This is a genomic window from Extensimonas perlucida (genome assembly GCF_007655255.1).
GTDB classification, from domain to species: Bacteria; Pseudomonadota; Gammaproteobacteria; order Burkholderiales; family Burkholderiaceae_C; genus Extensimonas; species Extensimonas perlucida.
In genome coordinates, this window is record NZ_VMYE01000002.1 from 226,645 (window position 1) to 284,315 (window position 57,671).

46 protein-coding genes and 1 tRNA gene (2 of these 47 only partly in view) are annotated in these 57,671 nt (G+C 67.1%); 29 read left to right on the forward strand and 18 right to left on the reverse strand.

Going from position 1 to position 57,671, the window contains the following annotated elements; genetic code table 11:
- Both FK527_RS03605 and FK527_RS03610 read left to right on the forward strand, forming a co-directional pair.
- Positions 1-810, forward strand: the 3' portion of a protein-coding gene (locus tag FK527_RS03605) for an aminotransferase class V-fold PLP-dependent enzyme (protein WP_144729780.1). The gene continues 327 nt to the left of window position 1, outside the view; the window shows 810 of its 1,137 coding nt (coding positions 328-1,137); its start codon lies off the left edge, out of view; it ends in the stop codon at positions 808-810.
- A 72-nt stretch (positions 811-882) separates the two neighbouring features.
- Positions 883-2,178 carry a DUF445 domain-containing protein gene (locus tag FK527_RS03610; protein WP_246072652.1) on the forward strand — a complete coding sequence of 432 codons (1,296 nt, stop codon included), beginning with the start codon at positions 883-885 and terminating at the stop codon, positions 2,176-2,178.
- A 411-nt stretch (positions 2,179-2,589) separates the two neighbouring features.
- Here FK527_RS03610 and mazF read toward each other — a convergent pair whose 3' ends face one another.
- Entirely contained in the window at positions 2,590-2,925 is a 336-nt protein-coding gene (gene mazF, locus FK527_RS03615; RefSeq protein ID WP_144729782.1) for an endoribonuclease MazF, read from the reverse strand.
- Between the two features lie 50 nt (positions 2,926-2,975).
- Entirely contained in the window at positions 2,976-3,212 is a 237-nt protein-coding gene (locus FK527_RS03620; protein WP_144729785.1) for an AbrB/MazE/SpoVT family DNA-binding domain-containing protein, read from the reverse strand.
- Between the two features lie 555 nt (positions 3,213-3,767).
- Between FK527_RS03620 and FK527_RS03625 the strand changes: the two genes are divergently transcribed.
- Together FK527_RS03625 and FK527_RS03630 are read left to right on the forward strand one after the other, a co-directional pair.
- Complete coding sequence (locus tag FK527_RS03625) at positions 3,768-4,124, forward strand: PIN domain-containing protein (RefSeq protein WP_144729788.1); 357 nt, start codon at positions 3,768-3,770, stop codon at positions 4,122-4,124.
- Positions 4,121-4,363 (forward strand): toxin-antitoxin system HicB family antitoxin, encoded by a 243-nt coding sequence (locus FK527_RS03630; RefSeq protein ID WP_144729791.1) that lies wholly within the window; start codon positions 4,121-4,123, stop codon positions 4,361-4,363. The genes FK527_RS03625 and FK527_RS03630 overlap by 4 nt, the downstream gene beginning before the upstream one ends.
- 68 nt (positions 4,364-4,431) lie before the next feature.
- Here FK527_RS03630 and FK527_RS03635 read toward each other — a convergent pair whose 3' ends face one another.
- From FK527_RS03635 to FK527_RS03645, 3 genes are all read right to left on the reverse strand, one after another.
- Complete coding sequence (locus FK527_RS03635) at positions 4,432-5,937, reverse strand: FAD-linked oxidase C-terminal domain-containing protein (RefSeq protein ID WP_144729794.1); 1,506 nt, start codon at positions 5,935-5,937, stop codon at positions 4,432-4,434.
- Positions 5,938-5,970: 33 nt separating this feature from the next.
- Positions 5,971-6,555: a TMEM165/GDT1 family protein gene (locus FK527_RS03640; RefSeq protein ID WP_144729797.1), complete on the reverse strand. Its 585-nt coding sequence runs from the start codon at positions 6,553-6,555 to the stop codon at positions 5,971-5,973.
- 71 nt (positions 6,556-6,626) lie between these two features.
- The gene (locus FK527_RS03645) at positions 6,627-8,153 is read right to left on the reverse strand and encodes an acyl-CoA carboxylase subunit beta (RefSeq protein ID WP_425460401.1); all 1,527 of its coding nucleotides are present in this window, start codon (positions 8,151-8,153) and stop codon (positions 6,627-6,629) included.
- Positions 8,154-8,334: 181 nt separating this feature from the next.
- Between FK527_RS03645 and FK527_RS03650 the strand changes: the two genes are divergently transcribed.
- Together FK527_RS03650 and FK527_RS03655 are read left to right on the forward strand one after the other, a co-directional pair.
- Complete coding sequence (locus FK527_RS03650; protein WP_144729803.1) at positions 8,335-9,909, forward strand: carboxyl transferase domain-containing protein; 1,575 nt, start codon at positions 8,335-8,337, stop codon at positions 9,907-9,909.
- An 11-nt stretch (positions 9,910-9,920) separates the two neighbouring features.
- Positions 9,921-11,918 carry an acetyl/propionyl/methylcrotonyl-CoA carboxylase subunit alpha gene (locus FK527_RS03655; RefSeq protein ID WP_144729806.1) on the forward strand — a complete coding sequence of 666 codons (1,998 nt, stop codon included), beginning with the start codon at positions 9,921-9,923 and terminating at the stop codon, positions 11,916-11,918.
- 195 nt (positions 11,919-12,113) lie between these two features.
- On the opposite strand, the gene purU is transcribed toward FK527_RS03655, so the two are convergent.
- Positions 12,114-12,974 (reverse strand): formyltetrahydrofolate deformylase, encoded by an 861-nt coding sequence (gene purU, locus FK527_RS03660; RefSeq protein ID WP_144729809.1) that lies wholly within the window; start codon positions 12,972-12,974, stop codon positions 12,114-12,116.
- Between the two features lie 47 nt (positions 12,975-13,021).
- On the opposite strand from purU, the gene FK527_RS03665 reads away from it, so the two are divergent.
- Both FK527_RS03665 and FK527_RS03670 read left to right on the forward strand, forming a co-directional pair.
- Entirely contained in the window at positions 13,022-14,977 is a 1,956-nt protein-coding gene (locus FK527_RS03665) for a putative bifunctional diguanylate cyclase/phosphodiesterase (RefSeq protein WP_144729812.1), read from the forward strand.
- Positions 14,978-15,064: 87 nt separating this feature from the next.
- Positions 15,065-16,984, forward strand: coding sequence for a bifunctional metallophosphatase/5'-nucleotidase (locus tag FK527_RS03670; protein WP_144729815.1), 1,920 nt, complete (start codon positions 15,065-15,067; stop codon positions 16,982-16,984).
- 85 nt (positions 16,985-17,069) lie between these two features.
- Here the strand turns inward: FK527_RS03670 and FK527_RS03675 are convergent, their stop codons facing one another.
- The 8 genes from FK527_RS03675 to FK527_RS03710 all read right to left on the reverse strand — a co-directional run bounded on the left by FK527_RS03675 (position 17,070) and on the right by FK527_RS03710 (position 27,360).
- Positions 17,070-19,304: a gamma-glutamyltransferase family protein gene (locus FK527_RS03675; RefSeq protein ID WP_425460400.1), complete on the reverse strand. Its 2,235-nt coding sequence runs from the start codon at positions 19,302-19,304 to the stop codon at positions 17,070-17,072.
- 42 nt (positions 19,305-19,346) lie between these two features.
- On the reverse strand, positions 19,347-20,252 hold the full coding sequence (locus tag FK527_RS03680; RefSeq protein WP_186298377.1) for an aspartyl/asparaginyl beta-hydroxylase domain-containing protein: 906 nt from the start codon (positions 20,250-20,252) through the stop codon (positions 19,347-19,349).
- Positions 20,253-20,396: 144 nt separating this feature from the next.
- A complete protein-coding gene (locus FK527_RS03685) occupies positions 20,397-21,257 on the reverse strand; it encodes a BUD32 family EKC/KEOPS complex subunit (RefSeq protein WP_144729821.1) in 861 nt (286 codons plus the stop codon).
- Between the two features lie 79 nt (positions 21,258-21,336).
- Positions 21,337-23,028: an FMN-binding glutamate synthase family protein gene (locus FK527_RS03690; protein ID WP_144729824.1), complete on the reverse strand. Its 1,692-nt coding sequence runs from the start codon at positions 23,026-23,028 to the stop codon at positions 21,337-21,339.
- A gap of 218 nt (positions 23,029-23,246) precedes the next feature.
- Complete coding sequence (locus tag FK527_RS03695) at positions 23,247-25,535, reverse strand: TonB-dependent receptor (protein WP_144729827.1); 2,289 nt, start codon at positions 25,533-25,535, stop codon at positions 23,247-23,249.
- 102 nt (positions 25,536-25,637) lie between these two features.
- Positions 25,638-26,075: a DUF2946 domain-containing protein gene (locus FK527_RS03700; RefSeq protein ID WP_144729831.1), complete on the reverse strand. Its 438-nt coding sequence runs from the start codon at positions 26,073-26,075 to the stop codon at positions 25,638-25,640.
- Positions 26,072-26,545: a CinA family protein gene (locus FK527_RS03705; protein WP_246072663.1), complete on the reverse strand. Its 474-nt coding sequence runs from the start codon at positions 26,543-26,545 to the stop codon at positions 26,072-26,074. The genes FK527_RS03700 and FK527_RS03705 overlap by 4 nt, the downstream gene beginning before the upstream one ends.
- A 266-nt stretch (positions 26,546-26,811) precedes the next feature.
- Positions 26,812-27,360 (reverse strand): phosphatidylglycerophosphatase A family protein, encoded by a 549-nt coding sequence (locus FK527_RS03710; RefSeq protein WP_144729834.1) that lies wholly within the window; start codon positions 27,358-27,360, stop codon positions 26,812-26,814.
- 235 nt (positions 27,361-27,595) lie between these two features.
- Here FK527_RS03710 and FK527_RS03715 point away from each other — a divergent pair, with 235 nt between their 5' ends.
- A complete protein-coding gene (locus FK527_RS03715; protein ID WP_144729837.1) occupies positions 27,596-29,377 on the forward strand; it encodes a bifunctional aminoglycoside phosphotransferase/ATP-binding protein in 1,782 nt (593 codons plus the stop codon).
- Here the strand turns inward: FK527_RS03715 and FK527_RS03720 are convergent.
- Entirely contained in the window at positions 29,328-29,810 is a 483-nt protein-coding gene (locus FK527_RS03720; RefSeq protein WP_144729840.1) for a YqaA family protein, read from the reverse strand. The two genes, FK527_RS03715 and FK527_RS03720, sit on opposite strands and share 50 nt — an antisense overlap.
- Before the next feature lie 221 nt (positions 29,811-30,031).
- Between FK527_RS03720 and dusB the strand changes: the two genes are divergently transcribed.
- From dusB to purH, 3 genes are all read left to right on the forward strand, one after another.
- Complete coding sequence (gene dusB / locus FK527_RS03725; protein WP_144729842.1) at positions 30,032-31,087, forward strand: tRNA dihydrouridine synthase DusB; 1,056 nt, start codon at positions 30,032-30,034, stop codon at positions 31,085-31,087.
- Complete coding sequence (locus FK527_RS03730) at positions 31,084-31,320, forward strand: Fis family transcriptional regulator (RefSeq protein ID WP_144729845.1); 237 nt, start codon at positions 31,084-31,086, stop codon at positions 31,318-31,320. Before dusB ends, FK527_RS03730 begins: the two co-directional genes overlap by 4 nt.
- A 76-nt stretch (positions 31,321-31,396) precedes the next feature.
- Positions 31,397-32,983: a bifunctional phosphoribosylaminoimidazolecarboxamide formyltransferase/IMP cyclohydrolase gene (purH, locus tag FK527_RS03735; protein ID WP_144729848.1), complete on the forward strand. Its 1,587-nt coding sequence runs from the start codon at positions 31,397-31,399 to the stop codon at positions 32,981-32,983.
- Positions 32,984-33,077: 94 nt separating this feature from the next.
- Here the strand turns inward: purH and FK527_RS03740 are convergent, their stop codons facing one another.
- From FK527_RS03740 to thiD, 3 genes are all read right to left on the reverse strand, one after another.
- On the reverse strand, positions 33,078-34,079 hold the full coding sequence (locus FK527_RS03740; protein ID WP_144729851.1) for a c-type cytochrome: 1,002 nt from the start codon (positions 34,077-34,079) through the stop codon (positions 33,078-33,080).
- A gap of 175 nt (positions 34,080-34,254) precedes the next feature.
- Positions 34,255-35,598, reverse strand: a complete 1,344-nt coding sequence (gene hemL, locus FK527_RS03745; RefSeq protein WP_144729854.1) for a glutamate-1-semialdehyde 2,1-aminomutase — start codon at positions 35,596-35,598, stop codon at positions 34,255-34,257.
- Positions 35,582-36,502 carry a bifunctional hydroxymethylpyrimidine kinase/phosphomethylpyrimidine kinase gene (gene thiD / locus FK527_RS03750; protein WP_246072653.1) on the reverse strand — a complete coding sequence of 307 codons (921 nt, stop codon included), beginning with the start codon at positions 36,500-36,502 and terminating at the stop codon, positions 35,582-35,584. The genes hemL and thiD overlap by 17 nt, the downstream gene beginning before the upstream one ends.
- A gap of 312 nt (positions 36,503-36,814) precedes the next feature.
- On the opposite strand from thiD, the gene FK527_RS03755 reads away from it, so the two are divergent.
- The 17 genes from FK527_RS03755 to flhF all read left to right on the forward strand — a co-directional run.
- Positions 36,815-36,988, forward strand: coding sequence for a rubredoxin (locus tag FK527_RS03755; RefSeq protein ID WP_144729860.1), 174 nt, complete (start codon positions 36,815-36,817; stop codon positions 36,986-36,988).
- A 27-nt stretch (positions 36,989-37,015) separates the two neighbouring features.
- Entirely contained in the window at positions 37,016-37,447 is a 432-nt protein-coding gene (locus FK527_RS03760; protein WP_144729863.1) for a response regulator, read from the forward strand.
- Entirely contained in the window at positions 37,447-37,812 is a 366-nt protein-coding gene (locus FK527_RS03765; protein ID WP_144729866.1) for a response regulator, read from the forward strand. The genes FK527_RS03760 and FK527_RS03765 overlap by 1 nt, the downstream gene beginning before the upstream one ends.
- A gap of 5 nt (positions 37,813-37,817) precedes the next feature.
- Positions 37,818-38,345: a chemotaxis protein CheW gene (locus FK527_RS03770; RefSeq protein WP_144729869.1), complete on the forward strand. Its 528-nt coding sequence runs from the start codon at positions 37,818-37,820 to the stop codon at positions 38,343-38,345.
- Positions 38,346-38,450: 105 nt separating this feature from the next.
- Positions 38,451-40,721, forward strand: coding sequence for a methyl-accepting chemotaxis protein (locus FK527_RS03775; RefSeq protein ID WP_144729872.1), 2,271 nt, complete (start codon positions 38,451-38,453; stop codon positions 40,719-40,721).
- 62 nt (positions 40,722-40,783) lie between these two features.
- A complete protein-coding gene (locus tag FK527_RS03780; protein ID WP_144729875.1) occupies positions 40,784-46,981 on the forward strand; it encodes a hybrid sensor histidine kinase/response regulator in 6,198 nt (2,065 codons plus the stop codon).
- 36 nt (positions 46,982-47,017) lie between these two features.
- Entirely contained in the window at positions 47,018-48,184 is a 1,167-nt protein-coding gene (locus FK527_RS03785) for a PilT/PilU family type 4a pilus ATPase (RefSeq protein WP_144729878.1), read from the forward strand.
- Between the two features lie 106 nt (positions 48,185-48,290).
- Positions 48,291-48,911, forward strand: a complete 621-nt coding sequence (locus FK527_RS03790; RefSeq protein WP_144729881.1) for a YqgE/AlgH family protein — start codon at positions 48,291-48,293, stop codon at positions 48,909-48,911.
- Entirely contained in the window at positions 48,911-49,342 is a 432-nt protein-coding gene (gene ruvX, locus FK527_RS03795) for a Holliday junction resolvase RuvX (protein ID WP_144729883.1), read from the forward strand. Before FK527_RS03790 ends, ruvX begins: the two co-directional genes overlap by 1 nt.
- On the forward strand, positions 49,339-49,860 hold the full coding sequence (pyrR, locus tag FK527_RS03800) for a bifunctional pyr operon transcriptional regulator/uracil phosphoribosyltransferase PyrR (RefSeq protein WP_144729886.1): 522 nt from the start codon (positions 49,339-49,341) through the stop codon (positions 49,858-49,860). The genes ruvX and pyrR overlap by 4 nt, the downstream gene beginning before the upstream one ends.
- A 2-nt stretch (positions 49,861-49,862) precedes the next feature.
- The gene (locus FK527_RS03805) at positions 49,863-50,825 is read left to right on the forward strand and encodes an aspartate carbamoyltransferase catalytic subunit (RefSeq protein ID WP_144729889.1); all 963 of its coding nucleotides are present in this window, start codon (positions 49,863-49,865) and stop codon (positions 50,823-50,825) included.
- Positions 50,826-50,902: 77 nt separating this feature from the next.
- Positions 50,903-52,207, forward strand: a complete 1,305-nt coding sequence (locus tag FK527_RS03810) for a dihydroorotase (RefSeq protein WP_144729892.1) — start codon at positions 50,903-50,905, stop codon at positions 52,205-52,207.
- 42 nt (positions 52,208-52,249) lie between these two features.
- Positions 52,250-52,987 carry a lysophospholipid acyltransferase family protein gene (locus FK527_RS03815; protein ID WP_144729895.1) on the forward strand — a complete coding sequence of 246 codons (738 nt, stop codon included), beginning with the start codon at positions 52,250-52,252 and terminating at the stop codon, positions 52,985-52,987.
- 76 nt (positions 52,988-53,063) lie between these two features.
- Positions 53,064-53,140, forward strand: a tRNA-Met gene (locus FK527_RS03820).
- 192 nt (positions 53,141-53,332) lie between these two features.
- Positions 53,333-54,487, forward strand: coding sequence for an EscU/YscU/HrcU family type III secretion system export apparatus switch protein (locus FK527_RS03825; protein WP_144729898.1), 1,155 nt, complete (start codon positions 53,333-53,335; stop codon positions 54,485-54,487).
- Positions 54,484-56,580 (forward strand): flagellar biosynthesis protein FlhA, encoded by a 2,097-nt coding sequence (gene flhA / locus FK527_RS03830; RefSeq protein ID WP_144729901.1) that lies wholly within the window; start codon positions 54,484-54,486, stop codon positions 56,578-56,580. The genes FK527_RS03825 and flhA overlap by 4 nt, the downstream gene beginning before the upstream one ends.
- Positions 56,577-57,671, forward strand: partial view of a flagellar biosynthesis GTPase FlhF gene (gene flhF / locus FK527_RS03835; RefSeq protein WP_144729904.1) — the 5' portion only. Its footprint extends 417 nt past the window's final position; 1,095 of the gene's 1,512 nt are visible here — the first part of the coding sequence; the start codon lies at positions 56,577-56,579; the stop codon falls past the right edge of the window. Before flhA ends, flhF begins: the two co-directional genes overlap by 4 nt.

Genomic DNA, 57,671 nt, shown 5'->3' on the forward strand with positions numbered 1-57,671 from the left:
GGTGCGGGCGCGCAGGCACCCTGGGCGCCGTGCCCGGCCGCCGAAGTGGCCGCGCGCATCCGCGCCGAGCGGCCTGCCGTGGTGTTTGCCCCGCATGTCGAAACCGCGAGCGGCATCGTGCTGCCCGACGACTACCTGCGCACCGTGGCCGAGGCCGCGCACGACGTGGGCGCGCTGTTCGTGCTCGACTGCGTGGCCTCGGGCGCGCTGTGGGTGGACATGCAGGCGCTGGGCGTCGACGTGCTGATCTCGGCGCCGCAAAAAGGCTGGAGCGGCCCGCCCTGCTGCGCCCTGGTGATGCTGGGCGCACGTGCGCGCGCCGCCATCGAGGGCACGACGAGCAACAGCTTTGCCTGCGACCTCAAAAAATGGCTGCAGATCGCCGAGGGCTACGAAAAGGGCCAGCACGCCTACCACGCGACCATGCCCACGGATGCGCTCGTGCGCCTGCGCGACGTGATGCGCGAGGCGCGCGCGCATGGCTTCGACCAACTGCGCGCCGAGCAAATCGAGCTGGGCGCCAAGGTGCGCGCGCTGCTCGAATCGCGCGGCTTTGCGAGCGTCGCCGCCGAGGGCTACAAGGCGCCCGGCGTGGTCGTGAGCTACACCACCGACCCGGGCATCCAAAGCGGCAAAAAGTTCGCCGAAGTCGGTCTGCAGACGGCCGCGGGCGTACCGCTGCAGTGCGGCGAGGGGCCGGACTTCATGACGTTTCGCATGGGCCTGTTCGGGCTCGACAAGTGGCAGCACGTCGAGCGCACCGTGGGCCACCTGGCGGCGGCGCTGGATCGCATCGCGGCGCAGGCGTAATGGGGCGTTGCGCGCCGATATTTGTGCGCTGGGTGATATGGTTTTAGTAGCAATCGTTGCGGACTTTGCGACGTGACAGACCAGGCCCGCGCACTGCAAAAAGCCAAGCGGCAGGCGGGCGCCTTGCTCGTGCTGATGGCGGCGCTGTTCGCTGCGAGCTACGCGCTGCCGCGTGGCCTGGGCGCGGACTGCCTGCGCGCCATGGCCGAGGCTGCGATCGTCGGCGGCCTGGCCGACTGGTTCGCCGTCTCGGCGCTGTTCAGACGCATCCCGCTGCCGCTGCTGCAGCGCCACACCGACATCGTGGTGCGCAACAAGGAGCGCATAGGCGGCAACCTCGCGCGCTTCGTGCGCGACAAATTCCTCGACCCGCCTTCGCTCGTGGCGCTGATCCGCCGCAACCCGCCCACGGCGCTGCTCGCGCAGTGGCTCAACACGCCGGCGAATGCCGAGCTGCTCGGGCGCCAACTCGCGCGGCTCGCACTCGCGGCGCTCGAGATGGTGGAAGATGCGCAGGTGCAGCGCCTGCTGCGGGCCGCGGCGCGCACGCTGATCGGCCAGCTCGACCTCACGCGCTCCATGGCTGCGGTGCTGCAGGCGCTCACGCACGAGGGCCGGCACCAGGCGGTGCTCGATGATCTGCTTGAACGCCTCGCGCAGCTGTTGCGCGCCGAAGACACGCGCGCCTTCATCGCCGCGACCATCGTGCAATGGCTCAAGCGCGAACATCCGCTCAAGGAAAAGGTGCTGCCCAGCGAATGGCTCAGCGACAAGGGCGCGAATGCGATCGCACACGCCGTGGAAAGCCTGCTCGCCGAAATCGCGCGCAACCCCGAACACCAGCTGCGCGACGCGCTCGATGATGCGCTGCAGCGCCTGATAGTGCGGCTGCAAAGCGACCCGGCCTGGGAGCGCAAGGGCGAAGAAATCCGCCGCTATCTGCAGACCGACCCCACGGTGGGCGCGTATGCCGAGTCGCTGTGGGGCGGGCTGCGCCAACGCCTGCAGCGCGATCTGGCTGACGAGCATTCGGCGCTCGTGCGCCGCATCGCCGGCATGGGCCAGTGGCTCGGGCGCGCGCTCGCGGGCGACGCACTGCTGCGCGAGCGCCTAGACGCCCAGCTCGAGCTCTGGGCCGTGCAATGGGCGCCCGAGGTGTCGCAGTTCTTCGCCCAGCACATCGAGGGCACGGTGCAGCGCTGGGACGCGCGCGAGATGGCGCAGCTGCTGGAGCTGCACCTCGGGCCCGATTTGCAGCACATCCGCATCAACGGCACGCTGGTGGGCGGGCTGATCGGCTTGCTGCTGTTCGCCCTGTCGCACGCGGGGGCGCTGTACGCGGCGATGCGGGATGTGCTGGGAAGGTGAGCGAGCGGTTGCTTGGCTGGCGGATGGTGCGGATGGGGGAGAAATTGGAATCCGCCCCAAATTTCCGCGCGGCAAAGGCCGAGCGTAGCGAAGGCCCGTGTGGTATCCCCGCCCTTCTGTATGCGCCGAGGAGCGCAGCGCCCGGCGGGAAAAGGGCGCGCGATGTTTGAGCGCAGCGAGTTTCGCGCGACCCCGCCGGGTGCGAGCACCGCAGCTTGCCCTGACCGCCGCGAGGCGGGCAGGGACGCAGACAGCAGGGTCGCCTTCTTTTGCCTACTTTTCTTGGCGAGACAAGAAAAGTAGGTGCGCCGCCGGGCGCAATTCCCGGCACCCGCCCATCGCGCAATAACCCCCGCAAATAATTGGAATCTGACCCCAATTTTCTGACCCCAATTTTCTGCAATTTTCTACTCAAGGCTTTCCGATCAGCGCAATGGCTTTGCGGCGCACCTGCGACAGTTCGGCCGCAGTCACCTTGCCTTTGCGCGTTGCTTTGCGCGCCTTCCAGTCCACACTCTTCACCTGATCGGACAGCACGGCGCTGGGCTTGTTACCGGCGATCACGACCTCGAACGGATAGCCCTTGATCTGCGTGGTCATCGGGCAGCACAGCATAAGTCCGGCGCGCGCGTTGTAGCTCGCCGGGCTCAGCACGAGCGCCGGCCTATGCCCGGCTTGTTCGTGCCCTGCCTGAGGGTCGAAAAGCAGCCAAACGATGTCGCCAGCATCCGGCACATACGGCCCCATGCCTCATGCCCCCTCGATCGGGGGTGCGATCTCGTGCGCCGCCTTCTGCATCAGAAAGCCTCTTTGCCGACCGCCGGGCCGAAGCCGACCTCGCCATGCAGGTTATCGGGCGTGATGCCCGCAATGAGCGCTTCTAGCTCGTCCTCGCGCACCGGCTCGATGATGATGCGCCCGCCTTCCTCGCGCACGTCCACGGGCTGATCGACACGCAGCCGAGTTGCCGCCATGACGGCGGCCGGGATGCGTACCGAAGCGCTATTGCCCCATTTTTTCACGAGAACTCTCACGATGAGCCTTGATGTATCAACAAATGTAGATACTATACTGGCGGGCGTAGGGCGTGGCAACGGTCGTTGGGGAAAAAATTGCAATCTGACCCCAATTTCCTACGACCCCAATTTCCGCGCGGAAAAGGCCGAGCGTAGCGAAGGCCCGTGTGGTATCCCCGCCCTTCTGTATGCGCCGAGGAGCGCAGCGCCCGGCGGATAAAGGGCGCGCGATTGTTTGAGCGCAGCGAGTTTCGCGCGACCCCGCCGGGTGCGAGCACCGCAGCTTGCCCTGGGCGCCGTTCAGGCGCACAGGGACGCAGACAGTAGGGTCGCCTTCTTTTGCCTACTTTTCTTGGCGAGACAAGAAAAGTAGGTGCGCCGCCGGGCGCATCTCCCGGCACCCACCCATCGCGCAATAACCCCCGCAAATAATTGGAATCTGACCCCAATTTCTGTTTTGCCTACTTTTCTTGGCGAGACAAGAAAAGTAGGTGCGCCGCCGGGCGCATCTCCCGGCACCCACCCATCGCGCAATAACCCCCGCAAATAATTGGAATCTGACCCCAATTTCTGCTGCAAGCCATAGCCACTGCGAAGATCGAGATCGCGGCATCCACAGCTCTTTGGCTGGAGTATGAATCCGTGCTCAAGCGGGATGAGATTCGTGCTCTGCACGGCTTCAGCGCTGCAGAGATTGACACCATGCTTTCTGCGCTGGCCGTTTGGGTGCATCCGGTGATGCTGCACTACGTCTGGCGGCCCCAATTGCGCGATCCGGGCGATGAGATGGTGCTTGAGGCGGCCGTGAATGGGCAAGTCCAGGCCATTGTGACGCACAACACACGTGACTTTGTACGGGTTGCCCCAAGTTTTGGTTTGCAGGTAATGACCCCTGCCGAACTGCTTTTGATGATGGAGGTGCAGCGATGAGCACTTTTGCATTGCGTCTGCCTGAGTCTCTTTATGCGCATGCCAAGTTATTGGCCGAGCGAGATCAGGCTTCTTTGAATCAATTCATTACTGTGGCTGTTGCCGAGAAGGTGTCTGCCTTGCAGACGGCCGAATTTTTTGCACAGCGCGCCGGGAATGCCCAAAAAGACGATCTGGCCAAGCTTTTGTTGCAAGTAAAAGGCCGCAAACCGCTGCAGGGTGATGAATTGCCGAACTGAGTGCGGTATGGCATGACGGAAAATTGGGGACGGTTTTCAATTCCTCCCCCGGCACGCCGCACCCCGCCTCAAAACCGCTCCAGCTGCGGGTGCGCGAGTTGCCCGCCGCGCACCAGCATCTTGCCGTACTCGGCGCAGCGGTGCAGCGTGGGGATGACTTTGCCGGGGTTGAGCAGCCCGGCGGGGTCGAAGGCGGCCTTGAGGGCGACCATCTGCGCGTTTTCCTCGGCGGAAAACTGCACGCACATGGAGTTGAGCTTTTCCACGCCCACGCCGTGCTCGCCCGTCACGGTGCCGCCCATGGCGACGCTGGTTTCGAGGATGTCGGCGCCGAAGCGCTCGCAGCGGTGCAGCTGGTCGGGGTCGTTGGCGTCGAACAGGATCAGCGGGTGCAGGTTGCCGTCGCCCGCGTGGAACACGTTCACGCAGCGCAGCTGGTACTTGCGCTCCATCGCGGCGATGGCCTGCAGCATGTCAGCGAGGCGCTTGCGCGGGATGGTCGAGTCCATGCACATGTAGTCGGGGCTGATGCGGCCGCTCGCGGGGAAGGCGTTTTTGCGTCCGCTCCAAAAGCGCAGGCGCTCTTCCTCGGACTGACTTACTGCGATTTTGGTAGCGCCTGCGGCAAGCAGCACCTGCGTCATGCGCTCGATTTCCTCTTGCACTTCGGCGGGCGTGCCGTCGCTTTCGCACAGCAGGATGGCGGCGGCGTCAAGGTCGTAGCCCGCGTGCACGAAGTCTTCGACCGCGGCGGTCATGGGCTTGTCCATCATCTCCAGCCCGGCCGGGATGATGCCGGCGGCGATCACTTCGGCCACGGCCTCGCCGGCTTTGCGCACGTCGTCGAAGCTCGCCATGATGCAGCGCGCAAGCTGCGGTTTGGGGATCAGGCGCACCGTGACTTCGGTGGTCACGGCCAGCATGCCTTCGCTGCCCATCACCGCAGCGAGCAGGTCGTAGCCGGGCGCATCGAGCGCCTCGCTGCCGAATTCGACGGGTTCGCCCTCGACGGTGAAGCCGCGCACGCGCAGCACGTTGTGCACCGTAAGGCCGTATTTGAGGCAGTGCACGCCGCCCGAGTTCTCGGCCACGTTGCCGCCTATGGTGCAGGCGATCTGGCTGCTCGGGTCGGGCGCGTAATACAGGCCGTGGGGCGCGGCGGCTTCGCTGATGGCGAGGTTGCGCACGCCGCACTGCACGCGTGCGGTGCGTGCAAGCGGGTCGAGCTGCAGGATGCGGTTGAAGCGCGCGAGCGAGAGCGTCACGCCCATGGCGTGCGGCAGCGCCCCGCCCGAGAGCCCCGTGCCCGCACCGCGCGCGACCACGGGCACCTGCAGCGCGTGGCAGGTTTGCAGCACGGCCTGCACCTGCGCCTCGGTTTCAGGCAGGCACACGGCCAGCGGGCGCTGGCGATAGGCCGTGAGGCCGTCGCACTCGTAGGGCGTGGTGTCTTCGCTGTGCCACAGCAGCATGTGCGCGGGCAGCACGCGCTGCAGGGCGTGCACGATTTCGGCCTGGCGCTGCTGGCGGGCGGCGGACGGGGCGGCGGCGGGCGGAGTGGAGGGGGTGTGCATGGCGTGGCTCGGCAGATCTGTCAGAACAGGTTCTCAGAAGCCGATTTTCGCCCCGGCGCCGAGCAAGGTGGCCACGCCCAGCGCGGCAAAGACGGCGGCGGCGAGCGCGCGCACGAGCTTCATCGGGATTTTGGCCGCGAGCTTGTCGCCCACGAACACGGCGGGCACGTCGGCGATCAGCATTCCGAGCGTGGTGCCGGCCACGACCAGCAGCGGCGTGCCGTAGTGCGCCGCCATGGCCACGGTGGCGATCTGCGTTTTATCCCCCATTTCGGCCAGGAAGAAGGTGAGCAGCGTGGCGCCGAACACGCCCAGGCGCTGGGCCACGTGGGCGCCGTCTTCTGCCATCTCGTCGGGGATCAGCGTCCACACGGCCATGCCGACGAAAGACAGCCCCAGCACCCAGCGCAATACTTCAGGGCGCACGTGGGCGGTGATCCACGCACCGAGCGCACCCGCCAGGCCATGGTTGGCGATGGTGGCCAGCAGGATGCCAAGGATGATGGGGGCCGGTTTTTTGAACCGGGCTGCCAGCAGGAAGGCGAGCAGCTGCGTCTTGTCGCCGATTTCGGCGAGCGCGACGACGCCGGTCGAGACCAGGACGGACTCGAGGAGCATGGGTGGAACCTTTGACGATCTTTGCGCGAAAGGCGCGGATCGTAAAGGTTTTGTGCGCTGCGCTCAGCCGCTCACATGCGAAACACCGCGTACTGCGTCTCTTTGGCCGGGGTGCGCCCGGCCATGGCGAGCAGCTCGGCGAGCACGGGGCGCGTCTGCACGGGGTCTATGACCATGTCGCACCAGAGCTGGCGCGCCCAGTCCATGGCGCCGGCAGACTCGGCCGCGCCGCTGGCCGCGCCCGTGGGCGCGCCTATGGTGGCGCGTAGTGCGGCGCGTGCGTTGGGCCACATCAGCAGCGCGTTGGGCTTGAGCGCGCGCCCGCACAGCGCGTAGTAGGCCGCGCCGTAAGCGTGGCCGGTGATCAGCGTGAACTTGGGCACGTCGGCATTGGCCACGGCGTTCATGAGCTTGGCGCCGTGCTTGCCCACGCCCTGGCGCTCGGACTCCTCGCCCGACAAAAAGCCCGGCGAATCGGCAAGGAACAGCAGCGGGATGTCGCGCTGGCCGCACAGCTCGATGAAGTGCGCCCCCTTGGCGCCGGCCTGCGCCGTGAGCGCGCCGTTGCCCGCGAGCACGCCGACTTCAATGCCCTCGAAGTGCGCAAAGCCCGTGACCAGCGTCTCGCCGTGCAGCTGCTTGAACTCCTGAAAGCGGCTGCCATCGACGAGGCGCGCGATGACTTCGTGCGCGGTGTAAGGGTCATCGGCGTGCGTGCGCGCCAGGCCGTAGAGCTCGGCCGGGTCGTAGCGCGGCGGCTCTGCTTGGGCGCGCGTCCAGCGCAGGCGCGGCGGCTCGCCCAGGTGCGCGACGATGTGGCGCGTGATCTCGAGCGCGTGCCGGTCGTCGTCGGCGATGTGGTCGGTCACGCCGGAGAGGCGGCTGTGCATCTCGGCGCCGCCCAGGGGTTCTATGCCTATGACCTCGCCAGTCGCGGCGAACACCAGCTGCGGGCTGCCGAGGAACATCGCGCCCTGCTTGCGGATGATCACCACCTCGTCACACAGCGCGGGGATGTAGGCGCCGCCCGCGGTCGAGGGGCCGTGCACGATGGCGATCTGCGCAATGCCCTCGGACGACATCTTGACCTGGTTGTACATGATGGAGCCGGCATGGCCCTCGTCGGGAAAGATGTTGGCCAGATCGGGCAGAAAGCCGCCGCCGGACTGCACCATGGTGATGCAGGGCAGGCGGTGCTGCCACGCGAACAGCTGCGCGCGCGTGTGCTTTTTCGTGGTCATGCCGAACATGGTGCCGCCCTTCACGGTGGCGTCGTTGATGATCAGCATGCACGCGCGCCCGCAGACCCAGCCCACGCCGGTGATGATGGTCGCGCCCGGTGGCACGCCCTCGTACATGTCGGCGCCCGCGAGCTGGGCGAGCTCGATGAACGGCGTGCCGGGGTCGGTCAGCGCGGTGATGCGCTCGCGCGGCAGCATCTGCCCGCGCTCCTGGTGCAGCTTGCGCGCCTTGGCGCTGCCGCCCTGCAGGGCCTCGGCACTGCGCTCCTGGAGCTGCGCCAGGTAGCGCTGGTAGGCCGCGCACCGTTGCTGGAAGGCCGGATCGTCGGTGGCGACCTGGGACGCGATCGTGGGCAGTGCGGTCAAAGTCATGGCTTGGGCTTGGTGAACTAACAAATGTTTGTTATCTTACATACCTTCGGATGTTTTTTGCAACGCAGTTTTTTCCCCTTCGCCCTTCAGCCATGAACCACCACCGCAGCGCCCCCCACTTCGCGCCCATTGCCGCCGGCGCCCCCCGGCCCGAGAGGAGTTTGTCATGAGCGTCATGAAGTCCTCGCTCTCGACCGGCACGCCGGAATTTCAGGCCAACCAGGCCGCTTACGCGGCGCGCATCGCCGACCTGCATGCACGTCGCGCTGCCGCGCTGGCCGCAGGCCCGCTGCCCGCGCAGGAAAAGCTGCGCCAAGCCAAGCAGCTGCTGGCGCGCGAGCGCGTCGCGGCATTGCTCGATGCGGGCTCGCCTTTTCTGGAGCTGTGCCAGCTCGGCGGCGAAGGGCTGTATCCGGGGCAGGCGCCCGGTGCGGCCATCGTCACGGGCGTGGGCGTGGTTGCGGGGCGGCCGTGCATGGTGATTGCCAACGATGCGAGTGTCGATGGCGGCAGCTACAACGCCATCACCTGCAAAAAGCACGTGCGCGCGCTGCGCTTTGCCTGGCAACACCGTCTGCCCTGCATCACGCTCGCGCAGCCCGCGCCGCCTGCCGAAAAGGATGAACCCGGCGTGTTCCCAGACGACGGGCAGTTCGGCTCCATTTACTACTACCAGCTGCGCATGTCGCGCGAGGGCGTGCCGCAGATCGCGAGCGTGCACGGCCCGGCGGCCGACATCCTGGCGTTTGCACCCGCGCTGTGCGACCAGGTGGTGATGGTGCGCAAGCAAGGCGCGCTGGCCTTCGGCCCCGAGCCCGCACTCGCTGCCGGCGACGCCGAGCGCCAGACCACGCTCAGCGGCACCGCGGACAACCTGGCCGAAAACGACAGCCACGCCATGGCCATGCTGCGCGACATCGTCGCCAACCTCGGCGACCTGCCGCGCCAGCGCCGCGACGTGGCCCCGCCGCGCGCGCCACTGCACGACCCGCGCGAGATCCACGGCATCATCAGCGCCGACCCGCGCATCCCCACCGACAACCGCGAGATCGTGCTGCGCCTGATCGACGGCAGCGAGCTGCACGAGTTCAAGCCCGGTTACGGCGACACGCTGATCACCGGCTTTGCGCGCATCATGGGCTTCGAGATCGGCATCCTGTGCAACAACGGCGTGCTGTTTTCCGAAAGCGCGATGAAGGCCACGCAGTTCATCGAACTGTGCTGCCAGCGCGGCATTCCGCTGCTGTTCATGGCCGACATCAACGGCTTCATGGTCGGGCGCGAGGCCGAGGAGGCCGGCATCGCCAAGCACGGCGCAAAGATGATCACCGCCATGACCAGCGCCAACGTGCCCAAATACACGCTGATCATCGGCGGCTCCTACGGCGCGGGCTACCTGGCGATGTGCGGGCGCCCGTTCAAGCCCAATGCGATGATCATGTGGCCCAACGGCCGCGCCGCCATCATGGGCCCCGAGCAGGCCGCGACCACGCTCGCCATGGTCAAGGACGACCAGCACAAGCGCGACGGCACGAGCTGGACCGACGAAGAGCGCGAGGCCTACAAGGCCCCCGTGCGCAAGACCTTCGAGGACTTTGCCAACGCCTACAACTTCGCGCGCCACACCTGGTGCGACATGGTCATAGACCCCGTGGAGACGCGCACCGTGATGGGCATGCTGCTCGATCTGGCCGGCTGCGTGCCCGAAGTTCCCACGCGCTACGGCGTCTATCGCATGTGAGGGCCGTTTTCATGTTCAAGAAAATACTGATAGCCAACCGTGGCGAAATCGCCTGCCGCATCGCGCGCACCTGCCGGCGCCTGGGCGTGGAAGTGGCGGGCGTGCACTCGGTGGCCGACCGCGACGCGCTGCATGTCAAGGAAATCGGCGAGTCGATCGAAATCGGCGGCGCTCCGGCGTCCGAGAGCTACCTGCGCATCGACGCCGTGATCGCCGCGGCCAAGGCCACGGGCGCGCAGGCCATCCATCCCGGTTTCGGCTTTCTGGCCGAAAACGCCGCGTTTGCGCGCGCCGTCGAGGCCGCGGGCCTGGTCTTCATCGGCCCCACGGGCGAGGTCATCGACCGCCTGGGCGACAAGGCCGCAGCCAAGCAAGAGGCGCAGGCCGCGGGCGTGCCCACGGTGCCAGGCAGCCTCACGCCCAGCGAAGACCGCGCCGAAATCGCCGCGCTGGTGCGCCAGACCGGCCTGCCCGTGATGCTCAAGGCCGCGGCCGGCGGTGGTGGCAAGGGCATGCGCGCGATCGCACAGCTCGCGGGCCTGGAGGACGAAATCGACGCCGCCATGCGCGAAGCCAAGAGCTCGTTCGGCAGCGCCGGCCTGATCGTTGAAAAACTCGTCGAGCGCGGCCGCCACATCGAGGTGCAGATCGTGGGCGACGGCAAGGGCCATGTGATCCACCTGTTCGAGCGCGAATGCACGCTGCAGCGCCGCCACCAGAAGCTCATCGAAGAAGCGCCCGCGGCCCAGCTCGACCCCGAGCTGCGCGCACGCATGACGGCCGACGCCGTGCGCCTGGGCCAGCGCCTGAAGTACCGCGGCGTGGGCACGGTGGAGTTCATCGTCGGCGGCGAGGACTACTACTTCCTCGAAGTCAACCCACGCCTGCAGGTCGAGCACCCTGTGACTGAGGAGGTCACGGGCCTGGACATCGTCGAGCTCATGTTGCGCATCGCCGCGGGCGAGGGCCTGCCGCTGCACCAGGAGGACGTGCACTTGCGCGGCCACGCGGTCGAGGCGCGCATCTGCGCCGAAGACCCGGCGGCGGGCTTTCTGCCCTCCACGGGGCGGCTCGTGCAGGTGCGCTTCCCGCGTGAGGGCGTGCGCGTGGAAACCGGCATCGAGGCGGGGATGGAGGTCACGCCCTACTACGACCCCATGCTCGCCAAGCTCATCACGCACGCCGAAACGCGCGACGCCGCGCTCGACCGCCTGCGCCAGGCGCTCGACGACACGGCCATCTTCGGCGTCACGACGAACTGCGACTTCCTCAAGCGCCTGATCGACCTGCCCGAGACGCGCAGCGCGCGCTTTCACACGCGCCTGATCGACGAGCAGATCGCCAGCTGGGACTTGCGCGCCGCACAGCAGACGCGCCAGACACTCGCGCTCGCGGCCTATTACTGGCTCTACGCGCAGCGCCGCAATGCAGCGCGGCCACTGTGGCAAGGCTGGGGCCACAGCGGCTGGAGCCTGGGCACGGGCGACGAGAGCCTCAGCGCCGCACCCAGCCTGCACATGGCCTACACGGGCGGTAGCGTGGCGATCCGCTTCGCGCCGTTGCAGACCGACGGCAGCATGTGCATAGGCGTGGGCGACGACTGCCTGCGCGTGGCGCTGCAGCCCGTGGGCGCGGACGAGTTTTTGGCCATCATTGAAGCGCGGCGCGAGCGCGTGCGCCTGCACCAGGACGGCGACACGCTGTACCTGCACGACCGCCAGGGCGTACACGCGTTCCAGGCCGTGCCTTACCTGTCGTACATCAGCGCGGCGGCGCAGGCCAGCGGCGAGCTCAAGGCGCCGATGATGGGCTTGATCCTCAAGGTGAACGCCGCCGTGGGCGAGCATGTCGAAAAAGGCGCCGTGGTGGCGCTGCTCGAATCCATGAAGATGGAAATGCGCATCTGCGCCGAATGCGCAGGCACCGTGACCGCGATCCACTGCCAGGCTGGGCAAACGGTGGAGCGCAACGCCATCGTCGCGGTGATAGAGCCGGACGAGGAGGCTTGAGGCGGCTCTCCCAAGCAGGCAGGCCGGTGGGAGCGGGCGTCCCATCCGGCTTGTATGGCAGCCCGCACACGCTGCATGGGTATATCAAAAAAGTGAGCTGCTTACGCTGTATTCATAAGCGTAAAACGGCATTTTGACCCTGAATCATGGCGCAATCTGCGGGCGTCAGGACGGGTGAAATGTGCAGCGCGAGGCTCAGCGAAACACCACCGTCTTGTGCCCGTTGAGCAGCACGCGGTGTTCGCTGTGCCACTTCACGGCGCGCGCGAGCACCAGGCTTTCGGTGTCGCGCCCGCGCGCGGCGAGGTCTTCCACCGTGTCGGTGTGGTCGGCGCGTGCCACATCCTGCTCGATGATCGGGCCCTCGTCGAGCACGGCCGTGACGTAGTGAGCCGTCGCGCCGATCAGCTTGACGCCGCGCTCGTGCGCCTGGTGGTAGGGGCGCGCGCCCTTGAAGCTCGGCAAAAAGCTGTGGTGGATGTTGATCGCACGGCCTTCGAGCCGGGTGCACATGGCGTCGGAGAGCACTTGCATGTAGCGCGCGAGCACCACGAGCTCGGCGCCTTCGGACTCGATGATCTCGAGCTGGCGCGCCTCGGCCTGTGCTTTGGTGGCCGCCGTCACGGGAATGTGGTGAAAGGGCACGTCGTAGCTCGCGGCAAGCTGGTAAAAGTCGCGGTGGTTGCTGATGATGGCGCGGATGTCCAGGCGCAGCAGCCCGCTTTTGTGGCGAAACAGCAGGTCGTTGAGGCAATGGCCCTCGCGGCTGACCATGAGCACGGTCTTCATGGGTTCGGCCGCGGCGTGCAGGCCCCAGCGCATCTGGTGGGGCTGGGCGAATGCGGCCCAGTCGGCACGCAGTTGCGCAGGCTCCTGCGCGTCGCAGGCGAACTGCACGCGCATGAAAAACAATCCCGTGGCGTGGTCGTTGAACTGCGCGGCTTCCTCGATGTTGCCGCCGTGCTCGAGCAAAAACCCCGAGACGGCATGCACCAAGCCCCTGCGGTCGGGGCACGAGAGGGTGAGAATATAGGTTTGGTTCGCGGAAGGGGTCATAAGCGCACGATTGTCGCAGCCCCGCGAGCGCGAGCCGGATTGCAGGAATGCCCACATCGCAAAACGCCAAAGCAAGCACCGAAGAGGCCCCGCCTCGCCCGGCGCGCCCGCTCGCGCCCTGGCAAGGGGCGTTGCTGTACCTCGTCTTCGGCGTGGTCTGGATCTATGTGGGCGACGCTCTGCTCGAGCGTTGGGCCGGCGACACTGCCGAGCTCACGCGCTGGCAGACCGTCAAGGGCTGGCTGTACGTGCTGCTCACGGCGCTGCTGGCCGGTGTGCTGCTGTGGCGCGCGCAAAAGGCGCGGGCCGAAAGCGCGAGCAGCGCGGAGCGCCAGCGACTGGCGCACACCGCGGTAGAGCACACCGCCGAAGGCGTCGTCGTGACCGATGCGCAAAGCCGCATCCTCTCGGTCAATACGGCGTTCACGCGCCTCATGGGCTATACCGAGCAGGAGGTGCTGGGCCAGACGCCGCGCCTGTTTAAGTCGGGGCGGCACGATCAGGCGTTCTACCAGGCGATGTGGGCGCAAATACTGAGCACGGGCCACTGGCAGGGCGAGATCTGGAACCGGCGCAAAAACGGCGAGATCTTCCCCGAGCACATGTCGCTGAGCGCGGTGCGCAACGCCGCGGGCGAAATCACACACTACGTGTGCGTGTTCAGCGACATCTCTACCGAAAAAGCGCAACACGAGCGCATGGAATTCCTTGCGAACCACGACCCGCTCACGGGTCTGGCGAACCGCCTGTGGTTCGTGCAGCAGCTCGAGGCCGCCATGCAGCAGGCGCGTCCCAGCGGCGAGCGCCTGGCCGTGCTGCAGCTCAACCTCGACCGTTTCAAGGACGTGAACGACAGCTACGGCCACACCGTGGGCGACCAGGTGTTGCGCCACATCGCGCAGCAACTGCAGTCGGTGCTGCGCGCGGGCGACCTGCTGGGGCGCATGGCGGGGGATGAGTTCGCGCTGGTGGCGCGCCATCTGCGCCACCCCGACGAAGCCGCCACGGTGGCGCGCCAGCTCATCGCGGCCGTGGCCGTGCCCTGGCGCTCGCCCGAGGGCTTCGAGGTCGAGGCCGGCGCAAGCGTGGGCATCTGCCTGTTCCCCGAGCATGCGGGCACAGCCAAGGCACTGCTGCAGGGGGCGCACGCCGCCGTCTATGGCGCCAAGGCGCAGGGGCGCGGTGCATGGTGTTTTTACGCCGAGGAGATGACGCAGGCTGCGCGCGAACGCCTCGCGCTCGAGTCGCGCCTGCGCCAGGCGCTGCAGCAGGGGCAGCTCGTGCTGCACTACCAGCCGCAGATCGACATCGCCACGGGCCGTATCGTGGGGGCGGAGGCGCTGGTGCGCTGGCTCGACCCCGACGAGGGCCTGGTTTCGCCCGCGCGCTTCATTCCCGTGGCCGAAGTTTCGGGCCTGATCGTGCCGCTGGGCGCCTGGGTGCTGGCCGAGGCTTGCCGGCAAGGGCAGGCGTGGCGCGCTGCGGGCCTGCCGGAGCTCACGCTCGCGGTGAACGTCTCGCCGCGCCAGCTGCGCCACAGCGACCTGCCCGCGGCGGTGGCGCAGGCGCTGGCGCAAAGCGGCTTTGCCGCAGAACGGCTGGAGCTCGAGATCACCGAGAGCGCGCTCGCCGAAAACCACGAACACGCGCTGCGCATCCTGCACCAGCTGCGCGCGCTCGGCGTGCAACTGGCGATCGACGACTTCGGCACTGGCTACTCGTCGCTCGTGCAGCTCAAGCGCTACCCGATCCAGGTGCTCAAGATCGACCAGGGCTTTGTGCGCGACATTCCGCGCAACGAGGACGACATGGCCATCAGCAACGCCATCATTGCGATGGGCCACAGCATGGGCCTGCGCGTGCTCGCCGAGGGCGTGGAAACCGCGGCGCAGCTCGAATTCCTGCGCGCGCACGGCTGCGACAGCTACCAGGGCTATCTTCGCAGCCGCCCCGTGCCCGCGGCCGAGTTCGAGGCTCTGCTGCGTGCCGATGCAGGGCGCTGAAAAGCCCGCCCGCAACATTTGCTTTCACGCCGCCGTCATCGTGGCGCGCAAGGATTGGGGGCATCACCAACCCAAGCTTTGCGCGCCATGACTGAAAACCTGTCCATTCCCGTGTCGTCCCCGTTTCGTTCCCGTGCCCCGCGCGTGCTGGCGCTCGTGCTGCTGTGCGGCGCCGCCTTCGGCCTGAGCGCCTGTGGCGGTGATGACGACAGCCCCAGCTACAAGCCGCTGTCGCTCAACATCGCGCACATCAACGACCACCATTCGCAGCTCGATCCGTTTGCCGCCACGCAGCTGCAGCTCGACGGCGTGGCCACGCAGGTCGATCTCGGCGGTTTTGCGCGCCAGGCGGCGTTCTTCAAGTCGCTCGCAGGCACGCCCAACCTGCTCAAGCTGCACGCGGGCGACGCGCTCACGGGCACGCTCTACTACACCTTCTTCAAGGGCCAGGCCGACGCGCAGCTCATGAACAGCATCTGCTTCGACGCCTTCATCCCCGGCAACCACGAGTTCGACGACGGCGACGCCGAGCTCAAGCAATTCCTCGACTATCTGTGGGACCCGGCCAACCGCCCCGCCGGCAGCAGCTGCAAGACGCCCGCGCTGTCGGCCAACATCGTGCCGCAGGCGGGCACTGCGCTTGCGCCCAGCGGCGCTGCGCCCTACCTGCAGCCCTACCTCATCCGCAACATCGACGGCGTGGACGTGGGCATCATCGGCCTGACCACCAAGGACAAGACGACGAACTCCTCGCGCCCGCTGCCCACCACACAGTTCCTCGACGAAGCCACTGCCGCGCAGCAGACCATAGACACGCTGCGCAACAAGGGCGTGCGCCACATCGTGCTGATGACGCACCTGGGCTACGACAACGACAAGGCGCTCGCGGCCAAGCTCAGCGACGTGGACGTGATCATCGGCGGCGACTCGCACACGCTGCTGGGCGACTTCCAGGCGCTGGGCTTGAATAGCGCCGGCGCCTACCCCACGGTGGCCAAGAACAAGTCGGGCGAGACCGTGTGCATAGGCCAGGCCTGGGAATACGCCAAGGCGAGCGGGCTCATGCGCGTGGAATTCAACGCGCAAGGCAGCGTGGACAAGTGCAGCGGGCAGGCCTCGCTGCTGATTGGCGACAGCTTCAAGCGCCAGGACGGCACAGGAGCCTGGCAGCCGCTGGCCGACGCCGAGCGCCAGGCGCTGATGGCCAAGCTCGCAGCCAACCCGGCCGTGAAGGTGCTCAGCCCCGACGCCCAGGCTGCGCAGACGCTCGCGGCTTACACCAGCCAGGTCAGCGCCGAAAAGGCCAAGTCCATAGGCAGCGCCAGCGAGGCCCTGTGCCTGGTGCGCGTGCCCGGCGAAGCGACCAACCGCAGCGCCGGCGTGGCCGGCTGCGAAAGCGCCAACACGCTTGCGCGCGGCAGCGACGCTGCGCAGGCGGTGGCCGAAGCCTTCCTGAATGCGAGCAAGCGCGCCAATTTCGCCCTGCAGAACGCGGGCGGCGTGCGCATCGCCATCCCCGCCGGGCCGCTGAGCATGAATACCGCCTTCACGCTGCTGCCCTTTACCAACGTGCTCGTGGAGCTCGACGTGAGCGGCGCCGAGGTGGTCGCCGCGCTCGAAGACGGTGTGGCGAATCACCTCGACAACAAGCAGTCCGACGGCTCGCACCCCTACGCTGCGGGCCTGCGCTGGGACCTGGACATGAGCCAGCCCAAGGGCCAGCGCATTGCGAACTTGCAGGTGCGCGACAAGACCACGGGCGCCTGGGCGGCGATAGACCCGGCCAAGACCTATGTGCTCGTGACCAACGATTACGTCGCCTCGGGCAAGGACGGCTATACCGCGCTGGGCAAGGTTTACGCTGCGGGCCGCTACGTCAACACCTACCTGCTCTACACGCAGAGCTTCGTCGATTACGTGCTTGCCAAAGGCACACTGAGCCGCCCGCAGCGCGGCGACTATGCGCACCAGAAGGTGGTCACCAAGGCCGGGGTGACGCTGCCTTGATGTGTTGGGTCGGGTGCGCAGGAAGTCTGGCGCCGCGTGCACCGGCCTTTTTCGCGTGCCGGCTTTTTCAGCCTTTGCGGTGCTGTCAGCGGGCCGAAAAACCATCCCCCAGCGCCGCTCCCTCACGCCGCGGGTCGGCGCTGCCTTCGAGCACGGGGCGGCCACGCCAGCGCGTGCGCATGATGGTTGCGATGCCGCTGCTTTGCGCGCCGAGGCTGACCTGGTGCCCGCGCGCGCGCAGGCCGCGCACGAGCGCGTCGTTATCGCCTGCCAGGCCGCCTGGTGGAGCCGCGGTGTTGACGTTCGGGTGCTCGCCGCCGACATAGGTCACAGGGCTGTTCGCGGCGCCAAAGTCGATCATGGCCGTGGCCTGCTGCGCAGACAGGCCCCAGTCGAGCGCGCCCACCAGCGTCTTGGTCACATACTGAATGATGGCCGCGCCGCCGGGCGAGCCCGTGGCGAGCACGAAGCCGCCCCTAGCAGCCTGTCGGACTTTGGGCGTCGAAAGCGAGAATGCGCCCCGGCGAGACCAGTTTTTGCCGGATTCGCCGCCCCATAGCGGGACTATGGGGCAAGAAGCCGGTAAAAAATGGGCCGCTGCGGCGCATTCGCAGCCGACGATTCCAAAGTCCGACAGGCTGCTAGAGCCGTCCGGCTTTTTGCGGAACACCAGCGTGGGCGCCATGGAGCTGCGCGGGCGCTTGCCGCCCTGCACGCGGTTCGCGATCGGGCCGTGCGCGTCGCGCGGCAGCACGGAAAAGTCGGTGAGCTCGTTGTTCAGCAAAAAACCGTGCGTCATGCGAAACGAGCCCATGCTGCTTTCGATGCTGCTCGTCATGCTGACCACGTTGCCGCGCGCATCGACCACGGTGATCTGCGTCGTGCCTTGGCCTTCAGCGCTGCTCAAGCCCATTTTTTGCACCTGCGCAAACTCGCCGGGCTGCGCCGTGCCCATGCTGCGGTCGGCGGCGATCAGGCTGGCGCGCTCGCGCAGATAGTTTTTATCGAGCAGCGCCGCGGCCGAGCCGCCGGGCAGTGGCACGAAGTCGGGGTCGGCGATGTAGCGGTTGCGGTCGGCGTAGGCCAGGCGCTCGGCCTCGGTGATCCAGTGCACGGCTTGTGCCTGCGGGTGGCCGCCGAGGGCGTCGAGCCCGGTCGGCGGCAGACTTGGCAGGTCGAAGTTTTCCAGTATGCCCAGCGTCGCCGCCACGGTGATGCCGCCCGAAGAGGGTGCGCCCATGCCGCAGACCCAATAGGTGCGGTAGCCGGTGCACACGGGCGCACGGCGCAGCGCGCGGTAGTTGGCCAAGTCATCGACGCTGGTCAGGCCCGGCGTGATCGGCACGGCCGGCTGGCCGCCGCGCGTGAGGCGGATTTTTTGCACGATGCTCGCCGCGATGGGGCCGCGGTAGAAAGCATCCACACCATCTTGGGCGAGCGTCTGCAGCGTGGCTGCGTAGGCGGGGTTGCGCAGCAGGCTGCCGCGCGGTTTGGGGCTGCCGTCGGGCTGCAGGAAGTACGCTGCCGCCTCGGGGTCGGTGCGCAGCAGCGCTTGTGCACCGGCAATGGCGTCGGCCAGGCGCCCGCCGATGGCAAAGCCGTGCGCGGCAAGGTGGATCGCCGGCTGCAGCAACTGCGGCCAGGGCAGGCGTCCGTGGTCGCGGTAGGCGAGCTCCAGCATGCGCAGCACGCCGGGCGTGCCCACCGAGCGCCCGCTCTGGCGCAGCGCGTTGAACGCTGCCGGAGCCTCGGGCGCGCCGCGCACGGGTGCGGGCGGCGCCGGGTCGCCCTCGCTCACGGTGCGCAGATAGTCCTCGGTGGCCGCGGCGGGCGCGGTTTCGCGTCCGTCGTAGGACGTGACAGTGTTGCGCCGCGCGTCGTAGTGCAGCAAAAAAGCCCCGCCGCCCAGGCCCGAGGACTGCGGCTCCACCAAGCCCAGCACCATTTGCGCAGCCACCGCCGCATCGACGGCCGAGCCGCCGCGCTGCAAAACCGCGCAGCCGGCCTGCGCCGCCAGCGGATGCGCCGCCACGACCATGAAGCGGCGCGCGCGCACGAGCGGCTTGGCGCGGTAGCCCGAGGCCGGCTCGGGCACGCCGGGCGCCACGGCGGCTTGGGAGCCGGCTGGAGTGCCTGGTTGGGCGTGGCGCTGATTTGCGTGTGCGCTGGCAGCATCTTCGCTGGTGCTGACGGCGCTGCACGGCGCGGGTGCGCTCGACGGCCGCGCGGGATCGCGCGCCTGCGCCGTGCCCGTCGCAAGGCATGCCAAGGCGAGCCAGAAGGCAAACTGGTGCAGCAGGCGCGGCGTGGTGGCGGACATGGATGGAGGAGACGTGCGATGCGCAATGTGCGGCGTGCACAGTCAGAGGTAGATGATGAAGGCCACCAGAGCGACGATCAGCCCGTATTTGATGAGGTAATACAGCGGCTTGCTGAAGTTCTTGAGCCGGCGCCGGTATTGCCCCGCGTACCAGAAGATGCGGAAGATCTTGTTGATGACGCCGGTTTTGTCGCCGGTGTCGTTGGGCGAGGCCGCGGCGCTGAGCAGCGTGCGGCCCAGCCAGCGGTTCACGGCCTGGGCCCAGCGGTATTTCATGGGGCGCTCGAGGTCGCAAAACAGGATCAGGCGGTTGCGCTCGGTGCCGTTGATGGCCCAGTGCAAAAAGGTTTCATCGAACACGAAGCCCTCGCCGTCGTGCCAGGCGTGGCGCTCGCCGTTGACCTCGATGAAGCAGCGATCGTCGTTGGGCGTGGCCAGGCCCAGGTGGTAGCGCAGCGAGCCGCCGAACGGGTCGCGGTGGATGTTGAGCTTGCCGCCTGGCGGCAGCTCGGCAAACATCGCGGCCTTGACGCCGGGGATGTCGCGCAGCAGCGCCACGGTTTTGGGGCACAGGGCCGAGGCCGAGGGCGGGCTGACCTCGTACCACTTGAGGTAAAAGCGCTTCCAGCCGTTTTTGAAAAACGAGTTGAAGCCCGCGTCGTCGTTCTTGTCGGTGCCGCGGATGCGCCCCTGCTCGCGCAGCGCGAGCGCCTCGTCGCGGATCATCTCCCAATGGTCGGCGATGGTCTGCAGGCCCGGGAATTGGCTCGTGGGCAGGTAGGCACTGCGCGTGGGCACGGCCGAAAAGGCGTAGAGAAAGACGTTGATCGGCGCGACGAACGAGGAGTGGTCGAACAGCTGGCGCATGAACGGCAGCCGCGTGCGCCCGCGAAAATGCACGTACAGCACGCAGGCCAGAAAAAACCCCACGATGGCCCATTTGACGATGCTTGCCCCATTCAGGTCCATATTTCACTCCGTATCCCGTGCATGCCTTGCGACGGCGGGTTCTCGCGCCGCAAACGCGCATTGTGCCGGCAAGCGCATGCCCCATGCCCGCACGCAGGCAAGGCGTTTGATCTTGGGCAAGCCTCAGCCACCCGCGTGGGCGCTTTTGGGAGCGCCGTAAGTCAGCAAGTCGTAGGCCGCGCGCACGCGCTGCAGGTCGCGCCCCAGGCTGCGGCTTTGGGGCAAGAGGCGCAGCCAGTGCAGGCGCGGCAGGTCGGTTGCCAGCGCGGCCTGCATCGCGGGGCTGCTGTGCGCGAGCCAGTCTGCCCACAGCGCATGGCCGGCGGCGAGGGTGCCGCTTTCGGTCAGATAAATGGCGCAGGAGTGCGCATAGAGCAGCGCGTCGCGCGCCTGGCACAGCGGCAGCGGCAGCACGGCGCTCGGGTCCTCCTCGAAGTCCACGAAGCCCACCACGCCGTCGCTGCAGCGCACCATGTTGCGTGCAAAGGCCTGGCTCAGGCAGGCGCCTGCAGCGTGCACCTGTGCGAGCGCCTGCAGGCCCTGCTGCCAGATCGTGAGGATGGTCTGCGCGTCGCCGCGCGCGGCGTCCATTTCGTCGATCAGCGTGCCGCGCGTGGCGAGGTTTTGCATCAGAAAGCCCTCGGGCTGCGCGGCCAGCACCTGCGGCACGCGCAGGCCCAGCGCGTGCAGCGCGCGCAGGCGGCGCACTTCGGTGGCAATGGCCTCTTGGCCACCCAGGTTCGGCACGGGCTGCAGCGCCGCAAGGCGCAGCGTGCGTGCAGCCAGGCCGAGCACGCGGTAGCGCCAGATGCTGTGCGGGGTGCCGGCTTTTTTCAGCCACACGCGTTCGCCGTCGATCTCATACGGTACGACGTTGCCCTGCTGGCGCGGCAGCTGCGCGCGCAAAAAGGCTGCGTAGGTCTCGGGTGGGTGGGCGGGATTAGCAAAAACCGTAGCGGCAGTGGCAGGAGACAAGGGCGTCATGCGGCAAAAAGCATGCAAAAGCTAAAGTGCCAAGCGTAGCGCATGCGCTCGTTCGCGCGACGCGGCGGTGACCGAAAAGCTAACGCTGCGGCGCCGGCTGAAAGCTGTGCGCGTCGGCCATGGGCCAATACAGGCGGTACAGGTTGGGCAGCGCGTCGAGCATACCGGGCGCGGTGTCGAGCAAAGCGCCGGGCTGCAGCGGCGTGAGCAGGCGCGCGAGCGGGCGCACTTCGGTGGCGCTGATGCGGCGCACGATGTGCTCGGTGGTGATTTCGCTCGGGTGCGACAGGCCCGCGGCCTGCAGCAGCTCCTTGAAGGCGTGCAGCGTGCTGCGGTGCAGCTGCGCCACGCGCTGGGCTTTGTCGGGCACGACCAGCGCGCGCTGGCGCCGTGCGTCCTGCGTGGCCACGCCCGTGGGGCAGCGGCCGGTGTGGCAGCTTTGCGCCTGCACGCAGCCCAGCGCCATCATGAAGCCGCGTGCGGCATTGCACCAGTCGGCGCCCAGCGCCAGCATGCGCGCCAGGTCGAAGGCCGACACCACCTTGCCCGCGCAGCCTATGCGCACACGATCGCGCAGGTTCAGGCCCACGAGGGTGTGGTGCACCAATTGCAAGCCCTCTTGCAGCGGCGCGCCTACGTGGTCGCTGAACTCGACCGGCGCCGCGCCCGTGCCGCCCTCGGCGCCATCGACGGTGATGAAGTCGGGCGTGATGCCGGTCTCGCGCATGGCCTTGGCGATGGCGAACCACTCCCACGGGTGGCCTATGCACAGTTTGAAGCCCGTGGGCTTGCCGCCCGAGAGCATGCGCAGCCGCGCGACGAACTGCAGCAGTTCGATGGGCGTGGCAAACGCGCTGTGGCTGGGCGGCGAGATGCAGTCTTGCCACGCGGGCACGCCGCGCGCCTCGGCGATTTCGGGCGTGACCTTGGGGCCCAGCAGCATGCCGCCCTGGCCGGGTTTGGCGCCCTGGCTGAGCTTGATCTCGATCATCTTGACCTGCGGCGCGCTTGCCTGCTCGGCAAAGCGATCGGGGTTGAAGCTGCCGTCGGCGTTGCGGCAGCCGAAGTAGCCCGAGGCGATCTCCCACACCAGGTCGCCGCCGTGCACGCGGTGGTAGCGCGAGATCGAGCCCTCGCCCGTGTCGTGCGCAAAGCCGCCGATCTTCGCGCCCTGGTTGAGCGCAAGAATCGCGTTGGCCGAGAGCGCGCCAAAGCTCATCGCCGAGATGTTGAACACGCTCATCGCATACGGCTGCGTGCAGGGGCTCACCGAGGGCGAGGGCTGCTGCGGCGTGCCGCCGACCCAGACGCGAAAGTCGTGCGAAGCGATGCGCGTGGGCGCGAGCGAGTGGTTGATCCATTCGTAGCCGCTCTCGCTCACGTCGAGCAGGGTGCCGAACGGGCGGTTGTCGGGCTCACCCTTGGCGCGCTGATAGACCAGCGAGCGCTGCGCGCGCGAAAACGGCTCGGCCTCACGGTCACCCTCGATGAAATACTGGCGGATTTCGGGGCGGATGGTTTCGAGCAGATAGCGCAGGTGCCCGATCACGGGGTAGTTGCGCAAAATGGCGTGGTGCGGCTGGATCAGGTCATAGAGGCCCAGCAGCACCAGCAGCGCACACAGCGCGAGCGCTGCGCCCGTGGGCCAGCCCAGCGCAAGCCCGCCCTGCACGCGCTGCACGGCCACCACGCCCGCCCACAGCAGGGCGAGTACGCACAGCAGCAGTGCGGTGTAGCGGATCGGGAATAGCGTGGGCAGGGGTTTTTGCATGGGGCTGGCAGAAAGAGTGGTGGGCTCTTGGCCATCATAAAAGCCCCTGAGGTCCGATGCTCCCGCCAGCGTAGATGCCCTTGGATACCGTGCAGTGAAAGACCGTGGATGCTTCCATAAAGATAGCTTCTCATGCTTTTTTACTGCGGGTTTTGGACCGATTCGATCAAAAAAGGCCGCACGCGGCGGCCTTGCGAGGTGACGGCGCTGCCCGCGCGTCAGAAGTCCACGGTCAGGCCCGCGTAGATCGAGCGCCCCATGCCGGGCACGCCGGTGCCCCAGAGTGTGGTGCCGGCTTTTTCCTTGTTCATCGACATGGTCGTGCCCTGGCCCAGGTAGGCACCGCCGAGCGGCTGGTAGTAGAGCTTGTCGAACAGGTTTTCGACGCCGAAGTCCACGCGCACGTTTTTCCAGCGGTAGCTCGAGCGCAGGTTGAAAAGCGCGTAGCCGGGCGTTTGCAGCTCGTTGCGCACGTCCGAAACCTGCGACTTGCGCTTGACCATTTGCAGCTCGAGCCCGTTGCTCCAGCGCTCGTACTGGTGCGTGAGCGCCAGCTTGGCGTTGAGCGGCATGATGTTGTAGAGATGGTCGTCCGTGTCGCGGTTCTTGCCGTTGGTGTAGTTGAGCAAGCCAAGCAGCCCGAAGCGCCCGAAGTCGGTCTTGGCCAGCGGCATCTTGCCCGAAAGATCCAGCCCATACAGGCGCGCGCTCTGGTTGGCGTAGCGCAGGACGACGAACTGGTTGCGCAGGGGCATCGTCGCGGGGGCGTTGCCCATGGCGCTCCACTGCACCGCGTCGATGAAGTTGTTCACACGCGAGTAGTAGGGCGTGGCCTTGAACTCCCACTCGCGGTCGGCGGCGTGCAGGTCGAACGTGGCCGAGAAGGTGTGCGCCATCTCGTGCTGCAGGTTGGGGTTGCCGAAGTAGCCGTTGCCGTCGCCCACAAAGTTATTCATCCCTGCGGCCATGCCCATGCTGGACCAGGAATAGCGTTCGTAGAGGTTGGGCGAGCGCGTCTTGAAGGCGTAGCCGAATTCCACGCTGCGCGTGGTGTCGGGCGTATAGCGTGCGATGGCCGCGAGGTTCCAGTTGTCGTCGCTGCGGCTGCGGTCGCTCGCGTTGAAGGCCGCAGTGTTGTACATCATGTTGTAGCCTTGCACCGACCCGGCATCGGTCTTGACGCGCTCGTAGCGTGCGCCGACCAGGCCCATCCACTGCGCGTCGATCTGGCGCTCCCATTCGCCAAACAGGCCGATGCGGTCGCGCTTGCCGTCGTTGATGTTCCAGAAGGTGTTGGGCCACATGCCGCCGCCCGATGGGGGCCACCAGTCGTCGAGGCGGTAGTTTTGCAGCTCGCCACCCACGCGCAGCAGGTCGCGCGGGCCCAAGTCTATGCTGGCCTTGATCGAGGCGCCGGTGTTTTTGCTCTGCGTGTACATGGGCATGCCCGCCGCGCAGGCCGAGCCAATGGGGGAACACGGGTTGCCGTTGGCTGCCGTGGGCCCGCCCGAGGCCGTGCCGTACCAGTAGCGCTTGTCGTCGCCGAAGTCCATGAAGTGATCGACCTTCTCGTGGTAGGCGCGCGCCTCGAGCGCGCCCCAGTCGAACTGCCCCAAGTAGCGCAGGTTGATGCGGTGCTGGGTGTTGTCGAGCATGTCCATGCGCTGGTTCGGGTACAGCTGGTAGGGCATGTCTTGAAAGCCGAGCTTGGCCTCGACGAGCTGGCCGCTGCCGCGCCAGGCCACGCCGAGCTCGTGGTTGCGCGTCTCGTAGGCCGTGGAGCCGACCTCGTCGCGCGCCAGCGTGTGGCCGGGGCGGCCCGTGGCGTCGTAGTTCTTGAAGTCGCCGCCAGCCTTGTAGTTGTCGGACTGCGCGATCGAGCCCGCGTAGGTGATGTTGAAGGTCTCGGTCGCATAAGTGGCGCGCAGGTTGGCGCCCGCGGCGTCGCCGTTGCTGCGGTAGTGCGTGCCGACCTGGCCCGTGGTCAGGTTGGCCGTGCCGGGCGCGGCGAACACCGGCGGCAGCGGCTCGACCACGATGGCGCCGCCGATCGCGTCGCCGCCCACGCTCACGGGCGCGATGCCGGCATAGACCTGCACGCTGCCCACGTTGCTCGGGTCTATGTACGACAGCGGCGGGTTCATGTGGTTGGGGCAGGCGGCCATCAAGTCCATGCCTTCGAGCTTGATGCGCAGCCGGTCGTCGGCCAGGCCGTGGATCACGGGCAGGCTGGAGACGCCGCCCGCGCCGTACAGGCTCACGCCCGGCATGTCGCGCAGCAGGCTCGCGGTGTCGCTCGTCGCGGCGCGCAGCGCGGGCAGGTCTTGGGGCTCGGCGGGCGTGGCAACGGTGCTGGTCGCCTTGGGTGCCGTCACGGTGACTTGCGGCAGGCGCGGTGTGGTGTTTTCTGGCGCGTCTTGCGCCTCCTGCGCGGCGACGGCCTGGCAGACCGCAGCGGCGATGAGGCCGAGCGCGAGGCGCTCGGCTTGGGGGGAACGGGTTTTCATCGAAATCTCCTGAATATGAAGGTTTTTTTGCGGCGCGCTGGCGGCGCAGGCACGCAAACGGGCAGGGCCATGCGCGCGGCGCATGCCTGCAATGGCTTGGGTTCAGGAGAAAACGGGGGGTGCGCGTGTGCGGTGTGCGCGCAGCGGCTCGTGCGTGCGCGGCGCTTGCGTGGCGGCGCCCTGCGGCGCAGCCTGGGCTTGTGCGGCGCTGAAACTGACTTGTGCGGTTGCGGGCGGCGGCGCGGGCGTGTGGCCGTGCAGCACGCACAGCGGGCAGTGCGGCAGCGACAGCAGCGCATCGGGCGTTTGCGGTGCCGCCGGGTCGGGCGCGCTGGCATGCACGGCGCCCATGGCGCTGCACACCTGCTCGTCCCAGGGCAGCGCATCGGCCGCGGCCCAGGATTGCGCCCAGGCCGAGAGCAGCGGCGTGCCCAGGCTCCACAGCAGCGCGCACAAGGCGAACCACGCGCCGAAGCGCTTGAGCCGCGTGTTGCGCAATGCCGTCATGGTGGGGTTGCCGATCTGGGGGTGGGTTTTCAAGCGCTGGCCGCGAGCCGCTCGGCCAGCCGCGTCAGCGCGTGCTGCACCGTGGCGGCGCGTATTTGCGCGCGCGTCGTCAAGCCGTCCTCGGCAAAGTGCCGTACCTCGCTGTGCAGCAGCGGCGCATGATCGGGCGCGCAATCTGGCTGGGTGGCCGGCAGACACCAGCCGAACCACACCGTGCCCACGGGTTTGTCGACGCTGCCGCCGCTCGGGCCCGCGACGCCGGTGACGGCGAGGCTCAGCTGCGCGTGTGCATGCGCGAGCGCGCCGCTGGCCATCGCACGCACCACGGGCTCGCTCACGGCGCCGTGGCGCGCGATCAGCGCCGCGTCCACGCCCAGCAGCTCGGTCTTGGCCGCGTTCGAGTAGCTCACGAAGCCGCGCTCGAACCATTGGCTCGAACCCGCAAGCTCGGTGCAGGCCGCGGCGATCAGCCCGCCCGTGCAGCTCTCGGCCGTGGCAAGCATCCAGCCGCGCCGCAGCAGCTGCGCAGAAATAAGGGTCAAAACAGGCTCTAGGAGCCTGTCGGACTTTGGAATCGTCGGCTGCGAATGCGCCGCAGCGGCCCATTTTTTACCGTCTTCTTGCCCCATAGCACCACTATGGGGCGGCGAATCCGGCAAAAACTGGCCTCGCTGGGGCGCATTCTCGCTTTCGACGCCCAAAGCCCGACAGGCTCCTAGCGCAGGTATATCAAGCGCTTGCAGCTCTTGTTTTAGGAGTCCCTGCGCGCTCATGCAAAAAACCTCCAGAGCGCGATCACGAACAGCGTGCAAAACGCCGCCACGAAGTCGTCCCACAAAATGCCGAAGCCGCCGCGCCAGCCCAGCCCCTTGCACACGCGGTCGGCCCAGCCCACGGGGCCGGGCTTGGCGGCGTCAAAAAAGCGAAACAGCACGAAGGCCCAGAACTGCCCCCAGCCGCCCATGGGGCTGGCCAGCCACAGCACGAGCCAGAAGGCCACGATTTCGTCCCAGACCACGGCGGGCGGGTCGGCCACGCCCAGGTGCCGCGCCGTCAGCGTGCAGGCCCACCAGCCAAGCACGGCGCCCGCGGCGATCAGCAAACCGATCTGCAGAGGGCTCAGCCACTGCTGCAGCACGAGGTAGCTGAGCCAGGCCCAGAGCGTGCCCACCGTGCCCGGCGCAATGCGGCTCAGCCCCGCGCCTGCGCCGAGCGCGAGGAAATGCGCCGGATGCAGCAGCAAAAAGCCCACGCCGGGCCGCAGCGGACGGCGCGGGGGCGGGGTGCTCGAAGGCTTGCTCACAGAAAGGGTTGGCATGTCGCCACGCTGGGCTGGTTCGTCTGTTTTGGGGTTCGGGCGGCGGGCAGGTCCATGAAAAGTGGATGGCGCCGAACCCAAAGGGTTGCAAATTCTAACGAGCCTGCTTGGGCGCGGTTGCGGTGCGGGTCGCCACGGGCAGGGCAGACGCTTCATGCCCATGCCCGTGCGCGGGCAGCGGACGCAGCGCCATCCCATGCAAAAATCCGCCGACCTCCGTGCCTGAGACCATGCCATGCCCAGCGATCTCCCCGATGCCTTTGGGCAAGCCCAGACCTTGCTCGAGCGCCTGCAGCGCCAGCCGCAGGCCTTTGGCCATGCAGCGCCCAGTGTGGAGCGGCTGCAGACGCATATCTCGTGGCTGCTGCTCGTGGGCGAGCATGTTTACAAGTTCAAAAAGCCGCTGAAGCTCGAATTCCTCGACTTCAGCACGGCGGCGCTGCGGCGCGCGGCCTGCGAGGAGGAGCTGCGCATCAACCGGCGCACGGCGCCGCAGCTGTACCTCGACGTGGTGGCGGTGGTCGAGGACGATGCCATATCCCAAGCGCAAGAGTCGGGCAGCTTGCGCGTGCTGCCCGCGGCCGAGGCCGACGCCCGCGGCCTGCAGGCGTTGGCACATGCCGTGCACATGCGGCGTTTTGCGCAGCACGATCTGCTCGCGACGATGCTCGCACAAGGGCGCCTGCTGCCCGCGCACATCGACGCGCTGGCGCGGCACGTGGCGCAATTCCACGCTGCGGCGGCGGTGGCCGCGCCGGATGCGGGCTGGGGCAGCGCGGCTGCGGTGCGCGCGCCAGTCATCGAGTGCGTGCAGGCCGTGCAAAGCGTGGCTGCGGCAGCGCTGCCCGCGCTCGCGCCCATGGTGCAGGCGCTCGCACAGTGGTGCGCGGCGCAGGGCGAGGCGCTTGCGCCGGTGTTCGCGGCGCGCCTGCAGCAAGGCTGGGTGCGTGAATGCCACGGCGACCTGCATCTGGGCAACCTGGTGCTGCTGGCGGGCGCGCCGGTGCTGTTCGACGCGATCGAGTTCAACCCCGCGCTGCGCTGGATCGACGTGATGGCGGACGTGGCCTTTCTGGTCATGGACTTGCACGTGCACGGCCGTGCCGACCTGGGCTGGCGCTTTCTCAACGCCTGGCTCGAGCGCACGGGCGACTACGCGGGGCTGGCGCTGCTGCGCTACTACAGCGTCTATCGCGCCTTGGTGCGCGCGCGCGTTGCGGGGGTGCGGCTCGCGCAGCTGCACGCCGAGGCGGGTACATGTGCGGGCGAGGTGCAGGCCCAGGCACAGGCCCAGGCGCAGGCCCAAGCACAGGCCCAAGCAAGGGCCGAAATACAGGCCGAAGCACAGGAAGCGGCAGGCGAAGTGCAGCGCTACGTGCAGCTTGCAGCCTCTTTGAGCGCGCCGGGGCCCCGTTGGCTCGGCCTCGCGCATGGCTTTTCCGGGGCCGGCAAGACCACGCAGTCGCAGGCCTTGGTCGCGCGTGGCGTGGTGCGCGTGCGCGCCGATGTGGAGCGCAAGCGCCTGTTCGGCCTTGCGCCCGAGGCCTCGAGCGCGACCGTGCCCGGCGGCATTTACACGCCCGAGGCCACCGAACGCACCTATGCGCGCCTGGCCGAGCTCGCGCGCGCGGTGCTGCAGGCGGGCTACCCCGTGCTCGTCGATGCCACGCTGCAGGACGGCGCCCAGCGCGCGCGTTTCATCGCGCTCGCGGCAGAGTTGCGCGTGCCTTGGCGCATCCTGTCCTTCGAGGCGCCGCCCGAGGTGCTGCGTGCGCGCATCACCCAGCGCGAGCAGGCGGGCGGCGATGCGTCCGAAGCCACGCTTGCGGTGCTGGAGCGGCAGCTGGCCAAGGCGCAGCCGCTGTCGGCGCACGAAGAGGCGCACACGCTGCATCTGGACACGACGCAGCCCATCGATTGGGATGCCGTGCTGGCGCAGCTCTTGCCGGTGGCCGGGCCGGGCGCTGCTACCAATGAAACGGCTGCGGCAGCAGGTACAGCAGCACCGCGGTCATGACCAGGTAGCGCAGCAGCTTGCCTACGGCCATGTACGCCACGCAGGGCCAGAACGGCAGCCGCAGCCAGCCGGCCACGGCGCACAGCGGGTCGCCGACGATGGGCAGCCAGCTCAGCAGGCAGGCGCGCGGGCCAAAGCGCCGCAGCCAGGCCAGCGCGCGCAGCTCGGGCGCACTGCCGCGCACCTTGTCCACCGCCTTGTGCGTGCCCAGGCCCAGCCACCAGTTCAAGGCGCCGCCCAGCGTGTTGCCCACCGTCGCGACGAGGATGGTGGGCCAGAACAGCGCGGGATTGAGCTTGATGAGCCCGAACACCGCAGGCTCCGAGCCCATGGGCAGCAAGGTCGCCGATACGAACGAGACGAGGAAAACCGTGCCCAGGCCGTATTGCGGCAGCGCGAGCAGTTCGAGCAGGTGTTGCAGCCAGGCTTGCATGGTGGCGCGAGTGTAGGGTAGGCGTGTATCCGGGAAAACGCGCATGGCGCAGCGGCTCGATCAGGCACGCCAGGCGTTCCAAAATGCCTAAAATTTGAGCGGCCAGGAGCCTTTCGGACTTTGGGCGGCGCAGCTGCAGCCGACGGGTACAAAGTCCGAAAGGCTCCTACAATCGCGCCTCTTTTTTTGCTGCGTCACTGCGACTGCCATTGCGCGCTGCCATGCATATCGGCCCCTACCGCCTTCCCAACCGTCTGTTCGTCGCCCCCATGGCGGGGGTGACGGACAGGCCATTTCGCCAGCTGTGCCGCCACTTCGGCGCGGGCTACGCGGTCAGCGAGATGGTGACTTCGCGCCGCGACCTGTGGGACAGCCTCAAGACCTCGCGCCGCGCCGACCACAGGGGCGAGCCGGGGCCGATCGCGGTGCAGATCGCGGGCACCGACGCGGCCATGATGGCCGACGCGGCGCGCTACAACATCGAGCGCGGCGCGCAGATCATCGACATCAACATGGGCTGTCCGGCCAAGAAGGTGTGCAACAAATGGGCCGGCAGCGCGCTCATGCGCGACGAGCCGCTCGCGCTCGCGATCATCGAAGCCGTGGTGGCCGCTTGCGCGCCGCAGGGCGTGCCGGTGACGCTCAAGATGCGCACCGGCTGGTCGGCTGCGCAGCGCAACGCCGTGGCACTCGCGCGGGCGGCCGAAAGCGCCGGCGTGCAGATGCTCACCGTGCATGGCCGCACGCGCGAGCAGGGCTACAGCGGCGCAGCCGAGTACGACACCATCGCCGCGGTAAAGGCGGCGGTGCGCATCCCCGTGGTGGCCAATGGCGACATCGACTCGCCCGCCAAAGCGCGCGCCGTGCTCGCCCAGACGGGCGCCGACGCGCTCATGATAGGCCGCGCGGCGCAGGGCCGACCCTGGATATTCCGCGAGATCGACCACTACCTGAGCACGGGCGAATACCTTGCGCCGCCGCTCGTGGCCGAGCTGCGCACCTTGCTGCTCGCGCACCTGCAAGACCACTACCAGCTCTACGGCGAGCACACCGGCGTGCGCAGCGCACGCAAGCACCTCGTCTGGTACACGCGCACCCTGCCCGGCGGCGCGGCCTTGCGCCAGGTCATCCACAGTGCGCAGGAAAGCGCCACGCAGTGGCGGGCCGTGGCAGACTATCTGGATGCGCTGGCCGCGCGCATGGACCGGCTGCCTGCGCCTGGCGATGCCTGCCCAAACCATACCAACATATCTACGACAGAGGGACTGGCGGCATGAACAAACCATCGATTGCCGATTGCGTGCGCGAAAACCTGCAAAGCTACTTGCGCGACCTGGACGGCGAGACGCCGCACGGCATGTACGACATGCTAATGCGCGTGGTCGAGAAACCGCTGCTCGAAGTGGTCATGGAGCACACCGGCCACAACCAGTCGCGCGCCGCCGAGTGGCTGGGGCTCAACCGCAACACGCTGCGCAAAAAACTCATGGAGCATCAGTTGCTTCGATGACTATCCTAATGATAGCTGCTTGCGCTTGCTACGCCTGCGATAAATGCCAATTTCAATCAAAAAACCGCACCTGCCCATGAACGCCCTGATCTCCGTTTCCGACAAAACCGGCATCGTCGAATTCGCCCGCGCGCTGCACGCGCTGGGCGTGCGCCTGCTGTCCACCGGCGGCACCGCCAAGCTGCTCGCCGAGCACGGCCTGCCCGTGACCGAGGTGGCCGAAGTCACGCAATTCCCGGAAATGCTCGACGGCCGCGTCAAGACCCTGCACCCCAAGGTGCACGGCGGCCTGCTCGCGCGCCGCGAGGTTCCTGAGCACATGGCGGCGCTGAAGGCCCACGGCATCGACACCATCGACCTGCTGGTCGTCAACCTCTACCCGTTCGAGGCCACCGTGGCCAAGGCCGGCTGCACGCTGGCCGACGCGATCGAGAACATCGACATCGGCGGCCCGGCCATGGTGCGCAGCGCGGCCAAGAACTGGGCTGACGTGGGCGTGGTGACCGACGCCAGCCAGTACGAGGCCGTGATCGCCGAGCTCAAGGCCCACGGCAAGCTGTCCCACAAGCTGCGCTTCGCCCTGTCGGTGGCGGCATTCAACCGCATCAGCCAGTACGACGGTGCCATCAGCAACTACCTGTCTTCGGTGAGCTTCGAGGAAGAGAAGCTGAGCGAGAGCTATGTGCCCGAGCTCGCCGCCTTCCCCGGCCAGTCCAACCAGCAGTACGTGAAGGTGCAGGACCTGCGCTACGGCGAGAACAGCCACCAGCAGGCGGCCTGGTACCGCGACCTGCAGCCCGCCGCGGGCTCGCTGGCTACCGGCATCCAGCTGCAGGGCAAGGAGCTGTCCTACAACAACATCGCCGACGCCGATGCGGCCTGGGAATGCGTCAAGAGCTTCGAGGCGCCGGCCTGCGTGATCGTCAAGCATGCCAACCCCTGCGGCGTGGCCGTCGGCAAGGATGCGCTGGAGTCCTACAGCAAGGCCTTCCAGACCGACCCGACCTCGGCCTTCGGCGGCATCATCGCCTTCAACCGCCCGGTGGACGGCGCCGCCGCCCAGGCGGTGAGCAAGCAGTTCGTCGAGGTCCTGATGGCGCCCGACTTCACCGCCGAGGCCCTGGAAGTGTTCAAGTCCAAGGTCAACGTGCGCCTGATGAAGATCGCGCTGCCCGAGAACTACGGCGCCGTGCGCAACGCGCTGGAGACCAAGCGCGTCGGCTCCGGCCTGCTGCTGCAGACCGCCGACAACCACGAGTTGCAACTGGCCGACCTGAAGGTCGTGACCGTCAAGCAGCCCACCCCCGAGGAGCTGAACGACCTGCTGTTCGCCTGGAAGGTGGCCAAGTACGTCAAGAGCAATGCCATCGTGTTCTGCAAGAACGGCATGACCATGGGCGTGGGCGCCGGCCAGATGAGCCGTCTGGATTCGGCCCGCATCGCCTCCATCAAGGCCGCGGCGGCCAACCTGACGCTGCAGAACACCGTGGTCGCCAGCGACGCCTTCTTCCCGTTCCGCGACGGCCTGGACGTGGTCGTCGATGCCGGCGCCACCTGCGTGGCCCAGCCGGGCGGCTCCATGCGCGACCAGGAGGTGATCGACGCCGCCAACGAGCGCGGCGTGGCGATGGTCTTCACTGGCGTGCGCCACTTCCGCCACTGAGCGGCGGCCCCGACTGCACCCAACAAAAAAGCGGCCTCGGCCGCTTTTTTGTTGTCTGCCAGGCCCTGGACGGGCCGGGGGGCGGGTCGTCGCCTTACTTGGCGGAGGTCTTCATCAGGCTGGACTTCAGCTCCTTCATCTTCTCCTGCAGCGGCGGATAGGGGCCGAAGCGGTGCTGGTCGGCCGAGGCGCCGTCCACATAGGGCGGGAAGGCGGCATCGACCGGCTTGTTCCAGCGGGCGGGGAAGTCGCGCTCCAGATGGGCCTTGGGCGGACGCGGGTGGCTGAGCACGAAGGCGGCCACGTCGTAGGCTTCGTCGTCGCTCAGCTGCGGACGGTCGTGGGTGCTGCCCAGCGGCATGTTGGCCTTGATGAAGGCCGAGGCGGTCAGCAGGCGGTTCATGCCCGCGCCATAGTTGAACGAATCCTTGCCCCACAGCGGCGGGAAGGTGTAGCCGCTGGCGCTGCCGACCGGGCCCGCGCGTACGCCGGCCCCCTCGGCGCCGTGGCAGACGGCGCATTTCTCCTGGTAGATCTTGCCGCCGGCGACCGTGTCGGCACGCCGGTTCGGGGCCTTGAACGGGGGCAGGCCCTGGCCCTCGACCTTGGCGCCGACCGGGATGTCCTTGGACAGGAAATGCATGTAGGTGACGAAGGCCTTCATCTCGCGGCTGTCCAGCGGCAGCGGCTTGCCGGCCATGCTGCGCTCCATGCAGCCGTTCACGCGCTCTTCCAGCGTGCTGATCTCGTCTTCGCGACCGCGGTACTGCGGGAAGGTGGCATGAACGCCGACCCAGGGAATCGCGAACTTCTTGGTGCCGCCTGCCTCGTGGCAGGACACGCAGGCCAGGTTATTGCCGGCAAAGCGCATCTTGGGATTCTTCACCTCCGGGCCGATGTAGGCGAAGGTGCGCTCGCTCAGTTCCTTGCCATAGCGGACCATGCGGCCATAGGCATCGTCGGGGAGCTTGGAGACGTCATAGGTCTCCGGTGGCTGAACGGTGAGGGCGGGAGATGGCGTGGCAGCGGACGGGGTCTGGGCGTGCAGGGTCCCGGCGGCCGCGAGCAGGGCCAGAGGAATCAGGCGGACGTACATCGGCAGTCTGGAAAGTTGGATTAAACAGGGGGGTATGCGCTGCGCATACTAGGACGCCCCTGTCTTTCCTGCAGCCAGACGCTGCCAAATCCCTTGCGCGCGGCTGGTCTTGCTGCTGGTCCTGTACGCGGGGGGGCATGGCCCCCCGCACCTCGATGAGCCCGCGCAGGCGCCGTCAGGCCGGCTGACGCGCCAGCGTGGCGAATACCGCCCGTGCTGCCTCAACCGTCTGTGCGATGTCCTCCTCGCTGTGCGCCGCGCTGACAAAGCCGGCTTCGTACAGCGCCGGTGCGATATACACGCCCCGCTCGAGCAGCCCGTGAAACAGCCGGTTGAAGCGTGCGCCATCGCTTTGCATGACTTGCTGGTAGTTTTGCGGCAGCTCGGGCAGCAGGAAGAAGCCGAACATCCCGCCTTCGCTGTCGGCGGCAAACGGCACGTCTTCGGCGGCCGCGGCGGATTTCAGGCCATCCATCAGCGTACGCGTCTTCTGTGCAAGCGCATCGAAGAACCCCGGCTTGCTGATCTCGCGCAGTGTGGCCAGGCCGCAGGCCGTGGCCACGGGGTTGCCGCTGAGCGTGCCGGCCTGGTACACCGGCCCCAGCGGCGCGAGCTGCTCCATGACCGCACGCTTGCCGCCGAAGGCCGCGAGCGGCATGCCGCCGCCTATGACCTTGCCCAGCACCGTGAGGTCGGGCGCGAAGCCGGGGATGGCCTGCGCGTACAGGCTTTGCGCGCCGCCCAGCGCGACGCGAAAGCCCGTCATCACCTCGTCGATGATGAGCAGCGCGCCGTACTGCGTGCACAGCTCGCGGCAGCGGCGCATGAAGGGCACACGCGCGCGCACGAAATTCATGTTGCCGGCGATGGGCTCCAGGATCACGCAGGCCAGTTCCTGGCCATGCTCGGCAAACGCCTGCTCGAGCTGCGCCACGTCGTTGTAGGGCAGCACCAGCGTGTGCTGCACCACCTCGGGCGGCACGCCGGCGCTCGTGGGGTTGCCGAAGGTAGCCAGGCCCGAGCCGGCCTTGACCAGCAGCGCGTCGGCATGGCCGTGGTAGCAGCCTTCGAACTTGATGATCTTGCTGCGTCCGGTGGCGCCGCGTGCCAGGCGCAGCGCGCTCATGCCCGCCTCGGTGCCCGAGCTGACCAGGCGCAGCATTTCCATAGAGGGCAGGTGCGCGAGGACTTCCTCGGCGAGCTCGATCTCGCGCTCGGTCGGCGCGCCAAAGCTGAAGCCGTCGCGCGCGGCCTTTTGTACGGCCTCGAGCACGGTCGGGTGGCCGTGGCCCAGGATCATCGGACCCCAGGAGCCTATGTAGTCGATGTAGCGCTGGCCGTTGGCGTCCCAAAAGTAGGGCCCCTGCGCGCGCGTTATGAAGCGCGGCGTGCCGCCCACGGCGCGAAACGCGCGCACGGGCGAATTGACGCCGCCAGGAATGACGCGCTGGGCACGCTCGAACAACAGGGTGTTGCGGTCGGTGCCAGCGCCGGGGATGGATTCAGTGTTTGGTGTCATGGGGTGGGATGACGAAACCTTCGAAACTCGTAGTCTCTTCCAAAAGCGTGTCGATGCGGTCGCCTTCGTCCTCGTCGTCGGACTGCGCCCAGAACATGCGGTCTGGCAGCGCATGGCCCATGCCCGGACGAAAGCCCGAGGCCAGGCAGCCGTCGAGATAGGCAAGCGCTTCGCTCGTGGCTTCGCCGAGGTCGAAGCCATTGGCTATCAATGCCGTGAGCGCCGCCGAGAGCGTGTCGCCGGCGCCGGTGAAGGTGGCGTCGAACAGCTCGAACCTGCCGCTGCCGAGGATTTTTTCAGGCGAGGCCAGCACGTTTTCGACGAACTGCTCGGGCAAGGGAATGCCCGTGACCAGGGTGTAGGGCACGCCCAGTTCGCCGGCCGCGCGTGCGAGGTCGCGCGCCGTGGGGCTGCGCTCGCCGTCCCAGTCGGGCAGCAGCCAGCGCCAGAGCGTGCCGTGGTTGCCCACCAACACCGAGGTCTGCGGCAGCAGCAGCTCGCGGAAGGCGTCGAGGTAGGGCTCGATCGCACTCTCGCGCAGCCACGACAGGTCGGGCATGTAGGCGATCACCGGCACGCCGTCGTAATCGGCGGTGATTTCGGCAATCGTGCCTATGTTTTCGGGGCTGCCCACGAAACCTACCTTGATGGCTTGCACGCTCAGGTCTTCGAGCACGGCGCGCGCCTGCTCGCCCACGGTTTCATCGTCAAGTGCGCTGTGGTCGAAAATTTCGGTGGTGTCGCGCACATAGACGCCCGTGGTGACCGGCAAGGGGTGCGCCCCTACGCTCGCGCTGGCAGTAATGTCCGCCGCCAGCCCCCCGGCGCCGCAGGGGTCACTGGCATTGAAAACCAGAATGCAGGCGGGAAGCGCCTGGTCTGCAGCTTGGCGGTCGCCCGTCATGTCAGACGCAAAAGGGGAAGGCGATGGGGTCATGGGCACCGTGTTTTTGCATGGCAAGGGTGCAACTGTAATTCAGGCGCCGCGCGGCGTTGGGGAGAGTGGGCGCACATCGCCTGTTGTTTTTTGGCTCCCCACGCATGCCAGATTCCGCGCCGGGTGGTCTGGCAGATACGAACGCACCGATACAATGCCCTCTCATTGTAGGAGCCAGTCCCAGAAAAAATTGCAACTACCATGCCGGCTGCCGGTGCAGGAGTTTCATGCTTGCCGCGCACCGATCGACATGATATTTACCGAAGCAGGCATTAAGCTGTGAGCGATCCCAGGTCTTGGATATGTTTGGTTTGCGGCTGGGTTTACGATGAAGCCAAAGGCTCGCCCGAGCATGGCATTCCTCCCCATACGCCATGGGAGCAGGTTCCCATGAATTGGACATGCCCCGAATGCGGGGCGCGCAAGGAAGACTTCGAAATGGTGCAGATATAGACAGGGGCCGGGCGGATCGTTTTGTTTATGCACATTTTTCCTTCAGAGGAGTGGCAGCAATTGACTATCAATGATCCATCCTTCAAGGTGCTGGTGGTGGATGACAGCAACACCATCCGCCGCAGTGCCGAGATTTTTCTCAAGCAGGGCGGCCACGAGGTTTTGCTGGCAGAAGACGGTTTCGACGCTTTGTCCAAGGTCAACGACTACCATCCCGATTTGATTTTTTGCGACATCCTGATGCCCCGGCTCGATGGCTACCAGACGGTCGCTATCATTCGGCGCAACGTCCGGTTTGCGGATACGCCGGTGGTCATGCTGTCCTCGAAGGACGGTGTGTTCGACAAAGCGCGCGGACGTATGGTGGGATGCCAGGAATACCTGACCAAGCCGTTTACCAAAGACCAATTGCTGCAGGCCGTGCAACGGTTTGCCCATTCCTCCCAAGGAGCGACCTGATGTCCATCAAAAAGGTGTTGGTGGTTGATGATTCGAAGACCGAACTGATGTTTTTGAGCGATCTGCTGCAGAAAAAGGGGTTTCAGGTGCGCACGGCTGAAAATGGGGAAGAGGCTTTTCGCTGTCTGGCCCTGGAAAAACCTGACCTGATTCTCATGGACGTGGTCATGCCTGGACAAAACGGGTTTCAACTCACGCGCACCATTTCGCGCAACCCCCTTTATGCCGATGTGCCCATCATCATGTGCACGAGCAAGAACCAGGAAACAGACCGTGTCTGGGGCATGCGCCAGGGCGCGCGCGACTACATTACTAAACCGGTCGATCCCGCCGAATTGCAGGCCAAGATCGACGCCCTGGGCTGAGCTCCATGAGCAAGCGTGAAGCCCTGCGGGAATTTCAGGCGCGCATCGTCACCCGGCTTCAGAGCGCCAGGGCGCAGGGCGCGCTGGTGGCTTCCTGGCTTGCCGTCGAGTCGGCCGGGCAGTCCTATCTGGTACCGCTTGGCCATGCCGGGGAAATCTTTCCCGGGACTTCCGTGCAGCCTGTGCCCCACACCCTTGGTTGGTTCCTTGGTGTGGCGAATCTGCGCGGGAGTCTGGTCGGGGTCGTCGATCTGGCTGCGCTGCTGCATGCGACGCCCAGACGCGATGAACAGGCCTTGTCCGAAATCAGCCTGCTGACGTTCAATCCGGCGCTCGAAGTGAACGCGGCCCTGCTGGTGGATAGACTGCTCGGGCTGCGCAGCGCACAAGATTTCGTTGCCTCGGAGCCGCCCGCGGAGGATGGGCCATCGTATTTCGGGGCCACTTATCTGGATGCGCACGGCGCACGCTGGCGGGAGCTGAATCTGCAGCTGCTGGCCCAGGACTCCACATTTTTGAGTATCAATGCCTGAGTCTTTCTCTTTTCACGACTTGCGCAAGCCAGGTCCGTCCAGGCTCTTATATGGCACATTGGCGCACCCGTGTGTGCGGTAGTCCTATTTCTTGTAAGGTTGACCATGTCCATCGTTGATCAATTGGGGAAGTTGTTCCACCGCCAGCAGACGCCCGCCGTCCGGGGAGAAGAGGGGGCGGGTGAACGGCCGCCGGAGGGCGCTACCTTACTCGACTCCTACCAGGCGGATCCCATGCACAGCGTGCAAGGTGATCCGGGGTTGCCGCCGCAGCGGCAGGAGCCCGCACCTGTCGAGGTGCAGGATGAACTGATCTCCCTTCCCTTGCTTGGGCAGGCCACGGCGGCCCAGCACCAGAGGCGTCTGTTGGCGTTATTGGCGGGCGGTGTGGTGTTGCTGGTATTGATTGCGGGTTGGGCGCTGCAGCGTGCGGACCGTGCCGCGCAGCAGATCGAAGCGACGGGCCAGGCCCTGACGCAATCGCAGCGGCTTGCCAAGTCGGTGACGCAGGCATTGGTGGGCAAGCCCCAGGCATTTGCCGAAGTGGCGGAGAGCGCGGGGATTCTGGCGCGCAACGTGCGCGCGTTGATGCATGGAGACAAAGAACTCGATGACGTGAAGGCTCTCGGCGAGTCATTCAAGTCCGAGCTCGACACCGTCACCCCCTTGGTAGAACGTGCGGAGCGCAATGCCAAAGTAGTGCTGGGGCAGCAGAAAATTTTGTCCCAGGTCGCGGGTGCCTTGCGCACCATCAACCGGCAATCGGCGGAGCTGCTCGAGAATGCCGAAACCATTGCTTCTCTCAAGGTGCAACAAGGCGCGCCCGCGCCCGAGGTGGCTGCAGCCGGTCAGCTGGTGATGCTGACCCAGCGCATCGGCAAGTCGGCGAGTGAGTTTCTGACCCTGGAGGGGGTCAGTCCCGAAGCGGTGTTTCTGCTCGGCAAAGACTTGAATGCCTTCAAGGAGATTGCGCAGGGCCTGCTCGATGGCAATGCCGAATTGCACCTCAGCCCGGCACGCGATGCGCAAACGCGCGAGCAGCTCCAGAGTCTCCTCAAGCGCTATGAGGAAACGCGCACGCAGGCTGGCGCCATCTTGGGTAATTTGCAGGGCCTGATGACCGCCCGGCAAGCGCAGACTGCTATCGTTTCTGATAGCGAGCCGCTGCGCCATAGCCTGGAAGGCCTGCAGACCAAGCTCTCGGCCCAGGCGGGTCTTGGTGCGGGGCAGGTGTTTCTTTTGGTGCTGGTGGCCTTGTTCGTGCTGCTGTGCGGCGTCGGCTTTGCGCGCGTGCTGCTGCTCGAGAGCCGTCGGCGCGAAGCAGCCGCCGATCGCTTGCAGCAGGAAGCCAGGCACCAAGAGCAGGAAGCCAAGCGCATCAACGATGCCAACCAGGCGGCCATCTTGCGTTTGATGAACGAGTTGCAATCCGTTGCCGAAGGCGACTTGACGCAGGAAGCCACGGTGACCGAAGACATCACGGGCGCCATCGCCGATTCGGTGAACTACACGGTGGAAGAGTTGCGCCAGCTCGTGGGCAACGTGCAAAACACGGCGACGCGCGTGGCGCAGACCACGGCGCAGGTGGATGCCACGTCCACGGAGTTGCTTGCCGCCTCGACCGAGCAGCTGCGCGAAATCCGCGAAACGGGCCGCTCGATTCTGGACATGGCCGGCCGCATCAACGAAGTCTCCACCCAGGCGCAGGAATCGGCCGCGGTGGCGCGCCAATCGCTGCAGGCGGCGGAATCCGGTCTGCAGGCCGTGCAAAACGCCATTGGCGGCATGAATGCGATCCGCGACCAGATTCAGGAAACCTCCAAGCGCATCAAGCGACTGGGTGAATCCTCGCAGGAAATCGGGGAGATCACCGAGCTGATCTCCGACATTACCGAGCAGACGAACGTGCTCGCGCTCAATGCGGCCATCCAGGCGGCATCCGCGGGCGAGGCCGGGCGCGGCTTTTCCGTGGTGGCTGAAGAGGTGCAGCGCCTGGCCGAGCGTTCGGCGGACGCCACACGCCAGATCGCGGCGCTGGTGAAGGCCATCCAGACCGACACGCAGGATGCCGTGGCCGCCATGGAGCGCTCCACGCAGGGCGTGGTGGAGGGTGCGCGCCTGTCCGACAGCGCGGGCACTGCGTTGGCCGAGATCGACCAGGTGACGCGCCGCCTGGCCGAGCTGATCGAACAGATTTCCTCCTCCACCTCCCGCGAAGCCGTGTTGGCGAACGAGGCCGCAGACAACATCCAGCACATTTTCGCGGTGACCGAACAAGCGGGCGAGGGCACGCGCGCCACTGCGCAGCAGGTGCGTGAGCTCGCGCAGGTCGCCGAAGAATTGCGCCAGTCGGTGGCGCGGTTCAAAATCGCCTGATTCGCCTGATGCCGTCTTTGTCGTACCAACCAGCTGGGCTCATTGCGGCCGGAGGCGAATCCATGCCATCTCTTGACGTCAACCACGCGCCAGCGACAGAGGCCAGCCAGCAAGAGCGCGACCTGGGGCCCTTGGCCTGGGTGTTGGAGGAATTGCGCAAGTCCCTGGACGCTGCCGTCAAGACGATGCGCCGTTTCGTGCATGAAGCCGAACATACCCGGGAATCCGACTTGGCGGCGCTGGATGCAGGCGCTTTGCGCATCGCGCGCCAGCAGCTGCACCAGGCCAGCGGTGCCCTCGAAATGGTGGGCATGGCGCCCGCTGCGCTGCTGCTGCGCGCCATGGAAGCGGCGGTACACAAATTCGTGCAGCAGCCACCGCTGTGCACCAGGGAAACCATATCCACCATAGAGCGTGCAGGCTTTGCCCTGGTCGAGTACCTCGAGTATGTGCTGGCGGGCAAGCAGGCGTCTGCGGTCGCCTTGTTTCCGCAATACCGTGAAGTGCAGACGCTCGCGGGCGCCGAGCGCGTTCATCCTGCGGACTTGTGGCCCACCGAGCGGCGTATCCGCGAGCCTGAATTTGCTTTGTCCGTGGCGCCCTTGGCCTACGGGAGTGCGGCGCGAGCCCGTCTCGATGCCGTCGTGCTGCAGATCGTCAAGTCCGGCGATGCTGGCGCCGCGCGGAGCATGCGGGATATCTGTCTGGGTTTTGCCGCGGCCCAGGCCGATAGCCGCGTGCGCACCTTCTGGAAGGTTTGCGCGGGCTTCTTCGAAGCCTTGGCCGGTGATTTGCTTCCCCCGGATGTATATGTCAAACGGGTGGCCTCGCGTGTGCTCATGCAGTACGCCACGCTCGCCAAGGGCGAGGACGGCGTCGCCGATCGCCTGTTACAGGACCTGCTTTTTTTCTGCGCACAAGCCAGCACTGAAAGTGCCGATACCTTCCCCGCACTCACGGCAGTGCGGCAAGCGTTTGGCTTGCATCGGTTCGAGCCGGTGCGTTACGAGGTGGCGCGTTTCGGCCGCTTCGACCCGGGCTTGCTGGCCCAGGCGCGCAAGCGCATGGCAACAGCCGCGGAAGTCTGGTCTGCATTGGCCGGGGGCGATCGTGCCAAGCTCAAGCCGGCCGTGGACCAGTTCAGTCTGGTCTGCGATTCCCTGCGCAAGCTGCTGCCCGGCAGTGAAGATCTGGCGCAGGCTCTGGCGCAGGCGGTCGATGCCACGGCGCGCACGGATGAGCCTCCGGCCGCCCCTTTGGCCATGGAGGTGGCCACCGCCATTTTGTATCTGCAAGCGGCTTTCGAGGAACTGGATGCCGATGGCGCGCAAATGGAGGCGCATTTCGGGCGCCTCGCCGAACGCCTGCGCACGGTGCTGGCCGGCGCAGAGCCCGAACCGCTCGAGGCCTGGATAGAAGACCTGTACCGCAGCGTCAGCGACAAGCAAACCATGGGCAGCGTGGTCAACGAACTGCGCGCTTCTTTGGCCGAGTTGGAAAAAGCGCTCGACCAGTTTTTTCGCACGCCGCAGGACACCCGCGTACTGGTGCCCGTGCCCGGACAAATGGCGCAAATGCGCGGTGTGCTTTCGGTGCTGGGGCTTGAGCAGGCAGTGCGGGCCATGGCGCGCATGCGCGAGGTGGTGGAGCGTCTGCTGGCCCATGCCATCCCCGAGGAGGAGCTGGCCCAAACCTTTGAAAAACTGGGCAACAGCCTCGGCACCCTGGGTTTTCTGATCGACATGCTGAGCTACCAGCGCAATCTGGCGCGCAAGCTCTTCATTTACGACGAAGCGCAGGACGAGCTGCGCATGTTGACGGGCAAAACACGGGTGCGGGCCACGGACGACGCATCCTCGGCGCAGGTCGCGGCGCAGGCACGCGCAGGGGCCGATTTGCCGCCCGTGGTACCCCGCTTCCCGGTGCAGGCGCCCGCCCAGGAGCCCACCGATTTTGCGCCACTGCTGGAAATGCCGGGTGATCTCGGGGGGGCGAGTGAACCGGCGCAGGAAGACGCACCAGCTTCAGAGCAGGCAAAAGAGGCGCTGGCGCGGGCCTTGCCCGCCACGCTCGGAGCCGGGGTTTCCGGGCAGACCGCGCCGTCGGTGCCTGACGCGGAAGACGATGAATTGCTCGAGGTGTTCCTGGAAGAGGCACGCGAGGTCGTGGCGCAAGGCCTCGCGGCCATCGCGGCATTGCAGGAGGAGCCCGGCAATCTCAGCGAGCAGACCACACTGCGGCGCGCCTTCCACACCCTCAAGGGCAGTTCGCGCATGGTGGGGCTCAACGAGTTCGGCGAGGCGGCCTGGTCCATGGAGCAGGTGCTCAATGCCTGGCTCGCTGAGCAAAAGCCGATACCCGCAGCCTTATTGGAGTTGGCAGGGGATGCCTTGCGCGCATTGGGGCAATGGGCGGACGACATTGCTGCGGGTGTGGCGGCGCCATGGCAGGCGCAGGCATTCCGTACTTCGGCCGATGCCATGCGTTTGCACGGCACCCTGGTGCCCCTGGAATCGCCGTCTGCGGGAGCCGCAATGGCGGCTGTTGCCGATGCGGCGCAGCCGGCGGTTGCCGATTTGTCTGCGTTGCAGCAGGCGCCGCATGTGGAGTCCAGCGAGTCCGAGGTGCCAGAAGCGCCTGCGGAGCAGGCTGGGGTGGCTGTGGAGGCGGTCGCGCCACAGGAGCCTGTCGCGGAGATTCCGTTTGCTGCCGAGGGCGCTGCCACTATGGAGGCGGGGGCTGCCGAGCAAGCGCAGGGCGCGGAGGAATGGCCGGCGCTGGAATTGCCAGAAAATGCACCCGGTACGCCGCCGCAGGGGCCCGTGGCGGAGATTCCGTTTGCTGCCGAGGTGGAAGAAGTCGATTTTTCCGCGTTTGCCGCTGCGCAGGAACAAGTGTCTGCAGCCCCGCAAGCGCCGATCGCCGAGCCTTTGCCGGAGGCCGTGGCGCAGGCACAGGAGTTGACGCTGGAATTTGCTTCGCTGCCAGAGGTCGCCCTGCCCGCGGCCGCGCAGGCGGGGGGCACGGAACTGCCGGGCGCGCAACCGCCCAGCATGGAGCTGCTGCCCGCTGCGACCCAGACAATCCAGACCTTCGAGCCGCGCCAGGAGGACGGAGCACCAAAGGAGCTGGAGGAATTTCTGGCGGATCTGTCCGTGGACGTGCTCGCCGACCTGTCAGAGGGACCGTCGTCGATCGTTCCGTCCGCGCCGCAGGAGTCCTCCTCCAGCATGGAGGCGCCACCCGAGGTGCCTGTGGAAAGCGCAGCGCAGGATCAGGATGCGGTCAAGGTCATTGGTGACCTGCGCATTGGCGCCGCGCTTTACAACGTCTATCTCAACGAGGCGGACGAGTGGTCGCATGAGCTCGAAGATCGTCTGCAGGCTTGGTCGCTCGAGCTGCACGCACCCGTGCCCGATATGGCGGTGGCCCGGGCGCACGCGCTGGCCGGTGCCTCTGCCACCGTGGGTTTTCAGGCCTTGTCGGACATGGCCCGCCTGCTCGAGCATGCATTGCAGCATGTGCAACTGCAGCCGGGCGGAACGCCAGAGCAGGCGCGGGTATTTCTGGCGGCGGCGCAGGACATGCGCCGCCTGCTGCACCAATTCGCAGCCGGTTTCCTGAAGGAGCCGAGCGCGCAGGTGCTGGAAGACCTGCACGGCATCCTGGCGCAGGAGGTGCCCAGTGGGTCCATGCCGCTGCAAGAGCTGGAAGAGGAATTCGTCGAGGCGACTACACCCTACAGCGAAATGGCCGCCGAAAGCGCGCCTGCGCCCACAACACTGCAGACGCTCGCGCCCGCCGCAGACCTGGAGTCACCCCATGCTGGCGTCGCGGCGACCGCTTCGGCAGAGGTCGATGACGAGGCGGATGCGAGCGACGCCATCGACCCCGACCTGTTCCCAATCTTCGAGGAAGAGGCGCAAGAGCTCTTGCCGCGGCTCGGTACGGCGCTGCGCCAGTGGGCCGCGCACCCCAGCGACCTGGAGGCGCGCAATGCCGCACTGCGGGTCTTGCACACCTTCAAGGGTAGCGCCCGTCTGGCCGGTGCCATGCGCCTGGGCGCAAGGGCGCACCGGCTCGAATCCCTGATCGAACAACTGGATGTCCACCATCCGAAGGCTGAGCAAATCGAGCCCTTACTCGGCCGCTTCGATGCGTTGCGTGCGCATTTCGATGCCTTGTGCGCGCAGGCCGAGCAGGAATCGAACCCGCCGCTGGCCGCAGATGCCATTGCTGCGGTAGCCACGGCCGCCACGGAGCATGCGGAGATGCCCGCGCCGGAATCCGCAGTGTCCGCACATGCGGCGCCGCAGGCCTCGCCAGCGCTGCCGGCAGCGTCTTTGCCGGGGCCGGCGCCCTTGGTCATTGGGCGCGCGCAGGCCGCGCAGTCGGTGCGTGTGCGTGCGCAGTTGCTCGATCGGCTGGTCAATCAGGCCGGCGAGGTCGTGATCAGCCGCGCGCGCCTGGACGCGCAGGTGGCGCAGCTGCGCAGTTCGCTCGCAGACCTGACGGGCAATCTGGAACGCTTGCGCCAGCAGTTGCGCGACATTGAGGTGCAGGCCGAATCACAGATGCAGTCCAGACTGGCGCAGGCCAAGGATTCGGCCAGCGGATTCGACCCGCTGGAGTTCGATCGCTTCACGCGCGTGCAGGAGCTCACGCGCATGATGGCCGAGTCGGTCAACGACATTGCCACGGTGCAGCGCAACCTGCAGAGATCCGTCGAAGGGGCGGAAGACGAACTCAGCGCGCAGGCGCGTCAGGCCCGGGAGTTGCAGCGCGACTTGCTGCGCACGCGCATGGTGGAGTTCGACGCGATTGCCGAACGCCTCTATGCCGTCGTCCGCCAGGCGGGCAAGGAACTGGGCAAGCAGGTCCGGCTCGAGCTGCGGGGCGGATCGTTCGAGTTGGACCGCGGCGTGCTAGAGCGCATGGCGCCGGCGTTCGAACACTTGCTGCGCAATGCCGTGGCCCACGGCATTGAGCCTGCCGAGCAACGCCAAGCCCAGGGTAAACCCGCCGCAGGCACCATCATCGTCGATGTGCGCCATGAGGGCAACGACGTGGCCATAACGTTCCGCGACGACGGCGCTGGCCTCGATCTGCCGCGCATCCGCGCCAAGGCCATTGCGCAGGGCTTGCTCGCGCCCGATGCCGAGTTGGGCGTCAGCGATGCAGCGAACCTGATCTTCCAGTCCGGATTTTCCACGGCTGCAGACGTCACGGGGATTGCCGGCCGAGGTGTGGGCATGGACGTGGTGCGCGCCGAGGTCAATGCGCTCGGCGGACGCATCGAAACTTCTACCGAGGCGGGCCAGGGGACGGCCTTCCGGCTGGTGTTGCCGCTGACCACCGCGGTGACGCAGGTGGTCATGCTGCGCGCGGGCGAGTTGACGGTGGGCATGCCCGCCAATCTCGTGGAGATCGTGCGGCGCGCCACTGCTGTGGACCTGGAGCAGGCCTATCGCAGCGGGTTTTACGAAGAGGGCGGGGAGCGTCTGCCGTTTTTCTGGGCGGGTGCGCTGCTGCAGTCTTCGGTGCGCAGCAAGGAGCCCGTAGGCAAGAACCGGCCGGTGGTCATCGTGCGCAGTGCGGCGCAGCGCATCGCGTTGCACGTGGACGAGGTGCTGGGCAACCAGGAAGTCGTGGTCAAGCAATTGGGGCCGCAGCTGTCGCGTCTGCCGGGACTTGCCGGCATGTCGCTGCTCGCTTCGGGCGCCGTGGTGCTCATCTACAACCCCGTGGCGCTGGCCACCGTCTATGGCGAACGCGTGCGCGCCGCCGGTGCGGGGCTGCCGGCCGTGCTCGAGGCAATGCCGGCGCCGACGGCAGGCGCACCGATGGCGCCGGCCGTGGCGCTGGGGCCGAGCCAGGTGCCCTTGGTGCTCGTGGTGGACGACTCCATCACCGTGCGCCGCGTCACCCAGCGTTTGCTACAGCGCGAAGGCTACCGCGTGGCACTGGCGACGGATGGGCTGCAGGCGCTTGAGCGGCTGCAGCAGGAGCGTCCTGCGGTGGTGTTGTCCGACATCGAAATGCCGCGCATGGACGGCTTCGACCTGCTGCGCAACATCCGTGCGGACCAGGCTCTGCACGACCTGCCGGTCATCATGATCACTTCGCGCATTGCGCACAAACACCGCGAGCACGCGCACGAGCTGGGCGCCAACCACTACCTCGGCAAGCCCTATTCCGATGAGGAGCTGCTGGGGCTGGTCGCGCATTACGCGCGGCAGGCGGCCGCAGTTCAGGCATAGCGACGGGGTATTTCCTCTCCACGACAAAAGGCGACCATGGACTCCGCAAACAAGCCAGGAACCTTCCCGGGCGACAGCCGCCTGCTTTCTTACCTTGCGCTGATGGCGCGCGAGCGTGCCTCCGACCTGTTTTTGCTCGACGGCGCGCCGCCCACGCTCAAGCGCCAGGGGGACTTCACGCCCATCACGCAGGCTCCGCTGGGTGCCGAGGACATTCGTGCGATGGCCTACTCGATCATGCGCAAGGCGCAGATCGACGAATTCGAGGCCACCATGGAGTGCGACCTTTCGTTCCAGATGGGGGCGTCGGGGCGCTTTCGGGTCAACGTGCACCAGCAGCGCGGCAAGGTGGGCATGGTGGTGCGCCACGTCACGGCGCAGATCCTCTCGCTCGAAGAACTGGGTTTGCCCGCCGTGTTCAAGCAGCTTGCCTTCTTGGAGGCGGGGTTGGTGCTGACCGTGGGGGCTGCCGGCTCGGGGAAAACCACCTCGCTGGCGGCCATGCTCAACTACCGCAACGAGAACGCGACAGGCCACATCCTGACCGTGGAAGACCCGATCGAATACCTGCATGGGCACAAAAAATCGCTGGTCACCCAGCGTGAAATCGGTCTGGACACGCGCTCGTACGACGATGCCCTGCGCCACGCCATGCGCGAGGCGCCGAACGTGATCATGATCGGCGAAATCCGTGACCGCTCCACCATGCAGCATGCGCTGCACTACGCCGAATCCGGGCACTTGTGCGTTTCCACCATGCACGCCAGCAACGCGCGCCAGGCCGTGCAGCGGATTTTGAATTTCTTTCCTGAAGATGCGCACAGACAGGTGCTGATGGACTTGTCGCTGAACTTGCGTGCAGTGGTGGCGCAGCGCCTCGTGAGAAGCGTGCACGGCCAGCTCGTGCCCGCAACCGAAGTCATGCTGTGGTCGCCCTACGTGGCCGAGCTGCTCCAAAAAGGCCAAATCGACGAACTCAAGACCGCGATCGAGCGCAGCGGCGAGCCCGGCATGTGCACCTTCGACCATTCCTTGTACGAGCTCCAGCAGCGTGGTGTCATCACTGCCGAAGAGGCCCTGGCCCATGCCGACAACCGCACCGATATGTCGCTGCGCCTGCGGCTTGCCGCCGGCGCTCCTCCAGTGGGCGAAGGCCTGCAGATCAGCCCGCAGGACAGAGGCGGCAGGTCCAGCCTCGGCTGAGAGGCGGGCCGGTTTCCCGCTCCCGCTGCAGTTGCGCGGCGCTGGGCATGGGCGGCCTGCGCGCAGCTTGCGGCCGCAGTCTTGGCTTGCCCGTAGAATTGTCTGCATGCCTGCCGATACTGCGCCCATGAACCTGACGCACCATTTTTTGATCGCCATGCCCGGCGTGCGCGACGCCCTGTTCGCGCGCAGCGTGGTGTATGTGTGCGAGCACAACGAGCGCGGCACGCTGGGGCTCATCATCAACAAGCCGAGCGACATCACGCTGAGCCAGCTGTTCGACAAGCTCGACATGCCGTTGCAGCGCGCCGACCTGGCCACCCAGCCCGTGTTGCAGGGCGGGCCGGTGCAGACGGACCGCGGCTTCGTATTGCATGAAGTGGTACACGCGTCTGCAGTCGAGGGAACGCAGCAAGCACAGGAGCAGGACGAAACCCTCTACGCCTCGACCCTTCGCATCCCCGGAGGCCTGGAGATGACCACGTCGAAGGACGTGCTCGAGGCACTTGCGACCGGCGGCGGCCCGCAGCGCCTGCTCATCACGCTCGGTTATTCCGCCTGGGGTGAGGGCCAGCTCGAATCCGAGCTGCGCGAAAACGCCTGGCTCACCGTAGGGGCCGACCTCGCGGTGCTGTTCGATACGCCCGTGTCCGAGCGTTACGACCGCGCCCTGGCGCTGCTCGGGCTGCAGTCCTGGATGCTCACCGCCGAGGCGGGGCATGCCTGATGAAGATGGACGAGACGGCTGGCCTGCCTGCGCCAGTGCCCGCGCAGTTGCAGACCTTTCTGGCTTTCGACTATGGCCTGCGGCGCACCGGTGTGGCCGTGGGTACGCGGCTCTTGCGCAGCGCGAGCCCGCAAGCCAGCATCCACGCCGCGGGTGATGCGCGCTTTGCCGAGGTGGCGCGGCGCATTCGTGAGTGGCAGCCCGACGCTCTTGTGGTGGGCGTGCCCTTTCATCCCGATGGCGCGAGCCACGAAAACACCGTGCGTGCGCGCAAGTTCGCGCGCCAGCTGCACGGGCGCTTCGGCCTGCCGGTGTACGAGGTCGACGAGCGCTACAGCACCACCGCGGCGCTGGCCGAGGCGCGCACGCCGGATGCCGATGCCGGCGCGGCCTGCATCATCCTGGAGCAGTTTTTGAGGAGCCTGCCATGAGTTTCCCCCCGCCTGCCGCCGCAGGCCACCTCGTGCTCGACGCCGAGGCCCTCTACCGCGAACTGCTGCAAGGGGTGCGCGCGCTCATGGCGCCCGCGACGCGGCTCGCGGGCATCGCCTCGGGTGGTGCCTGGCTGGCCGAGCGCCTGCAAAAAGACCTGGGTCTGCCCGGCGCGCCCGGCGTACTGTCTTCGGCGCTGCACCGCGACGATTTCGCCCAGCGCGGCCTGAGCGCGAGCGCGCAGACCACGCTGCCGTTCGACGTGGAAGGCGCCGACATTCTGCTGCTCGACGATGTGCTCTACACCGGACGCACCTTGCGCGCCGTGCTCAATGAGTTGTTCGACTACGGTCGCCCTGCGCGCGTGCGCTTGGCGGTGCTCGTCGATCGCGGCGGGCGCGAGCTGCCCGTGCAGGCCGACTTCGCTGCCGCGCGCGTGGCGCTGCCGCCCACGCAGTCGCTCGCCCTTGCGCGCGACGCGCAGGGCCAATTCCACTTTCAGATCGAGGAGGCCTGAGCGTGCTGCACCGGCGCAATCCCCAGCTCAACGCGCACGGCGAGCTGATCCACCTGCTGTCCACCGAGGGCCTGCCGCGCGACATCCTGCTGCAGATACTCGACACGGCCGACAACTTCGTCAGCATGAACGACCGCGAGGTCAAAAAAGTGCCGCTGCTGCGCGGCAAGAGCATATTCAACCTGTTTTTCGAAAACAGCACGCGCACGCGCACCACGTTCGAGATTGCGGCCAAGCGGCTGTCGGCGGACGTGATCAACCTCGACATCGCGCGCAGCTCGGCGAGCAAGGGCGAGTCGCTGCTCGACACTATCGCCAACCTGAGCGCCATGGCGGCCGATGTGTTCGTGGTGCGCCACGGCGAGTCGGGCGCGCCCTACCTGATCGCGCAGCACGTGGCGCCGCATGTGCACGTGATCAACGCGGGCGACGGGCGGCATGCGCACCCCACGCAGGGGCTGCTCGACATGTACACCATACGCCACTACAAAAAAGACTTCAGCAATCTCACGGTGGCTATCGTCGGCGACGTGCTGCACTCGCGCGTGGCGCGCTCGGACATCCACGCGCTGACCACGCTGGGCGCGGCCGAGGTGCGCGTGGTCGGCCCGCGCACGCTGGTGCCCGCCGACATGGCGCCCATGGGCGTGCGCGTGTGCCACACGCTGCAAGAGGGCATCAGGGACGCCGACGTGGTCATCATGCTGCGCCTGCAAAACGAGCGCATGAGCGGCGCGCTGCTGCCTTCGCGCCAGGAATACTTCAAGCACTTCGGCCTCAGCCCCGAAAAGCTGCGCTGGGCCAAGCCCGACGCGATCGTCATGCACCCCGGGCCGATCAACCGCGGCGTGGAGATCGACTCCGCCGTCGTCGATGGCCGCCAGAGCGTGATCCTGCCGCAGGTCACCTTCGGCATCGCGGTGCGCATGGCGGTGATGTCCATCGTCGCCGGGAACGAAGCCTGAGCCATGCGACAAAGTTCTTTATTGATAGCTGCTAGTGCTTGCTACATAAGCACTAGAGGCCAATTTCATATAAAACCATGAACTTACTCATCCAGCACGGCCGCGTGATCGATCCGGCCAGCGGCCTCGACCAGCACTGCGACGTCGCGCTGGCCGCCGGGCGCATCGTCGCGCTCGGCCAGGCGCCGGCCGACTTCGTGCCGCGGCGCGTGCTCGATGCGCGCGGCTGCATCGTGCTGCCCGGACTGGTCGATCTGGCGGTGCGCTTGCGCGAGCCCGGACACGAGCACGAGGGCATGCTCGAATCCGAACTGGCCGCCGCGGTGGCCGGTGGCGTGACCAGCCTGGTGTGCCTGCCCGACACCGAGCCCGTGCTCGACGAGCCCGGCCTGGTCGAAATGCTCAAGTCGCGCGCCGAAAGGCTGCATCTCGCGCGCGTGTTCCCGCTCGGCGCACTGACGCGCGGCCTGGGGGGTGAAGTGCTCACCGAAATGGCCCAACTCACCGAGGCCGGCTGCGTCGGCTTCGCGCAGGCCGAGGTGGCGTTGCCCAATACGCAGGTGCTGCAGCGCGCGCTGCAGTACGCGGCTACCTTCGGCTACACCGTCTGGCTGCGTCCGCAGGACGCGCACCTGGGGCGCGGCGTGGCCGCCAGCGGCCCGCTGGCCACGCGCCTGGGGCTGGCGGGGGTGCCCGTGGCGGCCGAAACCATCGCCCTGCACACCATCTTTGAGCTGCAGCGCAGCACGGGCGCGCGCGTGCACCTGTGCCGGCTTTCGAGCGCCGCGGGCGTCGAGCTGGTGCGCCGCGCCAAGGCTGAGGGCCTGCCGGTGAGCTGCGACGTGAGCATCCACTCGCTGCACCTCACCGACACCGACATAGGCTACTTTGACAGCCGCGCGCGCCTCGCGCCGCCGCTGCGCCAGGCGCGCGACCGCGACGCGCTCCGTGCGGGCCTGGCCGACGGCACCATAGACGCGCTCGTGTCCGATCACACCCCGGTCGATGAGGACGCCAAGGCCTTGCCTTTCGCCGAGGCCGAGCCCGGCGCCACGGGGCTCGAATTGCTCCTGAGCCTCGCGCTCAAGTGGTCGCAGGAGCAGGGCGTGCCGCTGGTACGTGCGCTCGCCGTGGTCAGCAGCGCGCCGGCGGGTGTGCTCGGCAATGCGCTGGGCTTGCCGGATGCGCCGCACGCGGGGCTGGGGCGGATCGTCGAAGGTGGCGTGGCCGACCTGTGCATCTTGGAGCCGCAGGCCCGCTGGAGCGTGCGCGCCGACACGCTGCGCAGCCAGGGCAAGCACACGCCGTTTCTGGGCTACGAACTGCCGGGCCGGGTGCGCTGGACCCTGGTGGGCGGCGCAGTGGCGTTCGAGCGCGCCTGAGAGGCTGAGTGGCGGTTGGGTGCTGCACGGATGTTCCGTTTCATGAAGCAAGTCATCGCCTGCGGGCGGATGTTGTGGCTGCTTTGGCATCTGGTCGTGGGCGTGACGATCGTGCTGCTGCGCTTTTCACGCTTTTCGCCCGAGCAGCAGCAAATGCGCGTGCAGGTCTGGGCGCAGGCCTTGCTGCGCATTCTTGGCGTGTCCTTGCGCATCGTGGGCAGCCCTCCAGCGCAAGGGCCCGTGCTGCTCGTGGCCAACCACATTTCGTGGCTCGACATTCCGGTGCTGCACGCCACGCGTTACTGCCGTTTCGTCTCCAAGTCCGACGTGCAGTCCTGGCCCCTGCTCGGCACCCTGGCCTCGGCTGCGGGCACGCTGTATCTCGAGCGCAGCTCGCGCCGCGAGGCTCAGCGCATGGTGCATCAGCTACAGCAGGCGCTGCAGCGCAACGAGGTGCTGGCCTTGTTTCCCGAGGGCACCACGGGCGACGGGCGCACGCTGCGGCCCTTTTATCCCAACCTTTTGCAGGCCGCCATCGCCTGCGACGCTCCCGTGCAGCCCCTGGGCTTGCGCTTTGTCGACAAGGCCAGCGGCCGCATCAGCTTTGCCCCCAGTTACACGGACGACGAAATCCTGCTGGTTTCGCTCTGGCGCACGCTGTGTGCGCCGCCCATCGAAGCCGTGGTGCACTTCGGCCCTCCAGAGCACGCGCAAGGCCGCGACCGGCGCGCCTGGAGCCGCGACTTGCAGCAGGCCGTGGACCGCCTGCGCCAAGGTTGAGCTTGCACTTTGGTTCCCCACCGGCTGCGATGGCTGCGATTGCAGGCGCGCGAATCTGGCTATAATTGCTGGCTCAGGCGCTTTAGCTCAGTCGGTTAGAGCGATGGAATCATAATCCACAGGTCCGCGGTTCGAATCCGTGAAGCGCCACCAGATTTTTCGGCATTTTGTGCCCTTGAGGCCCGCAGCAACGCTTCGTTCTGCGGGCTTTTTCGTTGGTGCCGGTGCAGGCGTGGCTGCAAAGAAAAAGGCGCCGGAGCGCCCGCTTATCGGGCTTTAGATTTTCGGGGGGCCCAGGACAATGACCGACGTCACGCAATCGAAGTCGTTCCTGCTCTCGCCACCATGGAATCCAGCCAAGAAAGAAACCTGCCGGCCTCCGAGCGCAAGCTGCAAAAGGCGCGCGAGGATGGCCAGGCGGCGCGCTCGCGCGATCTGGCGCATCTGGCCATTTTGGGCACTGGCGCAGTGGTGTTGCTCGTCGGCGCGCCCGCGCTGATAGATCATTTGCAGCGCGCCATCGAGCGCCAGTTTGCGTTCGATGCGGCCACGGTGCTGGCGCCCGCAAGCATGTTCGTGCGGCTGCAGGACATGGCCTGGATCGGGCTGCTCGCGAGCGCCCTGTTTGCCGCGCTTACCGGTGGCGCGGCGGTGCTCAGCGCGATCGGCGCGGGCGGCTGGGTGTTCAGCTTCAAGCCGATCACGCCGCAGTTCAATCGCCTCAACCCCTTGACGGGCGTGGGCAACCTGTTCACCAAGCAGCAGCTCGCGCAGGTCGCGAAGATGCTGCTGCTGAGCGCGATCTTGACCTTCGTCGCCTGGAAGCACCTCGCGGGCAGTCTGGGCCGTGTGGCGCAGCTCGTGCTGCTGCCCGCGCCGGCGGCGCTGGGGCAGGTGGGGCAGTGGCTCACCGAAGGCATGGGGCTGCTCTTGCTTGTGGTGTTTCTGGCCGCGGCCATAGACGTGCCGCTGCAGGCGTACTTCTTCAAGGCGCAGCGCCGCATGTCGCACGAGGAAGTCAAGCAGGAGCACAAGGAATCCGACGGCAACCCGCAGATCAAGGGCCGTATCCGCCAACGCCAGCGCGAAATGGCCGACCGCGCCAGCGTGGCCGCCGTGCCCAAGGCCGACTTCGTGCTCATGAACCCTACGCACTACGCCGTGGCGCTGCGCTACGACGAGGCCACCATGGCCGCGCCGCAGGTGGTTGCGCGCGGCACCGACCTGATCGCGATGCGCATCCGCGACCTTGCCACGAGCCACGGCATCCCCGTGCTGCAGGCGCCCATGCTGGCGCGCGCGCTGTACGCGCATGCCGAGCTCGAGCAGGGCATTCCGCCCGTGCTCTACACCGCCGTGGCGCAGGTGCTGGCTTATGTCTATCGCCTCAAGGCGGCGCTGCGTGGCGAAGGCAGGATGCCTGAGGCGCTCGTGCCGCCCGAGGTGCCGCCTGAACTCGATCCGCTGCAGCGTACGCAAACCGTGGGAGGCAGCGCATGAACGCCGCAGTGAAGTCCTGGCAGCAATCGTTGCAGCAGTGGCTGGGCGGCAATGCCGCGATGCTGCAGGGCCTGATGGCGCCACTGCTTGTGGTGGCGATCCTGGGCCTGATGGTGCTGCCCATCCCGGCGTGGCTGCTCGACACCTTCTTCACGTTCAACATCGCCGTCGCCCTGATGGTGATGATGGCCGCGGCCTACATGGTGCGGCCGCTGGACTTCGCGTCTTTTCCGTCGGTGCTGCTGCTGACCACGTTGATGCGTCTGTCGCTCAACGTGGCCTCGACGCGCGTGGTGCTGCTGCAGGGGCATACCGGCCCCGGCGCGGCGGGCGCGGTGATCGAGGCCTTTGGGCACTTTCTGATCGGCGGCAATTTCGCCGTCGGCCTGATCGTGTTTGCGATTCTGGTGGTGATCAACTTCATCGTCGTGACCAAGGGCGCCGAGCGCATCGCCGAAGTGTCGGCGCGCTTCACGCTCGACGCCATGCCGGGCAAGCAGATGGCCGTGGATGCCGACCTCAACGCCGGCCTGATCGACGAAAAGGAGGCCAAGCGCCGCCGCGCCGAGGTGACCGAGGAGGCCAACTTCTTCGGCGCCATGGACGGCGCCTCGAAGTTCGTGCGCGGCGACGCGGTGGCGGGCATTTTGATTTTGCTCATCAACATCGTCGGCGGCTTTGCGATCGGCGTGCTGCAGCACGGCCTTTCGGCTGCCGAGGCGGCCAACAGCTACATCCTGCTGGCGATTGGCGACGCGCTGGTGGCGCAGATTCCCGGCCTGCTGATCTCCGTGGCCGCGGCCATGGTGATCTCGCGCGTGGGCAAGGAGGATGAAATGGGGCAGCAGATCGTGCAGCAGCTCTTTGCCTCGCCGCGCGTGTTTGCCGTGGCGGCTGCGATCTTGCTGCTGCTGGGCTTGATCCCGGGCATGCCGAACCTGGTGTTCCTGGGCATGGGCAGCGCGCTGGGCTACGCCGCCTGGGCCATGCACCGCAAGCAGCAGGAGCCGCCGCCGGCCGAACCCGCACCGCCGCCGCCCGTGAGCGATGGCGAGGCCACCTGGGACGACCTGCAGCCCATCGATCTGCTGGGCCTGGAGCTGGGCTACCGATTGATCACGCTCGTGGACAAAACCCGCCAGGGCGACCTGCTCACGCGCATCAAGGGCGTGCGACGCAAGTTTGCGCAGGAGGTGGGCTTTTTGCCGCCCGCGGTGCATGTGCGCGACAACCTCGAGCTCAAGCCCAACGGCTACCGCGTCACGCTGCGCGGCGTGGTGGTGGGCGAGGGCGAGGCCTTTCCCGGCATGTACCTGGCGATCAACCCGGGCGGCATCAGCACGCCGCTGATCGGCACGCCCACCACCGACCCGGCCTTCGGCCTGCCAGCGCACTGGATCGACGAGCGCCAGAAAGAAGCGGCGCAAATGGCCGGTTTTACCGTCGTTGATTCGGAAACCGTGCTCGCGACGCATTTGTCACACTTGATGCAAGTGCACGCCGCCAAGCTCCTGAGCCGCACCGAGACGCAGCAGCTCGTGGAGCACGTGGCCAAGCTGGCGCCCAAGCTCATCGAGGAAGTGGTCCCGAAAATGGTTTCCATCACGACGTTCCAAAAGGTCCTGCAGCTGCTGCTGGAGGAGTCGGTGCACATCCGCGATATTCGCACCATCATCGAAACGCTGGCTGAATACGCGGGCAGCATCAGCGACCCCGTGGAGCTTGCGCGGCGCGTGCGCGTGGCCCTGGCGCCCGCGATCGTGCAGCAAATCTACGGCCCCACGCGCGAGCTGCCCGTGATCGCGATCGAGCCCGGCCTGGAGCGTCTGCTCGTGCAGGCGCTGGGCAATGCGTCCGGCCCCGCGCTCGACCCCGGCGTGGCCGACCTGCTCATGCACAAGTCGGCCGAGGCCGCGCAAAAGCAGGAGGACATGGGGCTGCCCGCCTGTCTGCTCGTGCCCGACCAAATCCGCATGGCCGTGGCGCGCCTCGTGCGCCGCGCTGCGCCGCGCCTGCAAGTGCTGGCGCACAGCGAAATCCCTGAAACCCACACCATCCGCATCGGGCCCATTTTGCAAGGAGCCGCCGCATGAACATCCAACGCTTTCTGGCCCCCACGGCACGCGAAGCCCTGGCCAAGGCCCGCATGGCCTTCGGCGAAGGCACCATCATCCTCTCGAACCGCGCCACCGAGCAGGGCGTCGAAGTCGTCGCCACGGGCGAAGAAGCCCTGGCGGCGCTCGACGGCGCGGCCACTGCGCCGCGCCGGGACGTGGGCACGGCTGCGGTGGCCGGCGGCCAGGCTTCGCAGCGCGCGGGCGGCAAGGCCGTGGCGGCCCAGCCCAAGCCGGCGCGCAATCCGGTCGAGGAAGATACCGAGCAGCTGGCCATGAGCACGCTCTCGTTCCAGGACTACGTGCGCGAGCGCATGCTGCGCCGGCGCCATGAGGCCTTGCAGGGCGGCGCAGCGGCCGCGCCGCAGTCGGCCCGTGGTCGCGCTGAACCCACGCTGGCGACACCTGCCGCGCAGCCTGCGCCTGCCGTGGCGCGGCACAACCCGCTGCGCAGCATCCCCATGGACCTGCCGCCCGAGCCCGCACCGCGCCGGCGCGCCGAGCCTTCTGTGGCGCCGGCGCCGGCCGAAACCGGGCAGCGCCAATTGCTGGGCGAGCTGCAGGCCATGAAGGCGCTGATCGAGGACCGCTTCAACACGCTGGCCTGGCTGGGGCAGGCGCGGCAGAACCCTATCCAGTCCAACCTCATGCTCAAGCTCATCCGCGCCGGCTACTCGCCCACGCTGGCGCGCGCCGTGCTCGAGCGCCTGCCCGAAGAATTCTCTGCGGGCGAGGCCTTGCGCTGGCTCATGGAGGTGCTGGAGCGCAACCTCAAGACCGACGCGCAAGCGCCCGCCTTGTACGAAGAAGGCGGCGTCTATGCCCTCGTGGGTGCGACGGGCGTGGGCAAGACCACCACCACGGCCAAGCTCGCGGCCTTGTGCGCGCGCCTGTACGGCCCCGCGAGTGTGGGCCTGATCACGCTCGACACCTACCGCGTCGGCGCACACGAGCAGCTGCGCACCTACGGCCGCATGCTGGGCATCGTCGCCCACCTCGCGCACGACCGCGCGGCGCTGCAGGACTTGCTCGGCCTCCTGGGTGGCAAGAAGATGGTGCTGATCGACACC

Excerpts from the sequence above, each read along its gene's own strand:
- mazF (WP_144729782.1), bottom strand. The coding sequence starts at position 2,925 with ATGGGGCCGTATGTGCCGGATGCTGGCGACATCGTTTGGCTGCTTTTC.
- FK527_RS03630 (WP_144729791.1), top strand. The coding sequence starts at position 4,121 with ATGAGCACTTTTGCATTGCGTCTGCCTGAGTCTCTTTATGCGCATGCC.
- FK527_RS03635 (WP_144729794.1), bottom strand. The coding sequence starts at position 5,937 with ATGCACACCCCCTCCACTCCGCCCGCCGCCGCCCCGTCCGCCGCCCGC.
- FK527_RS03640 (WP_144729797.1), bottom strand. The coding sequence starts at position 6,555 with ATGCTCCTCGAGTCCGTCCTGGTCTCGACCGGCGTCGTCGCGCTCGCC.
- FK527_RS03650 (WP_144729803.1), top strand. The coding sequence starts at position 8,335 with ATGAGCGTCATGAAGTCCTCGCTCTCGACCGGCACGCCGGAATTTCAG.
- FK527_RS03655 (WP_144729806.1), top strand. The coding sequence starts at position 9,921 with ATGTTCAAGAAAATACTGATAGCCAACCGTGGCGAAATCGCCTGCCGC.
- purU (WP_144729809.1), bottom strand. The coding sequence starts at position 12,974 with ATGACCCCTTCCGCGAACCAAACCTATATTCTCACCCTCTCGTGCCCC.
- FK527_RS03665 (WP_144729812.1), top strand. The coding sequence starts at position 13,022 with ATGCCCACATCGCAAAACGCCAAAGCAAGCACCGAAGAGGCCCCGCCT.
- FK527_RS03670 (WP_144729815.1), top strand. The coding sequence starts at position 15,065 with ATGACTGAAAACCTGTCCATTCCCGTGTCGTCCCCGTTTCGTTCCCGT.
- FK527_RS03675 (WP_425460400.1), bottom strand. The coding sequence starts at position 19,304 with ATGTCCGCCACCACGCCGCGCCTGCTGCACCAGTTTGCCTTCTGGCTC.
- FK527_RS03685 (WP_144729821.1), bottom strand. The coding sequence starts at position 21,257 with ATGACGCCCTTGTCTCCTGCCACTGCCGCTACGGTTTTTGCTAATCCC.
- FK527_RS03690 (WP_144729824.1), bottom strand. The coding sequence starts at position 23,028 with ATGCAAAAACCCCTGCCCACGCTATTCCCGATCCGCTACACCGCACTG.
- FK527_RS03695 (WP_144729827.1), bottom strand. The coding sequence starts at position 25,535 with ATGAAAACCCGTTCCCCCCAAGCCGAGCGCCTCGCGCTCGGCCTCATC.
- FK527_RS03705 (WP_246072663.1), bottom strand. The coding sequence starts at position 26,545 with ATGCTTGCCACGGCCGAGAGCTGCACGGGCGGGCTGATCGCCGCGGCC.
- FK527_RS03710 (WP_144729834.1), bottom strand. The coding sequence starts at position 27,360 with ATGCCAACCCTTTCTGTGAGCAAGCCTTCGAGCACCCCGCCCCCGCGC.
- FK527_RS03715 (WP_144729837.1), top strand. The coding sequence starts at position 27,596 with ATGCCCAGCGATCTCCCCGATGCCTTTGGGCAAGCCCAGACCTTGCTC.
- FK527_RS03720 (WP_144729840.1), bottom strand. The coding sequence starts at position 29,810 with ATGCAAGCCTGGCTGCAACACCTGCTCGAACTGCTCGCGCTGCCGCAA.
- dusB (WP_144729842.1), top strand. The coding sequence starts at position 30,032 with ATGCATATCGGCCCCTACCGCCTTCCCAACCGTCTGTTCGTCGCCCCC.
- FK527_RS03730 (WP_144729845.1), top strand. The coding sequence starts at position 31,084 with ATGAACAAACCATCGATTGCCGATTGCGTGCGCGAAAACCTGCAAAGC.
- purH (WP_144729848.1), top strand. The coding sequence starts at position 31,397 with ATGAACGCCCTGATCTCCGTTTCCGACAAAACCGGCATCGTCGAATTC.
- FK527_RS03740 (WP_144729851.1), bottom strand. The coding sequence starts at position 34,079 with ATGTACGTCCGCCTGATTCCTCTGGCCCTGCTCGCGGCCGCCGGGACC.
- hemL (WP_144729854.1), bottom strand. The coding sequence starts at position 35,598 with ATGACACCAAACACTGAATCCATCCCCGGCGCTGGCACCGACCGCAAC.
- thiD (WP_246072653.1), bottom strand. The coding sequence starts at position 36,502 with ATGACGGGCGACCGCCAAGCTGCAGACCAGGCGCTTCCCGCCTGCATT.
- FK527_RS03760 (WP_144729863.1), top strand. The coding sequence starts at position 37,016 with ATGCACATTTTTCCTTCAGAGGAGTGGCAGCAATTGACTATCAATGAT.
- FK527_RS03765 (WP_144729866.1), top strand. The coding sequence starts at position 37,447 with ATGTCCATCAAAAAGGTGTTGGTGGTTGATGATTCGAAGACCGAACTG.
- FK527_RS03770 (WP_144729869.1), top strand. The coding sequence starts at position 37,818 with ATGAGCAAGCGTGAAGCCCTGCGGGAATTTCAGGCGCGCATCGTCACC.
- FK527_RS03775 (WP_144729872.1), top strand. The coding sequence starts at position 38,451 with ATGTCCATCGTTGATCAATTGGGGAAGTTGTTCCACCGCCAGCAGACG.
- FK527_RS03780 (WP_144729875.1), top strand. The coding sequence starts at position 40,784 with ATGCCATCTCTTGACGTCAACCACGCGCCAGCGACAGAGGCCAGCCAG.
- FK527_RS03785 (WP_144729878.1), top strand. The coding sequence starts at position 47,018 with ATGGACTCCGCAAACAAGCCAGGAACCTTCCCGGGCGACAGCCGCCTG.
- FK527_RS03790 (WP_144729881.1), top strand. The coding sequence starts at position 48,291 with ATGCCTGCCGATACTGCGCCCATGAACCTGACGCACCATTTTTTGATC.
- ruvX (WP_144729883.1), top strand. The coding sequence starts at position 48,911 with ATGAAGATGGACGAGACGGCTGGCCTGCCTGCGCCAGTGCCCGCGCAG.
- pyrR (WP_144729886.1), top strand. The coding sequence starts at position 49,339 with ATGAGTTTCCCCCCGCCTGCCGCCGCAGGCCACCTCGTGCTCGACGCC.
- FK527_RS03810 (WP_144729892.1), top strand. The coding sequence starts at position 50,903 with ATGAACTTACTCATCCAGCACGGCCGCGTGATCGATCCGGCCAGCGGC.
- FK527_RS03815 (WP_144729895.1), top strand. The coding sequence starts at position 52,250 with ATGAAGCAAGTCATCGCCTGCGGGCGGATGTTGTGGCTGCTTTGGCAT.
- FK527_RS03825 (WP_144729898.1), top strand. The coding sequence starts at position 53,333 with ATGGAATCCAGCCAAGAAAGAAACCTGCCGGCCTCCGAGCGCAAGCTG.
- flhA (WP_144729901.1), top strand. The coding sequence starts at position 54,484 with ATGAACGCCGCAGTGAAGTCCTGGCAGCAATCGTTGCAGCAGTGGCTG.